The sequence below is a fragment of the Staphylococcus pasteuri genome (assembly GCF_003970495.1).
In the GTDB taxonomy this organism is placed as follows: Bacteria; Bacillota; Bacilli; order Staphylococcales; family Staphylococcaceae; genus Staphylococcus; species Staphylococcus pasteuri.
The window spans coordinates 1-53,693 of sequence record NZ_RXWW01000017.1; the positions used below are offsets into that span (position 1 = coordinate 1).

The following is a 53,693-nucleotide window of genomic DNA, read 5'->3' on the forward strand; positions in this document are numbered from 1 at the left end:
GAATATCAATCATAAAAATGCCATAAAATTAAATAACTTAATTCTAAAAATGTATAGAATTTACAAACAAATTACTTTTTAAACATAATAAAACTCAAACAATAATGATAGAGTTCTGAATAATTCAAACCCTTATCAAATATTTGTTTGAGTTAAGTTAGTAATTTATATAATTGTTTATTTCAAATGATCATATGGGCTATTATTAGCGAATGAAACAATTTGGTCGACAAATAATCTTGCACGTAATTGAAATTCGTCATCTTCTAAGTATAAAGTACCATCATCCAATTTAGCATAATCGCTATCATGTGTAGCAATTTGTGTTGGAACTGCTATTCCTAATAAGCTTCTAACGATAATCCGTAATTGTGAAAGTGGTTCTGAGCTTACTATTCCTCCACTATTACCAATTAGACCAACAGGTTTCATTTTAAAATAATCCATATTTAAATGATCTAATGCATTTTTTAAAATACCTGAAAATGAGCCATGATAATTAGGTGTTCCTAGTATAAAGAAATCTGATTCCATAGCTTTGCTTTGTAACATATCCACGTTTCGTTTAATTTCATCAGTTGCTTGTGTTGTACCTGCAAAGTCCAATTGATGGATTGGATTTTTAGCTAAATCAAAAATTTCCAATTCGACATCATGTTCTTCAAATTGTCCTTGTAAATATTGGGCTAAGGCACTTGTATGAGACCCCAATTGTGCACTTCCTATTATTGCTAGTCCTTTCATTATCTTGTTAACTCCTTTTTAGCTATATTATTGATTGTCATTAATCAGTTTCATGATTGCTTTCCCTACACCACTATTTTCATTAGTGTCAGTTGTATACTTTGCGATAGCTTTTACTTCTGGTGCTGCATTGTCCATAGCAACAGGATATCCCACTCGTTCTAACATAGAAACGTCGTTTAAGTTATCGCCAATTGCCATTACGTTTTCCATTTTGACTCCTAATCGTTCAGCAATTGTTTCTAATGCAATACCTTTTTGTGCATCTGAATGAGTAATTTCTAAATTTCCTCTTGAAGAAGATGAAATAGCAAGGTTTGGTGATGCCGCAAGTTCTTGTCCAATACGGTCCATCTTTTCTAAATCTGGATTAAAAGCTAATACTTTCATGATTAATTCAACTGGAATATCCTCTATATCATCATAACTTTCGACGACTTTTAAAGTTCCATTATCAATACGTTTTTGAATTCCTGCTTTTATCTTTTCAACATCTGCTTGTTGACCAGCACGTTCAGCAATATCTATATAAATATCTAAGTCTTTTTGAGGATTTTCAGTATAAATACCTCTATTAGTGTAAATTTGGTAGTATATACCTTCATCTTTTAATTTTGAAGTCACTTTATTAACTAATTCATGATTGAGATGAGAGGTACTCATAATATTAAATGTTTCATCGCGAACTTCCGCCCCGTTCAAACAAATATACGGCACTTTCAAGTCTGTATCAGCTACTGGTGTATTTGCTTCATAAAAAGCTCGACCAGTTGCGATGACTACAGTAATACCTTGTTCTTGAGCATATCGAATTGCTTGTTGATTCTCTGGAGAAATTTCATGAGATGCATTTAATAACGTACCATCCATATCTGTTGCTATTAACTTAATCATTCGTTAACCTCGTTCCATTCTATTATTTATTATCTAGATAATTTATTTACAATCAAACACTTGCTTTACTATTCTATTTTAACAAATTCTTTTGTATCTATTGAATAGCCCGTTTGTCTGATTTTTTCTTTTCTCTTAAATTTTTAAAAAATTTTCTCAGTAGATTACCACACTCTGCTTCTAACAATCCGCTTTCTACTTGTGCTCTGTGATTAAAATTCGGTTGATTCAATAAATTCATTAAACTACCCGAACAACCACCTTTAGGATCTGCAGCACCATATTTAATAGAAGGAATGCGACTCATTACTATAGTGCCCGCACACATAACACATGGTTCAAGTGTTACAAATAAAGTACAATCTTCAAGACGCCAACTTCCTAAAACTTCAGCGGCACGCTCAATGGCTAAATGTTCAGCGTGTGCAGTGGGTTGTTGCATAGTTTCTCTTAGATTATGTGCACGAGCTATAATTTGATGATTTTTAACTATAACAGCACCGATAGGCACTTCACCTAACTGTTCAGCTTTTTGGGCTTCTTCTATTGCAATTTTCATATAATATTCATCAGTTTCCATTCGTGTCCAGACACCTCACTTGTGTTACAATACTCACTGTCTATCTTAACATTTGGAGAAGTGAATATGAATAAACCATTTATCGCAATTGAAGGTCCAATAGGTGTTGGTAAATCTTCCCTTGCACACAAATTAAGTCAATCATTAGATTTTTATGAAGAAAAAGAAATTGTTGATGAAAATCCTTTTTTATCAGATTTTTATGAAGATATTTCAAAATGGAGTTTCCAAACTGAAATGTTCTTTTTATGTAATAGATATAAACAATTTCAAGATATCAACTTTAAACATAAAGGTATTGTTAGTGACGCACATATTTATAAAAATAAAATTTTTGCGAAAAATACACTACAACCTGAAGAATTTAATAAATTCACACGTATATATGACATACTCACCGAAGATTTGTCGATGCCTGATACTGTTATATTTTTAGATGCAGAATTAGAAACGCTTAAGGCGAGAATAGCTAAACGTAATCGTAGTTTTGAGCACCAAATTGAAGATGATTACTTATTAGCTTTGAAACATGACTATCATAATTTTTATGAGTCTTTACAAAATACAAACGTAAATACATTATTCATTGATACGACTAAACTAGACTTTGTTAATAATGAAGATGATTACCAAGGTATTTTAAAACAAGTAAAATCAATGATTGGAGATATATAAAATGAATTCGTTTGACATACCACAAAATGCTATTATTACAATTGCAGGTACAGTTGGAGTAGGTAAATCAACACTCACTCAAGCTTTGGCAGATAAATTAAATTTTAAAACTTCATTTGAGAACGTAGAACACAATCCTTACTTGGATAAATTCTATAATGACTTTGAGCGCTGGAGTTTTCATCTACAAATTTATTTTTTAGCAGAACGTTTTAAAGAACAAAAACGAATGTTTGAATATGGAGGCGGTTTTGTACAAGATCGTTCAATATATGAAGATGTTGATATATTTGCGAAAATGCATGAAGAACAAGGTACAATGAGTGAAGCTGATTTTCAAACATACTCTGAACTATTTAACGCTATGGTTATGACACCTTATTTTCCAAAGCCTGATGTGCTTATTTATTTGGAATGTAACTATGATGAAGTCATAGAGAGAATTAAAGAACGTGGTCGTGATATTGAAATTAATACTGACCCTGAATACTGGCAAAAACTATTTAAACGTTATGATAATTGGATCAATAGTTTTAACGCTTGTCCTGTTGTCCGCGTTAACATTAACGACTATGATGTGCATAATGACCCAGATTCATTAAACCCTATTATTGAAAAAATTGCTCATGTTATTAAAACATATAGAGAAACTGACCCTAGATAAAAAAGGAATATAAAATTTAACGCCAATATAGATATCTTTTTGATAAAGACGTCTATATTGGCGCTTTTTAATTATTTTTGTGAAAATTGATCAATGACATTTTTAACTTCTTTAGCACTTTCTACTATAACATCTGCCTCATGGAGTTCTTCTTCTTTAGCAATACCTGTTAAAACACCAATACTTAATCCTAGGTGGGCATTTATCGCAGTCTTCATATCATTTGCTGTATCGCCGACGATAGCAACTTGTTCAGGTTTAACATTATAAGCGTCAAATAATGGATCCAATACTTTAGGATTAGGCTTTTCTTCAGCATGTGTTTCTGTAGAAATAACTAAGTCAAATAAACTAGTAGATTGTGTTGCTTCTAAAAATTGAGTTGCTCCTTTATTTGTATCACTTGTAACGATTCCTATTTTATAACCTTTTTCTCGTAATTCTACAATTGTGTCATACACGCCTTCAATCCAATTATTTTCTGGTTCCCTTGAATCTACTAATTCTTGACTTGTATTTCTTGCCCATTCAGAAGTATCTTGTCCAGTAATATTATCAAATGATTTAATCATTTCGCCTAATGAACCCGAACCCATAACTGAATCAGGTACAATTTTGTCATCCATTATACCAAGTTGACGATGTGCAACTTCTTTATCATGTACAGGAAATGTATCTAGTAATTTATCGACAAGACGTATACCAATCTTTTCCCAACTTTTATCAAATTCTATTAACGTGCCATCTTTATCGAATAGTATCCATTCCATTGATATCTCTACACTCCATGTTTATATTTTCTTTCAACATATACCATTGTAGTACAACCTTACTTAAAAAAATAGAAAAGTCACTTATATACAACACATGCGTATATATACTTTTTTCTACTTCATATGAATTTGAAGAATATAAAAATTTATATTACTTTCTCACATGTAAAAAAGCTAGAAACCTTTAAATTATAAGGCTTCTAGCTCATACTCTATATATTTTAATATCTTGGAACTACAAATCTCCAACCATGGCGATCTTCAAGTGTTCCGTTTTGAATACCAGTATATTCATTATATAGTTTTTGAGTAACTTCACCTGGTTCATTATTGTTAATCACGATTTCACGGTCTTCATAACGTAAAGTACCAACTGGTGAGATAACTGCTGCTGTACCTGTACCGAATACTTCAGTTAATTCACCTTTATCGTATGATTCAAATAACTCATCAATTGATACACGACGTTCTTCTACTTCATATCCTAAATCTTGAGCTAATTCAATAATTGATTTACGTGTAATACCTGGTAAAATACTACCATTTAATGCTGGTGTAACAACTTTACCATTTTCAACGAAGAAGATATTCATACTTCCTACTTCTTCTACATATTTTTGTTCAACACCATCTAACCAAAGCACTTGGTCATAACCTAATTTATTAGCGTTCGTTTGTGCTAATAGACTTGCTGCATAGTTACCTGCTACTTTAGCAAAACCAACTCCGCCTCTTACTGCACGAACATATTCATCTTCAACGTAAATTTTAGTTGATTTTAATGTATCTCCACCATAATAAGCGCCTGAAGGTGATAAAATAATTAATAATTTATATGCTTGTGACGCTCTCACTCCTAAGATACCTTCTGTCGCAAATACAAATGGACGAATGTATAATGATTGACCTTCTCCTTCAGGAATCCAATCACGTTCTACATCTACTAATTGTTTTAAACCTTCCAATAATACATCTTCATCTACTTCAGGCATTTCTAAACGAGCTAAAGAATTGTTAATACGTTTAAAGTTTTGGTCTGGACGGAATAAAACTACTTCTCCATTATATTTATATGCTTTTAATCCTTCGAAAACAGCTTGCCCATAATGTAAACCTTGAGCTGCTGGTGAAATTTCAAAAGGTGCGTATGGTACTATTTTCAAATCATGCCAACCTTTATCAGCATCATAATCATAACTCAACATATAATCTGTAAAGTATTGACCAAATCCTAAGTTAGAACTATCTGGTTTTTCTTTTAATGTTTCTCTTTTTTCAAAATTGACTTGTTCTGTCATGATAACGGCCTCCTAATATTGCTACCAATATAAATATGTATACTAGATTATAGCAATCGAAATAATACTATTCAATAAGTTTTCCGAAAATTCAAAATAAATACTTATGTATATAATATATCTTAAGTTAAACACTATCATCTACATCTTACAAGTTATCTTACTGATTAAGCATAAAAAACACTCCTTCTAATGTAAAAATAATTAGAAGGAGTAAAATTAGTATTTATATCGTTATATATATTGAACGGGTTATTTTGTAGCTTTTTCTTTCTTTTCAATAGCTTCTAACATTAATTTAGTCATGCTTTCTAAATCATATTTAGGATCGAATCCCCATTCACCACGTGAACAACTCGTATCAATGCTATCAGGCCAACTCTTAGCGATATTCTCTCTGACAGGATCTACATCGTAGTCTAATGTGAAATCTGGATAATATTGTTGAATGGCTTCTTTAACCATTTCTGGATCAATACTCATCGCACTTAAGTTATAGCCATTTCTAGTTTCTAATTTTGCTCCATCCGCTTCCATTAACTGAATAATAGCATCGATTGCATCATCCATATACATCATATCCATGAATGTACCTTTATCAATATAGCTTGTGTAATGATTTTCTCTCACTGCTTTGAAATAGATTTCAACAGCATAATCTGTAGTACCGCCACCTGGTTCTTTAACATGTGAAATTAATCCAGGAAATCTCACGCTACGTGTATCTACGCCAAATTTTGTGAAGTAATACTGGCATAACAATTCACCAGCAACTTTATTAACACCATACATAGTTGTAGGTTGTTGAATGGTTACTTGTGGTGTATTAACTTTAGGTGTTGAATCACCAAATGCACCAATAGAACTTGGTGTGAAGAAATGTAAGTCATATGTTCGTACTGCTTCTAGAGCATTCATTAATCCACCCATATTTAAATCCCAAGCGAACATTGGGTTCTTCTCAGCAGTTGCTGATAATAAAGCAGCCATATGCATTAATGTATCTGCTCCAAAATTCTCAACTAATTCAAACATTTTATCTCGATCAGTCACGTCTAAAATTTCAAATGGACCATCTTGAACTGGAGAATCTGCTTCTGGTTCTCTAATATCTGTTGCAAGCACATTATCTGTACCATAAATTTTTCTACATTTTACAACTAATTCAGTACCTATTTGGCCTAAAGCGCCTGTAATCATAATTTTCTTCATTATAAAATCTCCCCTTGTGTTTATAGAAAATTCATTGTCTTTCTTGTATGTACAAACATTCTATTTGCATCTATATTGTAATATAAAAGCGCTTTCTTGTATATATAGTGAGTACAAAGTTAATATTTTAAAATAATTTGAATAACATTACTTTTATTTTTGAGTACTTCCAGTATTCATTTATTAAACACACATATTAAACACACAAAAATGGTTAATATAAAAATAAGTGACGATGTTTTTATATTAACATCATCACTATCTATCAATTACTTCATTAAAAATGATTTAAATGTCTGCGGTTTATCATTTACTAGCATTTCAAAATCATTAGACTGTTGATCTAAAAGTCCTCTTGCTCCAGCTTCATACATTGATGCTAATAAATCACCAAATCCTTTTGGTTCATCATACATTTTAGCAAATGTCTCTAAAGAAACCGGATCATATTCAATTTTAGTTCCCGATACTTCCGAAAGTATATTTGCAAGTTCGTACATATCATAACTGTATCCGGATAATAAGTAGCGTTTCCCCCATGAATTGGGATTCTTTAATATAGCGATAATTCCTCTTGCAATATCATGTCTTGAAATATAATTAATTCGACCATCACCCACCGGATAAATCAATTTATGCATATTCATCAATTCTGGAAGATAGGGTTTTAAAGGATCCATATACATTGCCATTCTAACGTACGTAAAATCAATACCACTTGTAGCTAATAACCGTTCTGCATATCCAAAGTATGGACTCATATGAAATGGATTGTCGTGTTGATCTGCATAATATCCAATATATATAATATGTTTTACGCTGCTTTCTTTAGCTGCATCAACAAGATTCTCTACTTCTGGAATACGTTTTATAGATGGGTGTATAATACTTGGGATAAAAATAACTGTATCAATATCATGAAAAGCACTAACCATACTTTCTTTATTGAAATAATCTAAGTGTCTTACTGTAACATGTTCTTTCCAATCTGTTGGTACCTTATCTAAATTTCTTACACCTATATAAAATTCTTTCATTTTATGTTCTATGGCTTGATTAGTAATATGTGTGCCCAAATTACCTGTTGCACCTGTTAACATGACCTTCATTTTATTCATCTCCCTTTTCCAATATATTTTAATATATTCGATGTTTCTTTATCATAAATAAACACTTAGTAAATTAACTATTGTCAATTCACTAAGTGTCCATTGCTAAATATATATCATTTTATGCTTCCATTAACTTACCGACATTGCGCATAATTCTTGCTTTTTTATAACCATGAAGATCATGTAACTCTTTATACGCACTAAATAATTTTTTATAACGTTTTACTTTTTCTGGATCAGGTGTCACTTCATATAATACAGGTTCTTTCATTGATTCAATCGCTTCATTTAAACTTTGGTGCGCACCACCACAAACAGAACCAAGAATCGCTGCACCAATTGCTGGAGCATATTCACTATCAATAATAGTTACTTTTTTATTAAGCACGTTTGCATAGATATCCATCATTAAAGGATTTTTCTTAGGTATTCCGCCGCAAGCAAATACATCTTCGACATCCATATTCCAACTTTGATATTGTTGCATAATCATTTTAGTACCAAATGCAGTAGCTTCTAATTATGCACTATATAATTCTTCATGTGTTGTTTGTAGTGACATACCGAATACGCATCCTTTAAGATTACTATCACTTAATACACTTCGGTTACCATTATGCCAATCTAAAACGACAAGACCACTTTCACCTGGCATTTGATCTTTTACTTTTTCATTCAATAATTCAAAAATTGAAATACCTCTTTCATTTGCTTCATCTACGTACTCTTTTGGTGATTGTTTGGCAATATACTCAAATAAATCACCGACTGCGGATTGACCTGCTTCATAAGCATATAATTCAGGAATAATAGCTCCTTTAACAGAACCAGAGATACCTGGTACTTGATGTTGTTGTTCATTTAACATTAAATGACATGTACTCGTTCCTATAACCATAGTCATTTGTTTGTCTTGTTGTGAACCAATTCCTAATAGACTTGAATGTGCATCTATAATAAATGGACTTACTTTAGTCTGTGTAGAAAGACCAAGTTTTTCGGCCATTTCTTCTGATAATTGTCCTACTGTTTCGCCAATTTTAACTATTGGTGCATCCACTTTATCACGAACAACATCTGATAATTGATCACTCACTTTATCAAATAAATCATAATGGAATCCTTCATTTTCTTCCCAGAATGATTTAAATCCTAATCCACAGTTCGAACGAACATTTTCACCTGTTAACTTATTAACAATCCAGTCGCCAGCTTCCATTATATTAGCTGTTTTATCTAACACTTCTGGTGCTTTGTTCATAACTTCCATAATTTTTGGAATCATCCACTCACTACTTACATTAAATCCGTAATAACCTAACCATCTACTCTTATTATCTAAAGCAGTTTGGAATAATTGGTCCGCTTCAGCTTGAGCACCATGATGTTTCCATAACTTAACGTATGCATGTGGATTATTTTCAAAACCAGGTAAATTATGAATAGGTTCTAAATTTTCGTCAGTAAACATAACTGTTGATGAAGTAAAATCTATTCCTATACCTACTATTTCTTCTGGTTTCACACCTGAAGATTGAATTAAATAAGGTACGCCTTCTTCTAAAACTTCCATATAATCGTTACCATTTTGAAGTGAAAAACTATGTGGCAATTTTACCCCATTTAAATCTTTTTCGATTGTGCCATGTGTATATGGCTTTATATATTTATCTATAATTTTTCCATTTGTAGTATCAACTAAAAAAGCTCTACCTGAGCCTGTTCCATAATCTACTCCAATACTATAACTCATTACTAATACCCCCATACTTTGTCTGCATCTCTGTTTAAGTAAGCGTTTTCTTTAGATGATACGCACAAATGAACAATAAATCAATAAAAAAACATAAAAAAGCATCAAAACAAACATTTTTGTGCAAAAACCATTGACACAAATGACTGTAAGCGTTTACCATTATTTACATAAATAAAAATGAACAGAAATTAAAGGGAGATGAACAGAAATGAGCATTGAATCAAAAGCATATCGTCTTATTCAACCAGGCGAATTTGAATATACAACAATAAATCATGAGTTTAGAGATGGTGATGTTATTGTTAATCCAGAAAAAGCAAGTGTCTGTCACGCTGACCTAAGATATTACACAGGTAATAGACGTAAAGAAGCACTAGAGAAAAAATTACCAATGGCATTATTCCACGAAGGTATCGGTACTATTGAAGATTCTAAACATCCTGATTATCAAAAAGGAGATAAAGTAGTTATCGTACCTAATATTCCTTCTCGTTTAAGAGCTGGTGATTTTGAAGAAACAGATTTACTTGATAACTATGATGAAAATGCCGTATTTATGGGTAGCGGTTATGATGGTATTTGCCAAGATAGAATGGTAGTACCTGGTGACAACATCGTTAAAATTCCAGATACATTAGATGAAGATGTTGCGTTATTAGCTGAACTTTGTTCAGTATCATTATTCCCAATCAATCAATTAAAAGAAATCACAACTAAATCTTCTCCACAAGTAGCTGTATTTGGTGACGGACCAGTTGGATATTTAGCTGCAACAGCTTTACATTATATCTATGGTATTGAACAAGAAAACTTAATTGTCTTCGGTGCTATTGAAGAAAAATTAAAATCATTTGAAAACTTTGCAACTACACATCTAGTTAATGATTATGATTTCAATAGTCATAAAGGTGTTCATACTGTATTTGAATGTTGCGGTGGAAAATTCTCTGAATCTGCTATTAACCAAGCAATTGACTTAATCGATAGACAAGGTCAAATCGTGTTAATGGGTGTAACAGAAGATTTAGTAGGTATTAATACACGTGACGTATTAGAGAAAGGTTTAACACTTTCAGGTAGTTCAAGAAGTACTAAACATGAATTCGAACAATTAATTGCTTCATTCGAAAATAAAGACTATCAACAAGCACTTAAAAAATTAATCCCTGATGATTACTATGATATCCATAGTACAGAGGATTTGAAAAAAGCAATGGATGATACTGCTGCTCACAAAGGTTGAAAAAAAACTTATTTAAGATATCACTGGTCATAAACCATTGTATCTAAGGGGAGATAACAAATGATGAATAAGACAACATTTTTAGGTATGCCCAAACAAATTGTTTGGGGTTACATAGGGATTTTAATATTTATGATGGGAGACGGCCTAGAAATTGGTTGGTTAAGTCCTTATTTACAACATAATGGTTTCAGCTCTAATGAAGTGAGTTGGCTATTTGGTTGTTATGGTATCACAGTCGCAATTGCAAGTTGGTTTAGTGGCGTATTTGCTGAAGCATTCGGTGGTAAACGTACAATGTTTATCGGCTTGATTTTATACATTATAGGAACTATTTGTTTCGTTGATATTGCATTACCATCTGAAAACTTAGCAATTATGTATCCAGCTTATGCACTACGCGGTTTAGGTTATCCATTATTTGCATATTCATTCTTAGTATGGATTTCATACCGTTCAGAACAACGCACATTGGGTGCAGCTGTTGGTTGGTTCTGGCTAGTATTTACTGGTGGACTAAACGTATTAGGTGCGTTTTATTCTATCTATGCGATTAAATACTTAGGTCATATTGGAACATTATGGAGTTCATTATTCTGGGTAATTTTAGGTGGCTTTTTAGCTATTGTCTTAAATAGAGATAAATTACCTACAGATAAAAGTAATGCTAAAGCTAAATTAAAAGAAATGATGAAAGGTTTCACTATTGTAGTTGAAGAACCAAAAGTATTATTAGGTGGTATTGTGCGTGTTATTAACACTACTGCACAATTTGCATTCCCTATTTTCTTACCTTTATATCTAGAATCATACGGAATACCAACTTCAAAATGGTTAGCTGTTTGGTCTGCTATCTTCTTCGGTAATATCGTATTCAACCTTATTTGGGGTATTATTGGAGATAAAATTGGTTGGCGTAATACTGTAATGATCTTTGGTGGTATCGGTAGTGGTGTTTCTTGTCTATTAATGGGTTATGTCCCAATATGGTCACACGGTAACATTATTTTATTAACAATTGTTGGCGTTGCTTGGGGAATCTTTATTGCAGCTTATGTACCATTAACTGCATTAATTCCTTCACTTGTTAAAAAAGATAAAGGCGCAACACTTTCAATCTTAAACTTAGGTGCTGGTTTACCAGTATTCATAGGACCAATGATAGTTAGAATTTTCTTAGAGCCACTTGGAGATTTAGGTGTAATTTGGATTTTAGGAATTATATACTTTATTAGTACAATCCTAACATTCTTCATTAAAATGCCGAAGAGTCAACAATATGGTGAAACGGAATAACGTTAAATAATTTATAGGCTGTAGACTGAATATATGATGATCATTTCATTGTCATACTTTCATCTACAGCCTTTATTATGTATTTGATATACTATAATTAAAATCGACTTAATCTTATCATTTTTATTATCAAAATTACTGAATGGAGACGTTTTATATGTTACCTGCTGAAAGAGAACAAAAAATCATTGCTTATTTAACTAAATATAAAACTGCTACTGTTCATACATTAGCAACAGAATTTAACGTACACGATGCAACGATTCGTCGTGACTTAGTAAAACTTGAACAATACAACCAAATCAGACGTACCCATGGTGGTGTCGTACTAAATAATGAAAATGTTTATAGTGAATTAAATTTCGATGATAGACAAACTTCTTACTATTATGAAAAATTAGGTATAGGATACAAAGCTGCTGAATTTGTAGATGATGGAGATACATTAATTATTGATTCAGGTTCTACCACTCTATTATTTGCAAAAGCTATTTTACAAAAGCAAAATTTAACTATTATCACTAATGACATTCATATTGCTTCTATTCTTCGTTCTTCTAACCATAAAGTGATTGTCACTGGTGGTACACTTTATCATAATAATTATGTATTAAATGGATTAATTACTACTCAAACCTTGCAATCATTTAATTCTATGAAAGCATTTTTAGCTACACCTGCTATGGATGCATTAAAAGGCGTGACGCACTACAGCGAAGAATTCGTAGATGCTAAACGCCAAATGGTTTATCAGTCTAAAGAGGTTTACATGTTAACAGATAGTTCAAAGTTAAATAAAGTAGCATTTTATCAAGTTTGTCCAACTAACAAAATTACTACGTTGATTACTGATAATCATGAAGATTTACAAGAATACAAAAAAGTAATTCCTAATGTGATCGCCATTAATCCAAGTGATTATCAATAAAGCAAAAATTTTACTATCGCATACAAAAATAAAGAAGTGAGGTAGAAATTGTACATTTTCCACCTCACTTTATTTTTATTGTTGAGCTTTTTTATAAAAATAATTGGCAACTACAATGTCTACAATTGCTAAGCCCACTGATTTAAATAAAGTGATTTCGTTATCATTCATACGTCCTTGTTTATTCCCAGCAACAATGTCACCAAGTTCTGCATAAAGTGATTCTTGAGATAATATGCCTTCTTGTTCAGGAATTTTTAAATCTCCTGTTTCTTCCATTGCAGCTTCTGTAGATTCAACAATAATTTTATCTGCTACTTTCATTGATTCAGAAGGTAATTCTTGCATATCTGGTTTAAAAGAACCTACCGCATTGAGATGTACACCCGCTTCTAAAGTTCGACTAAACACAGGATGTGAAGAATTAGTAGCTGTCACAACAATATCTGCACCTTCTATTGCTTCATCAGCATTTTCAAATACTTTTACGTTAACATCATATGTTGTTTGTGACTGTTTTGCTAAACGCTCAGCTTTTTCCGTCGTTCTACTTGCAAAATGAATAGTATCAATATCTCTAACAGCTAAAACAGCTTCAATTAATCCTTCTGCTTGTTCTCCTGCACCAATTACACATAAAGTACGTGCATCTTCCCTAGCTAAATATTTTGTTGCTACACCAGAAATTGCACCTGTTCTGATTTTAGTTAAATATCCTCCATCTAGGACTGATAACGTTTCACCTGTCTCATAATCACTCAAAATTACTGATCCACTGATAGTTGATTTACCTTTTTTAGGATTTTTAGGTGCAAATGTAACTGTTTTTAATCCCACAATTTTTAAGACATCAGATAACGCAGGCATAACTAAATATCTATTTTCATCATTAAAAGGAATTGAATATCGTAATGGTGTTTCAGTCTTACCTCCTGAAAAAGCTTTCAAGGATTCTCCTACTTCATCTATTACTTCACGCATATTTAATAATTGTTGTTGATCTTTTTCATTTAAATATAGCATTCCTTTTCCTCCATAAAATTTAATTATTCATTTATATACCTAATACCCGATATTTTATAAAAAAATGTTGGCAAATTAAAGTTTATATTGTTCTCAAACTGTATTCATGCTATTCTTAAGAACATAAATAAAGAGACAGTTGGACATTATTGTGTCTTAACCATCTCTGCGATTTTGTTTAACTAAACAAAACTATTTAATTTAACTTTTGACGACATTCATTCTCCTACACTGGAGAATGATTTTTTTGGCTTTTTTTAGTTATTAATAGGTATATGATATCTTTTAACTGGTAATCCATTCTTTTTGATATATGGTTCTATTTCGTATCCTCCATATGATTTTATAACTTTTTGTGATGCAAAATTTTTAGGATTACACGTCATTAGCACATTTTTTATTTGAAACGGTTTTAAAATATCTATCGCTTTTCCTAACATAACAGTCGCATAGCCTTTACCACGTTGTGATTTTGCTACACCATACCCTACATGACCGCCAATACGAGTTAATTGTTCGTTAAGTTGATATCTAATATTAACTGCTCCTACAATTTTTCCATTTTTAAAATAATAAAATGTACTGGTTTCAACCCAATCTTCCCTAGGTTTAGGTTGATTAATATAATCCACCATGTCTTTGAAACTAGTATACTTCTTTAAATCTGTATTACCAGGTACAATCTTCTCATTATGTTCGTACCACTCATTAATATATTGTAGGAATAATTGTTCATCTTTATAATCAAGTTGGCGTAATTCATCTACAACATCCATAATGTTCACCTCAAGATATTAAAAAAGCACTCACAGTTAATGAGTGCTTTATTTATTATTCTTATATTAAATAATGTTAAGTTCTTTTCCTACTTTTTCGTAAGCAGCTAAAGCTTTATCCAACATTTCTTTAGTATGTGCTGCTGTAGGCATATTTCTTACTCTACCCGTACCTTTTGGCACTGTAGGGAATACGATTGACTTAACATATATACCTTCTTCTTTTAATCGTTTACTGAATGCTTGCGTATCTTTTTCATCACCAATAATAACTGGTGTATTTGGTGTTTCTGATTCACCTGTATCAAATCCTAGTTTTGCTAAACCATCTTTAAGATATTGAGCATTTTCCCATAATTGATCATGCAATTCAGTTGAAGCCATTAATTTTTTAACTGCTTCTGTAATAGCTTTTGTATCTCCAGGCGCTAATGATGTAGAGAATAAGAATGGACGAGATTGTGCTTTTAACCAGTCAATTAATTCTTTAGTTCCTGCAACATAACCTCCAACGACACCAATTGCTTTAGATAATGTACCAATTTGGAAATCAATTTTATCTTGTAAACCAAAGTGTTTAACCGTACCAGCACCTTTACCCATTACACCAGAGCCATGTGCATCATCTACATAAGTTAATAAACCAAATTCTTCGGCTATTTTAACAATTTCAGGCAGTTTAGCAACATCGCCATCCATACTAAACACACCATCAGTGATATACATAACTTTATTATATTGACCTGATTCTACAGCTTCTTTAGCTTTTGCTCTTAAATCATCCATATCTGAATGATTCACACGAATAATTTTCGCTTTAGATAAACGACAACCATCAATAATTGAAGCGTGGTTCAATTCATCAGACAGAATAGCGTCATTTTTATTCATTACAGCTGAAATCGCAGCCATATTACAATTAAATCCAGATTGGTATGCAATTGCAGCTTCTGTACCTTTAAATTTAGCTAATGTTTCTTCTAATTCATCATGTAAATCTAACGTACCGTTAATAGAACGTACAGCACCAGCACCAACACCATGTGTATCAATCGCAGCTTTAGCAGCTTCTTTTAAATCTTCATTTGTTGCTAATCCTAAATAGTTATTTGAACTTAAATTGACATAAGTTTTACCTTCAATTTTAATTTCTGGACCATTAGCACCTTCAATTGAATCTATTTCATTGTATAAACCATTTTCTTTCAAATAATTAATGTTTTCATCTAAAAAATCATGTAGTGATTGAACCACAACGATATCCCCCTTGTTTCTCTATTTGTCTTTATAATACATCAATTTAGCCTTTCATGAAAGCCCTATCACTCGTGGTAATTTTAAAAAATAAATATTCATTTTCAACTATTTTGTAACATTAGATAGTGATATACTAATTATCATAATAATACGGAAGAAGTGATCGTTTTGTTTGATTGGTTTCAATTGGCTAGTAAAAAAGAAAAAAGAATGATTCAACTGCGACGTTATTTACATCAATATCCTGAACTTTCTTTTGAAGAGAAGCAAACACATGACTATATAGTTAATCAACTTAGCCAATTGTCATGTGACATTCAAACTCCAGTAGGTAGAAACGGAATTAAAGCAACTTTTAAAGGAAAAGAAAATGGACCGACTATCGCATTTCGTGCTGATTTTGATGCATTACCAGTACAAGAACTAAATGATGTGTCTTATAAATCTAAAAACGATGGTTGTATGCATGCGTGTGGACATGATGGTCATACAGCTATACTATTAGGTGTTGCTGAAATAGTAAATGAACATCGTCATCTACTAAAAGGTAATGTCGTTTTTATCTTTCAATATGGTGAGGAAATTATGCCTGGTGGTTCTCAAGAAATGATTAATGATGGTTGTTTAAAAGACGTAGATAAAATTTACGGTACGCATCTTTGGAGTGGCTATCCAACAGGAACCATATATTCACGACCAGGTCCAATTATGGCTTCACCAGATGAATTTAGTATTACAATTCAAGGTAAAGGTGGTCATGGCGCTAAACCACAAGAAACTATTGATCCTATTGTTATCATGGCTGAATTTATTTTAAGTGCTCAAAAAATCATCTCACGCACTATAGATCCTGTAAAACAAGCTGTTTTAACATTTGGTATGGTACAGGCTGGTTCATCAGATAGTGTTATACCAGATAGTGCATTTTGTAAAGGGACAGTGCGTACATTTGATACACAAATTCAAAGTCATGTTAAACAAAAGATGGATAAATTACTACAGGGTTTGGCATTAGCAAATGATATCACATATGATTTTAACTATATTAAAGGGTATTTACCTCTTCATAATCATGATCAAGCCTATGAAGTTGTTAAACAAGCAGCTAACGACATGCATTTACGCTTTAATGAATCTGACTTAATGATGATTGGGGAAGATTTTTCACATTATTTAAAAGTAAGACCTGGGGCTTTCTTCTTAACAGGATGTGGCAATAAAGATAAACAGATCACAGCACCACATCATAATCCCTACTTTGATATAGATGAATCAGCATTCAAATATGCAGCAAGTGAATTCTTAAAAATATTAGAAATTGAAAAAGTTTTTTAAAAATATAAACCGATTTCTATCTTGAAATAATTATAAACTTACAAACACCTCTAAATAAATGATTAATAATCATTCATTTAGAGGTGTTTTTGTCTATAAAAGCTAACACATTTCATATATAATATTGAACTTAATTATGGAGTATGTATAATTCGTAATTAGCTGAATACGAGGTATATAGGCAAAATTCAAAGTACATATTTTATAAATAAAAAAAGACCCCTAAACGGGGCCTTTAATTATATCGAATAATAAATTATTCGTGGATTTCAGTTACAACGCCTGATCCTACAGTACGTCCACCTTCACGGATTGAGAAACGAGTACCGTCTTCAATCGCGATTGGAGCGATTAATTCAACTGTCATTTCAACGTTGTCACCAGGCATAACCATTTCAGTACCTTCTGGTAAGTTAACTACACCAGTTACGTCAGTAGTACGGAAATAGAATTGTGGGCGGTAGTTACTGAAGAATGGAGTATGACGTCCACCTTCATCTTTAGATAAAACGTAAACTTCCGCTTTGAATTTTGTATGAGGTGTGATTGAACCTGGAGCAGCTAATACTTGTCCACGTTGTACGTCTTCACGAGCGACACCACGTAATAATGCACCGATGTTGTCACCAGCTTCAGCGTAGTCTAATAATTTACGGAACATTTCTACACCAGTAACAGTTGTTTTAGAAGTGTCATGTAAACCGATGATTTCAACTTCTTCACCAACTTTGATTTGACCACGTTCAACACGGCCTGTAGCAACAGTACCACGACCAGTGATTGAGAATACGTCCTCAACTGGCATCATGAATGGTTTGTCAGAATCACGTTCTGGAGTTGGAATGTAGTCATCAACTGCTTGCATTAATTCTAAGATTTTTTCTTCGTATTTTTCGTCGCCTTCTAATGCTTTTAATGCAGAACCAGCGATTACAGGTACGTCGTCACCTGGGAAGTCATATTCAGTTAATAAGTCACGAACTTCCATTTCTACTAATTCTAATAATTCTTCGTCGTCTACCATATCAACTTTGTTTAAGAATACAACTAAAGCTGGTACACCAACGTTACGAGATAATAGAATGTGTTCACGAGTTTGTGGCATTGGACCGTCAGCTGCAGATACAACTAAGATACCGCCGTCCATTTGAGCAGCACCAGTGATCATGTTTTTAACATAGTCAGCGTGTCCTGGGCAGTCAACGTGAGCGTAGTGACGTTTGTCAGTTTGATATTCGATGTGTGCAGTATTGATTGTAATACCACGTTCTTTTTCTTCTGGTGCGTTGTCAATCATGTCATATGATTGTGCAACAGTATCACCGTTTTTAGCTAATACAGTTGCGATTGCAGCTGTTAAAGTAGTTTTACCATGGTCAACGTGACCGATAGTACCAATATTGGCATGTTCTTTTGAGCGATCAAATTTTTCTTTTGCCATTATTAAATCTCTCCTATTCTTAATAAAAGTTATTTTCAAATTTATCTCTCATGATAGTTTCTCACCATCATGAGAAGATGATTGATTAAGTTGAGTCTAAAAGAAGTATTACTCAATTCATACTTCCTTTATAATGCATTTACCCATAAAAATCAATTCATAAAAGTGATTAGCCTATAACTAAGCTCAACCTGTATTTTAACCTAGCATAGCTAGTAAAAACAAGTTATATTATTCACCTTTATTTTTCTTAATGATTTCTTCAGAAATTGATTTTGGAACTTCTGCATAGTGGTCAAAGTACATAGTGTAAGTACCGCGACCTTGAGTGTTAGAACGTAATGAAGTTGCGTAACCGAACATTTCTGAAAGTGGTACATAAGCATTTACAACTTGTGCATTACCACGAGGTTCCATACCATCAACACGTCCACGACGAGATGTTACATCACCCATGATATCGCCCATGTATTCTTCAGGCATTTCGATAGTTACTTTCATCATTGGTTCTAAGATAACTGGATCACATTTTTTAGCAGCTTCTTTAAGTGCTAATGATGCAGCAATTTTGAAGGCCATTTCAGATGAATCGACATCATGGTATGAACCATCATATAATTTAGCTTTAACATCAATTAATGGATAACCAGCAAGAACACCATTTTCCATAGCATCTTTAAGACCAGCTTCTACTGATGGAATGTATTCACGAGGAACTACACCACCAACGATAGCGTTTTCGAATTCGAAACCGCCACCAGTTTCATTAGGTGTGAATTCAATATGAACATCACCATATTGACCACGACCACCTGATTGACGAGAGAATTTACCTTGAACTTGTGCTGATTGCTTGAATGTTTCACGATATGAAACCATTGGCGCACCAACATTACATTCAACGTTAAATTCTTTCTTCATACGGTCAACTAAGATATCTAAGTGTAACTCACCCATACCACCGATGATAACTTGTCCAGTTTCTTCGTCAGTATGCGCATGGAAAGTTGGGTCTTCTTCTTGTAATTTAACTAAAGCTTGAGTCATTTTATCTTGGTCAGCTTTAGATTTTGGTTCAACTGATAAGTGGATAACTGGTTCTGGGAATTCCATTGATTCCAAGATAATGTCGTTTTTCTCTCCACATAAAGTATCACCAGTACCTGTTTCTTTAAGACCTACCGCAGCAGCGATATCGCCTGAGTAAACAGTGTCAATCTCTTGACGTGAGTTAGCGTGCATTTGTAATAAACGACCTACACGTTCACGTTTGTCTTTAGATGAGTTTTTAATATATGAACCTGAGCTCATAGTACCTGAGTAAACACGGAAGAAAGTTAATTTACCAACATAAGGGTCAGTCATAACTTTAAATGCTAATGCAGCGAATTCAGCTGAATCGTCTGGTTTAGCAATTACTTCTTCTTCAGGATCGTTAGCACGGTGACCAACGATTGGTTTTACATCTAAAGGAGATGGTAGGTAATCAATTACAGCGTTAAGCATTAATTGAACACCTTTGTTTTTGAATGCAGTACCGCAAAGAACTGGGTAGAATTCTACATCAGTTGTAGCTTGACGGATTGCATTTTTTAATTCTTCAACTGAAATTTCTTCGTCACCAAGATATTTTTCCATTAATTCATCATTAGTTTCAGCTACTGCTTCAATTAATGTTGAACGAGCTTCTTCAGCTCTTTCTTTGTGATCATCTGGAATTTCAATTTCATCGATTTCTGTACCTAGGTCGTTAGTGTATTTGAAACATTTCATTTCAACTAAGTCAATGATTGCTTCAAATTCATCTTCAGCACCAATAGGTAATTGGATAGGTGCAGCATTAGCTTGTAAGCGGTCATGTAATGTGCTTACAGAATAATCAAAGTTTGCTCCTAATTTATCCATTTTGTTAATAAACACGATACGAGGAACACCGTATGTTGTAGCCTGACGCCAAACTGTTTCAGTTTGAGGTTCAACACCTGATTGAGCATCAAGTACTGTAACCGCACCGTCAAGTACACGTAAAGAACGTTCAACTTCAACTGTGAAGTCTACGTGTCCTGGTGTATCGATAATATTTACACGGTGGCCTTCCCAAGCTGCAGTTGTTGCAGCAGATGTGATAGTAATACCACGATCTTGTTCTTGTTCCATCCAGTCCATTTGTGAAGCACCTTCGTGAGTTTCACCAATTTTGTGGATACGACCTGTGTAATAAAGAATACGTTCTGTCGTAGTAGTTTTACCAGCATCAATGTGAGCCATGATACCGATATTACGAGTATTTTTCAAAGAAAATTCTCTTGCCATGTATTTTTTCTCCTTCCAGTTATTACTGAATAAGTACTTTAGATATGGCGATGCCCTAAGCATGAGCCATTATTGGTAAACCAATCGTTTGGAACACACTCAGGGTAAAAGCTTCAATCTTACCAACGGTAGTGAGCAAATGCTTTGTTAGCTTCAGCCATTTTGTGAGTGTCCTCACGTTTCTTAACTGCACCACCTGTATTATTTGCTGCATCTAAGATTTCGTTAGCTAAACGTTCTTCCATAGTTTTTTCACCACGAAGACGCGCATAGTTAACTAACCAACGTAATCCTAAAGTAGAACGACGTTCTGGGCGTACCTCAACAGGTACTTGGTAGTTTGAACCACCCACACGACGAGCTTTAACTTCTAATACTGGCATAATGTTTTCGATTGCTTCTTCGAATACTTCAATGGCTTGACGACCACTACGTTCTTCAACTAGGTCGAATGCTGAATAAAGAATTCTTTGAGCTGTTCCACGTTTACCGTCTAACATAATTTTGTTAATTAATTTTGTAACTAATTTTGAGTTATGAATTGGATCTGGTAATACGTCTCTTTTAGGTACTGATCCTTTACGAGGCATAATGTAAATCCTCCCTTCCTATTATAGTATATTGTGTTTCATTATTTTTAAAATTTACGTAATCTTAAAAATTAATTTTTAGGTTTTTTAGTTCCGTATAATGAACGACCTTGTCTACGTCCGTCTACACCTGAAGTATCAAGTGCACCACGTACAATATGGTAACGCACACCAGGTAAGTCTTTTACACGTCCACCACGTACAAGTACTACACTGTGTTCTTGTAAGTTGTGTCCGATACCAGGAATGTATGCGTTGATTTCAATGTTGTTTGATAAACGCACACGTGCATATTTACGTAACGCTGAGTTAGGTTTTTTAGGTGTCATAGTACCCACACGAGTACAAACGCCACGTTTTTGTGGAGAATTCAATTCAGTGAATTGTTTCTTCTTACTGTTAAAACCTCTGTTTAAAGCTGGTGAATCAGATTTTTTTGATTTGCTTTGTCTTGGTTTACGTACTAATTGGTTAATAGTTGGCATTGAATATGTCCTCCTCTCTTCATTTTTTAATCCCACACATCCAGGTGGTTCATTTTAAGGTTAAATAAAATTTAGTAAGTAAAAACTTACTAATTCTCATTCAATATAGCAACGATTGTTGCATTAACATTAATACCTACATATTCTCCTAAATCCTTCTTAGATGAGAAAAGTGTATATGGTATGTTTTTTTGATTGATTTGGCTTAACACGCGAGTCATAAGATGAACCTCAACGTCTTGAGCAATAATCAATGATGTAACTTGATCTTTATTCAACGCTTTAAGCGTCTCCTTCAGACCAACTACATATTGTTGTTTGTTAAAGCGTGCAACTTTTTCATTAGACATTTATAATATCCTCCAAAGTTCTGCTTGCATCAACCTTTAATATAGTAACATTACATGACTACAATAGTCAATATTTATTCATGCATTTATGAAATAAATAAGAATCAAGAGACTAAAATTTTCGTTTAGTCTCTTGATTAAATAACTATTCGGTAACGTCTACCTCTTCTTCTGTACTAGCAACTGGAGCTACGTTTTTATCGAATTGAACATCGCTATAACGTCTCATACCAGTACCAGCTGGGATAAGTTTACCGATAATTACATTTTCTTTAAGACCAAGTAAATCATCGCGTTTACCTTTAATAGCTGCATCAGTAAGTACACGAGTTGTTTCTTGGAATGATGCTGCAGATAAGAAGCTTTCTGTTTCAAGAGAAGCTTTTGTAATACCTAGCAATACTGGTTTTGCAGTTGCTGGGCGTTTACGTTCTTTAAATGCTTCTCTGTTAGCATCTGTAAAGTTGTGGATATCAACTAATGAACCAGGTAATAACTTAGTATCTCCTGCTTCAATGATACGAACTTTACGTAACATTTGTCTTACCATTACCTCAACGTGTTTATCATCAATTTCAACACCTTGCATACGATAAACTTTTTGAACTTCTTTTAATAAATAGCTTTCAGTAGCATTTAAACCAGCAACTGATAAGAAGTTTTTAGGTTCAATTGAACCTTCTGTTAATACTTCACCACGTTCAACTGATTGTCCTACTTCAACTTTAAGTCTAGAAGTTCCTGAAGCTAGATAAGATCTAGTTTCATTTTCACCTTTAACAACAATTTCTTGTTGACGGTCTTTTGCTAATTTAATATCTTCTACTACACCTTCAATTTCAGTGATTACAGCTTGACCTTTAGGGTTACGTGCTTCAAATATTTCTTGAATACGTGGAAGACCTTGAGTAATATCGCTTCCGGCTACCCCACCTGTATGGAATGTACGCATTGTAAGCTGTGTACCTGGTTCACCGATTGATTGTGCAGCAATTGTACCAACTGCTTCACCCACTTCAACTTTTTCACCTGTTGCAAGGTTTTTACCATAACATTTTTCACATACACCATGACGTGTATTACAAGTGAATGCTGAACGGATGTACATTTGTTCAATGCCAGCGTCAGTAATTTTCTTAGCAATTTCAGCAGTGATTAACTCATCTGGACGGATAATCACTTCATCAGTTTCAGGATGACGGATAGTTTCTTTTGAGTAACGTCCTTCAATACGTTCAATGAATGGTTCAATCATTTCTGTACCTTCTCTAATATCTGAAACAAGTAAACCTCTGTCAGTACCACAATCTTCTTCACGAACAATAACATCTTGTGCAACGTCAACAAGACGACGAGTAAGATAACCTGAATCGGCAGTTTTAAGTGCTGTATCGGCAAGACCTTTACGCGCACCATGAGTAGAAATGAAGTACTCTAACACTGTTAAACCTTCACGGAATGATGATGTGATTGGTAGTTCGATGATCTTACCTGATGGTGCAGCCATCAATCCACGCATACCTGCTAACTGTGTAAAGTTAGATGCGTTACCACGGGCACCAGAGTCACTCATCATGAAGATTGGGTTTGTTTTTTCAAGTGATTGCATTAATTCACCTTGAATTTGGTCCTTAGCATCTGTCCAAATTTCAACGACAGCATTGTAACGTTCTTCTTCAGTGATTAAACCACGATTGAATTGTTTAGTTACACGATCAACTAATTTTTCATGCTCATCTAAAATATCTTTTTTATCTGGTAATACCACGATATCAGATACACCAACAGTGATACCTGCTTTTGATGAGAATTTAAATCCTAGGTCTTTCATGCGGTCAAGCATCATAGATGTATCAGTGATACTAAATCTATTGAATACTTCAGCAATGATATTACCTAAGAATTTTTTATTGAATGGTTCAGTTAATTCTTTAGTTTCAAAGAATTCTTTTAATCCACCTTCACCTAACTCTGTTGGGTCAACAAAGTATTTATCAGGTGTTTTACCTTCAAGGTTAGCTTGAGTTGGTTCATTGATATAAGCAAATGAATCAGGAATGATTTCATTAAAGATAATTTTACCTACTGAAGTAGCTAAAATTTTATTGTTTTGCTCATCTGTAAATGTTGGATTATTGAATGAACTTGCATGTACACCAATTCTAGTGTGTAAATGAACATAGCCATTAGCATATGCTTTTAATACTTCGTTAGTATCATTAAAGATTGCCCCAGTGTTAACAGCATCTTTACGTTCTAATGTTAGGTAATAGTTACCTAATACCATATCCTGTGATGGTGTAACAACTGGTTTACCATCTTTAGGGTTCAAGATGTTTTGCGCAGCTAACATTAACATCCGCGCTTCGGCTTGAGCCTCTTTAGATAATGGAACGTGAACAGCCATTTGGTCACCATCAAAGTCAGCGTTATATGCTGTAGTAACAAGAGGGTGTAAACGGATTGCACGACCTTCAACTAAAGTTGGTTCGAATGCTTGGATACCTAATCTGTGAAGTGTAGGTGCACGGTTTAGTAATACTGGATGTTCTACGATAACTTCTTCTAAAACATCCCATACTTCATCGTCCATGCGTTCGATTTTACTCTTCGCATTTTTAATGTTTGTTGCAATTTCACGTTGAACTAATTCTTTCATTACGAAAGGTTTAAATAGTTCAAGTGCCATTTCTTTAGGTAAGCCACATTGATACATTTTCAGACTTGGACCTACTGCGATAACGGAACGACCTGAATAGTCAACACGTTTACCTAATAAGTTTTGACGGAAACGACCTTGTTTACCTTTTAACATATGTGATAGTGATTTTAATGGACGGTTACCAGGACCTGTAACAGGACGGCCACGACGACCATTATCAATTAAAGCATCAACAGCTTCTTGTAACATACGTTTTTCATTTTGAACTATGATTCCAGGTGCACCAAGATCTAATAAGCGTTTCAAACGATTGTTACGGTTAATAACACGTCTATATAAATCGTTTAAGTCACTTGTTGCAAAACGTCCACCGTCTAATTGAACCATTGGACGGATTTCTGGTGGGATGATTGGAAGTACATCTAAAATCATCCAAGCTGGATTGTTACCTGAATTACGGAATGATTCAACTACCTCTAAACGTTTGATAGCACGAGTAAGTCTTTGTCCTGTTGCAGATTCTAATTCATCACGTAAAGTTTTAAGTTCTTCATCTAAGTCAATTTCTGATAATAAGTCTCTGATACCTTCAGCACCCATTTTGGCAACAAATTGACCTGGATATTTATCATAATAATCTCTAAATTCTGCTTCTGATAATAATGTTTTCTTTTCTAAACCAGTTGGACCTGGGTCAACAACAACATAAGAAGCAAAGTAAATAACTTCTTCTAATGCTCTTGGAGACATATCTAATAATAGACCCATACGGCTAGGGATACCTTTGAAGTACCAAATATGTGAAACTGGTGCTGCTAATTCAATGTGTCCCATTCTTTCACGACGTACTTTTGACTTCGTTACTTCAACACCACATCTATCACATACCATGCCTTTGTAGCGTACACGTTTGTACTTACCACAACTACACTCCCAGTCTTTTGTAGGTCCAAATATTCTTTCACAGAAAAGACCATCTTTTTCAGGTTTTAACGTACGATAGTTAATTGTTTCAGGCTTTTTAACCTCACCATAAGACCATGAACGAATCTTTTCAGGTGAAGCTAATCCTATTTTCATATAATGGAAATTATTTACATCAATCAAGGAGCCTACCTCCTTCAATTTAGATTAGCTGTGCTATTTGATTGATTTACATTTATAGTATATAGAATTTGAGAAAGGTTTGAGCGACACTGATGTCGCCCCAACCTATATTCTAGTTATCTATGTGCATATTAATCAGTAGTTTCTTTTTGTGATTCTGGCGCATCTTTTTGTTGTAAATCTACTTTGCGTTCAGTTACATCTTCATCTTCGTTGTCAGCCATTTCGATTTCGTTATCTTGCTCATCCATCACTTTGACGTCTAATCCTAAACTTTGTAATTCTTTCATCAATACACGGAATGATTCAGGAACACTTGGTCTAGAGATATTTTCGCCTTTTACTATAGCTTCGTATGTTTTAACACGACCTACAGTATCGTCTGATTTATAAGTCAAGATTTCTTGTAATGTGTATGCAGCACCATATGCTTCAAGTGCCCATACCTCCATTTCACCAAAACGTTGTCCACCGAATTGCGCTTTACCACCTAATGGTTGTTGCGTAACTAATGAGTATGGACCAGTTGAACGCGCATGTAATTTATCGTCAACCATGTGTGCAAGTTTAAGCATGTACATAACACCAACTGAAATACGATTATCGAATGGTTCACCAGTACGACCATCATATAATACAGTTTTACCGTCACGAGCCATACCTGCTTCTTCGATAGTTGACCAAACGTCATCATCGTTGGCACCATCGAATACTGGAGATGCAACATGGATACCTAAGTTTTTAGCAGCCATACCTAAATGTAGCTCAAGTACTTGTCCGATATTCATACGTGATGGTACACCTAATGGGTTTAACATGATGTCAATTGGAGTTCCATCTGGTAAATATGGCATATCTTCTTCAGGAACAATTTTAGAAATGACACCTTTGTTACCATGTCGACCACACATTTTATCTCCGACGTGAATTTTACGTTTTTGAACGATATAAACACGTACTAATTGGTTAACACCTGGAGATAATGTATCATCGCCTTCTTCACGATTGAATACTTTAACATCTAGAACGATACCGCCAGCACCATGTGGCACACGTAATGATGTATCACGAACTTCACGTGCTTTTTCACCAAAGATTGCATGTAATAATCTTTCTTCTGCTGTAAGTTCTGTAACTCCTTTTGGTGTTACTTTACCTACTAAGATGTCTCCATCATTAACTTCAGCACCAACATAAACGATACCACGTTCGTCTAAGTTTTTAAGTGCACTTTCAGAAACATTAGGAATATCACGTGTAATCTCTTCAGGTCCTAATTTAGTATCACGAGCTTCTGATTCATACTCTTCAATATGAATTGAAGTGTAAACATCGTCTTTAACTAAACGTTCACTCATGATTACAGCATCCTCGTAGTTATAACCGTCCCAAGTCATGAATCCAACAACAACGTTACGGCCTAATGCCATTTCGCCTAATTCCATTGAAGGACCATCAGCTAGTATTTCGTTATATTCAACGATGTCACCAGCAGCAACAATTGGGCGTTGGTTATAACAAGTACCAGAGTTAGAACGTTTGAATTTCGCTAATGGATAACGATCTAATTCACCTTCGTGCTCTTGTCCATTTTGTTCAACTAGACGACGTACTAAGATTTCATTAGATTCAACATGTTCAACTCTACCTCTATGGTTTGCTGTAATAGCAGCACCTGAGTCACGTGCAGCAACATGTTCCATACCAGTACCAACAAATGGAGCTTCAGGGTTCATCAATGGTACTGCTTGACGTTGCATGTTTGCACCCATTAACGCACGGTTAGAGTCATCGTTTTCTAAGAATGGGATACATGCTGTAGCTGCTGATACAACCTGTTTAGGTGAAACATCCATGTAATCCATTTTTTCTTTAGCCATAACTGTGTTATTACCACGGAAACGACAAACAACTTCATCGTCTAAGAAACGGCCATTTTCATCTAATCGAGAGTTCGCTTGGGCAACAACATAACTATCTTCTTCATCAGCAGTTAAATAGTCAATTTGATCAGTAATTGCATTCGTATCTAAATCTACTTTACGATATGGTGTTTCAATGAAACCAAATTCATTCACACGTGCGTAACTAGATAAAGAGTTGATTAATCCAATGTTTGGACCCTCTGGTGTTTCAATTGGACACATACGACCATAGTGAGAATAGTGTACGTCACGAACTTCCATTTGTGCACGTTCACGTGTTAAACCACCAGGTCCTAAAGCAGAAAGACGACGTTTATGTGTTAATTCTGCTAATGGGTTAGCTTGGTCCATGAATTGTGATAATTGTGAACTACCAAAGAATTCTTTAATAGATGCAATTACAGGACGGATATTGATTAATTGTTGTGGTGTAATTGAATCCGTATCTTGAATAGACATTCTTTCTCGAACTACACGTTCCATTCTTGATAAACCAATACGGAATTGGTTTTGTAATAATTCGCCTACTGAACGTAAACGACGATTACCTAAATGGTCAATATCATCTGTATAACCGATACCACTTAATAAGTTAAAGAAATAACTCATTGAAGAAATGATATCTGCTGGAGTAATACATTTAACTTCTGAATCTGGTAATGCATTACCAATAACAGTTGTTGTGCGTCCTTCTTCATCATTAGGAACATATACTTTGATTGATTGAATTTCAACTGGTTCATCAATAACTGTTCCTTCTAATTCAAATACTTCACTATTAGCATTTGATTCTAAAACGTCCATAATTTCGTCTAATTTACGACGATCAAGAACTGTTCCTTCTTCAACTACAATTTCACCTGTTTCACTATTAACAATTGGTTCTGCTAATTTTTGGTTGAATAAACGGTGTTTTAAGTGTAGTTTTTTGTTTGCTTTGTAACGACCAACGCTTGCTAAGTCATAACGTTTTGGATCGAAGAAACGTGAATATAATAAGCTTTTAGCATTTTCTACTGTTGGTGGTTCGCCAGGACGTAAACGCTCATAAATTTCTAATAATGCTTGTTCTGTGTTTTCAGTACCATCTTTTTCTAATGTATTACGTAAGTATTCACTATCACCTAGTAAATCTACAATTTCTTGATCACTTGAGAAACCTAATGCTCTTAGTAATACAGTTAATGGTAATTTACGTGTTCTATCAATACGTACATAAACAACGTCTTTTGCATCAGTTTCATATTCTAACCATGCACCACGGTTAGGAATAATTGTTGCATCATAGTTTACACGGCCGTTTTTATCAAGTTTTTCATTGAAATAAACGGATGGTGAACGTACTAATTGTGATACGATAACACGTTCTGCACCATTGATAACAAATGTACCTGTATCTGTCATTAGTGGGAAATCACCCATGAATACTTCTTGCTCTTTTACTTCGCCAGTTTCTTTAATAATAAGACGTACTTTTACACGAAGAGGTGCAGCATAAGTAGCGTCACGGTTTTTTGATTCTTCTAAGTCGTATTTCGGTTCACCTAATCTATAATCTACAAATTCTAAAGATAGGTTACCTGTGAAATCTTCAATCGGAGAAATGTCTCTAAACATTTCTAATAAACCTTCTTTAAGGAACCAATCGTAAGATTTTGTTTGAATTTCTATTAAGTTCGGTAATTCTAATACTTCTGAAATTCTCGCGTAGTTTCTACGTTTACGATGTCTTCCATATTGGACAACTTGACCTGCCAAACAGATTCACCCCTCAAAAATTGTGTGGTTTGCTTTTACTCATAAAACAAAAGAGAGACTCAAGATTTAAAGACAAAAAGAAAACGGCAACACTTCAGATGACACCATTTTCTATTCTTTATTTATCTTGTTTAACTTATTTGTTTTACATAAAAGTACACACTTATTGAACATAAATTTTTACATTTTATAACTATATCAGAATACTACTCTTAAATCAAGCTTTTGAACTTTTTAATATATAGTACCCTTTACTTTTATTTACAACTTCCACATTGTTAAATAATTCATCCATTTTCTTTTTAGCGGAAGGCATACCTTGCTTTTTTTGGATGACGACAAATAACTCGCCACTTACTTTAAGTTTTTGGTAAGCTTCTTCAAAAATACGATGAACGACATCTTTGCCCGCTCTGATTGGCGGATTAGTTAATACAAAATCAAATTGGTTATCTTCAACTTGAGTCATCCCATCACTCTCTAAAATATCCGCATTTTCAATGTGATTTCTTTTTTTATTCTTTTTAGCTAATTCTAAGGCTCTTCTATTCACATCTAACATAGTAATATGATGATGCGGAGATACCTTAGCAATCATTAATCCAATTGGACCATATCCACAACCAACATCAGCAATTGTTTTACTTGGACCAGGTGGATTGTTATTTATGAATGTTTGAATTAATAAGTCAGATCCATAATCAACTCTATCTCTAGAAAAAACTCCATTATCTGTAATTAAATCTATTGATTGTTGATAACACTCATAAGTGATATGTTTTTCATCACTTTTTACATCCGGATTTTCATCATAGTAATGACTCATGTCTTCACCTCTATTAGTCTTTTGTATAACATTAATTGAAAAAATTATTATAAATGAATTAAAAACCCCGTTATCGCAATAACGGGGTTTTTAACTTCTCAAAGAATGTAGTCACAAATATAATTTGTAACTATATTATTTAGTTAGGAAACTAGAATTATTTTAATTCTACAGTTGCTCCAACTTCTTCTAATTGTTCTTTAAGTTTTTCAGCTTCTTCTTTAGGTAAAGCTTCTTTGATTACTTTAGGAGCTCCGTCAACTAATTCTTTAGCGTCTTTTAATCCTAAGCCAGTTGCTTCTTTAACTGCTTTAACAACTTTGATTTTTGAAGATCCAGCTGAAGTTAATTCAACATCAAATTCAGTTTTTTCAGCTGCTGCGTCGCCGCCACCAGCTGCACCTGCTGCTGCTACTGGAGCTGCTGCAGTTACACCAAATTCTTCTTCAATTGCTTTTACTAAATCGTTTAATTCTAAAACTGACATTTCTTTAATTGCTTCAATGATTTGTTCTTGATTAGCCATTTTATAATTCCTCCGTTATTTTTAATTTTTTATGCGCAATTATTCAGCGCTTTCTTCTTTTTGTTCTCCAACAGCTTTAACCGCATAAGCGAAGTTGCGTACTGGAGCTTGTAATACAGATAAAAGCATAGATACAAGACCATCGTGTGAAGGTAATGAACCAACAGTTTTAACTTCTTCTGCTGAAATAACATTTCCTTCCATAACGCCTGTTTTAACTTCTAACGCTTCATGTTCTTTTGCAAATCCTGCAATAACTTTTGCTGGAGCTACTACATCTTCAGTTGAAGTTGCGATAGCTGTAGGACCTGTTAAGAATTCATCTAAGCCTTCGATACCAGCTTTTTCAGCAGCACGACGTACCATTGTGTTTTTGTATACTTTATACTCAACACCAGCTTCACGTAATTGTTTACGTAATTCAGTAACTTCAGCTACTGTTAAACCACGGTAGTCAACGATTACTGTTGAAACTGAGTTTTTAAGTTGATCAGCAATTGTATCAACTAATTGTTTTTTAGCTTCAATGATAGCAGACATTCAGACACCTCCATTTAATTTTTTCGGTGCTTTTTTTAAGTTTAATAAAAAAAGCACTTTCTACCCACGGCAAAAAGTGCTTGAAAGTTAATAGTCACGTTCAAGTCAATTTTAGCCTCGGTAGGATTATGTTTTAAGTTATCAAATAACTCCTACTGTCTTAGGTAAAATAATCACAATATTTAATATAACTGCTTAATTGTAATATGTCAATATGTTTTTTAGAAACTCTTAGCATTTTAATGCTTAGAGTTTCTTAGAGTGCAACTCTGAAATCTACCTGATTTCTTAGTGTTGCCTCCACAAGGTTGACTAGACCAATCATGAGCTCTGTGATATGAGTGGTCAGTCAACTACTGTGAGCATGAGCTTTAGCTCAGGCGTTCCTCTCGTAATGCATTTTAATGCTTAGAGTTTCTTCGTTTTTAAAAATTAAACCTAGGACTTTAACAGCCCTAGGTTATATTTATTAATTATAATTTGAATGAAGAAGTATCAACTTTAACTCCAGGACCCATTGTTGTAGTTACAGCAACAGATTTGAAGTAAGTACCTTTAGAAGATGATGGTTTAGCTTTTGCTAATACATCTTGTAAAGCTTTGAAGTTTTCAACTAATTTTTCATCGCTAAATGAAACTTTACCGATAGAAGCATGTACGATACCAGCTTTTTCAGCACGGTATTCAACTTTACCAGCTTTGATTTCTTCAACTGCTTTTTTAACATCCATTGTTACAGTACCAGTTTTAGGGTTTGGCATTAAACCTTTAGGTCCTAATACACGACCAAGTTTACCAACTTCGCCCATCATGTCTGGAGTAGCAACAACTACGTCAAAGTCGAACCAACCCTGTTGGATTTTTTGTACGTAATCAGATTCACCTACGTAATCTGCGCCTGCTTCTTCAGCTTCAGTGATTTTATCACCTTTTGCGAATACTAATACACGTTGTGATTTACCAGTTCCGTTTGGTAGCACTACTGCACCACGGATTTGTTGGTCATTTTTACGTGTATCAATTCCTAAACGGAATGCAACTTCAACTGATGCGTCAAAGTTAGCAATGCTTGTTTCTTTAGCTAATTTAACTGCTTCTTCAACACTATAGTGTTGTGTACGGTCAACTTTATTAGCTGCTTCTTGATACTTTTTACCTTTTTTAGCCATTTATTGTTCCTCCTTTAGTGGTTTTAGCGGAATTTCCTCCCACATTTACTTGTGTCTACCACAAGTTAAGAGCAGATAACAGATAGTTTCTTAATCGAATCAGCCTTTTCAAGCTACTGAGTGCTAAGATGTCATAGACAAAATGGATTGTTTATACCTATTCTGTTACCTGCTTTTATCGTTTGAATCAGTTCATTTCAAATTAGATTTGATTGTTTATTATTCTACAGTGATACCCATACTACGAGCAGTACCTTCGATAATACGCATAGCTGCTTCTTCGTCTGCAGCATTTAAATCTTGCATTTTTTCATTAGCAATTTGACGTACTTGATCTTTAGTTACTGAAGCAACTTTGTTTTTGTTAGGTTCGCCTGAACCTTTTTCAACGCCAGCTGCTTTTTTAAGTAGTACTGGAGCCGGTGGAGTTTTTGTAATGAATGTAAATGAACGGTCTTCATATACACTGATTTCTACCGGAATGATTAAACCTGCTTGCTCTTGAGTACGTGCATTGAACTCTTTACAGAATCCCATAATATTCACACCTGCTTGACCTAATGCTGGACCAACTGGTGGTGCTGGGTTTGCTTTACCTGCAGGAATTTGTAATTTAACTACTTTTTCTACTTTTTTAGCCACGATGTGCACCTCCTTGATATCGTGATGTGGTCACAGGGCTCAGTTTTGCCCTCCCACTCTTAACATTTCGTGACGAAATGAACGCTCTAAAAGCGCGACCACATTATTTTAACACTGTTTCACTTCAGAAAGCAATAGTAAAATTTCAACTTTCATATATTATATATGTTAATTTTGTTTACTATAATTTTTCGATTTGATCGAATTCAACTTCTACCGGTGTTTCTCTTCCGAACATATCAACTAACACTGTTAATTTAAATTTTTCCGCTTCAATTTCTTGAACTTCGCCGACTTGGTTTGCGAATGGTCCAGATTTAATGCGTACTTGTTCGCCAACATCTAATTCGACATCGATTGTTTTTTCCTTTAATCCCATTTGTTTAAGAATAAAGCGAACTTCTTCTGGTAATAATGGGTTAGGCTTTGATCCAGCTCCAGCTGAACCGACAAATCCAGTTACACCTGGTGTATTTCTTACTACATACCATGATTCATCTGTCATTACTAATTCTACTAGTACATATCCAGGGAATGTTTTCTTCACAAGTTTTTTAGCTTTTCCATCTTTAACTTGTGTTTCTTCTTCTTCAGGTATGACAACTCTAAAGATTTGTTCTGTCATATTCATTGATTCTACTCTTTTTTCAAGATTCTTTTTAACTTTGTTTTCATATCCTGAGTATGTATGCACTGCATACCAACGCTTTGCGCCTACTTCTTCAGACATGTCGCCACTCCTAACCTAATAATAAATTTTTCAACGCTGTAATTCCTAAATCTAAGGCATAGAAAAAGACTAAGAAGAATATTACTGTCGAAACAACTATAACAGTGTATTTAAATAATTCCTCTTTAGTTGGCCAACTTGTCTTTTCCATTTCAGATTTTACACCTTGAAAAAAGCTATCTTTTTTAGCCACTAATAAAACCTCCAAATCTTTTAACAATATCTTTATCACATTCTGCGTATTGTTTATTTTGATTCTTTATGTACTGTATGAGCATTGCATCTTGAACAGTATTTCTTAAGGGTCAATCTTTCAGCAGAGCCTTCTTTTTTGGGTACATTATAATTTCTATTGCCACACTCTTCACAATTCAAGGGTACTTTTTTCACATTCATTCACCTTTACTCATTAATATACCAGTCTACTATACATAAATCTAAATATGAATGTCAAACTAGTATACGTCATATTAAGGTTATATCGTTTCTTGCATTCATATTATTATCACTATTTAAACTTATATTCTAAATGATGTCTTATTTTCATTTTACAACGTTGTATCGCATTGTAAACTACTTTGTCTTTAATAGATAATAGGTTAGCGATTTCCTTAGGCTTATAACCTTTAGTATATAAATCAAATACCTTTTGTTCTTGAAGTGTCAAATATTGTTTTATCACATTGATTGCTTCTATTATTTCTTTTCTCTGTAAATTGACCTCTATCTCGTCTCGATTAAGTATATTAATTTGGTAATCTATGACATATTCATTAACAAAATTTTTAAATTGCTTTTGATCAGAGAAACATTTTCTATAATAATCACATTTCACAGATTTAATTAAACATGATACGTATTTTACAAATGATTCATCACATTGGTAATTATACCGTTTGAGTGCTTTGTAAATTTTAATCAAGATTTCTTGATATAAATCATCTTTTTCAAATTGATTTTGAGAAATAGAATTAATCCTTTTGATAATTAATGGATTGAATCGATGGATAACCTTTTTTAAATCCATTTCTAATCTTTGCAAATCTGGCGATATTTGTTGTTGTTCTAGTTGTCCTTTTTCTTGTGTCATATAAATAGCCTTTCCAAAAATTTAAGACTATTTTATAAGATATCTAATATAAATAGCAATATTGCAAAAATTAATCTTTTTTATGGTTACCCCTTCTTATTTTTTCAAATTCTGCAAGTATATCTTTAGACAACGGAATTCGAGTTCTTGGTTTCTTTTCTGTGATGTCTTCTAACGATTTACTAACAGTAATTTGATTTTCTTTTAATTCTCTCCACATTTCTCTAGAGGAAATTCGATATGCACCAGAACCAAAAATAGCATGTTGTTCGCTCATATCACTCGTCACAACTGTTATATGCGTTGTGTGTTTGTTATACAATTCATAAACATAGCGCTCAATAAAGCTATCGGCCGTTTCTTTTTCCTTAGTAAATACTGTTCTAACTCCGTGATACATATACTCTCTTTCGATGCCAGATTGTTCATAAGCATCGAATACGCAAACAATCTCGTCGGCGATTACAGCATTATAGTTTGCAATAGCGTCAATCAATTGTTCTCTTGCTTCTTCAAGGTTATCTTTAGCAATTTTACTCAGTGTCGTTGATTGGCCAATCATATTGTAACCGTCAATAATTAAATAACGTTCCTTCATTATTCGTCTCCGTTCGAATGTCTTTTACGGAATACCTCGTACATCATTAAACTTGCAGCAACTGATGCATTTAAACTATTTACATGACCAACCATAGGAATTTTAATATAGAAATCACATTTATCACTTACTAAGCGACTCATGCCTTGTCCTTCACTTCCTATTACAATTGCTAGAGACATATCGGCTTCTAACTCTCTATAGTCTGTTGCATTATTTGCCTCTGTACCAGCAACCCAAAAGCCATTATCTTTTAGTTCATCAATTGTTTTGGCTAAGTTTGTTACTCTGATGACAGGCACATGCTGTATGGCACCTGTAGAAGCCTTAGCAACGGTTTGAGTTAAAGAAACAGAACGTCGTTTAGGAATTATGACGCCATCAACACCAGACGCATCAGCTGTTCTTAAAATTGAACCTAAGTTATGAGGGTCTTCTAAACCGTCTAATATCATAACTGTAGATAATCCTTCTTTTTCTTTTTGTTGTTTTAAAAATTGATCGAAATCAGCATATTCATATGGTGCAATAAGTGCAGCTACTCCCTGATGGGGTGCAGTAGATAAAAAATCTAATTTAGATTTTGGCACTGTTTGTACTATGATTTTTTGATCTTTTGCATTTTTTAAAATATCGTTGATTTGTTGTTTTTTTATACCATCTTGTATCAAAATCTTATTTATTGAATGACCTGAAGTAATAGCTTCTTTTACTGCATGTCTACCAACAATGACTATATCTTCCACTTACTCACGACCTCTCATTAACTATTTCTATTATTTTATTTAGCAATTCTTTCAATCGTTCTTCATTATGTTCTAAATACAAATAACCAAGTACCGCTTCTATAGCTGAACTCTTACGGTAAGTTTGAATGTCTGTATTTTTAGCCTTAGTATAACTTTTAGCATTACGCCCTCTTTTTAATATATCCAGTTCTTCTTCAGTAAACCAATCTTCATCAATAAGCGTTTCAAGTGTTTGTGCTTGGCTTTTAGCTGAGACATATTGTTTTGAAACTTGATGTAATCGGTTAGGTTTACTGCGTAATTTGAGCACGATATATTCACGAACATGCTGATCTAAAACGGCATCACCCATATAAGCTAATGTTAAAGGATTAAGTAATTTCGTATTCATATTATCCACGTTTAAATCTAACACCTTGAGGAGTATCTTCTAAAATAATATTCTTCTCTTTTAAATGGTCTCTAATTTCATCAGCACGTGCGAAATCTTTATTTTTTCTAGCTTCATTACGCTCTTCAATTAATTTTTCAATGTCTTCATCTAATAAATCATCTTGTTGTTTTCCTTTTAATGGTACACCTAATACATCACTAAATATTTGATAAACTTCTTTAAATCTATGAATAACTTGAGTTGAAGTAACATTTTCTAATACATATCGATTGGCTAATTTCGCTAAATCATACCAAGCTGTTACAGCATTAGCTGTATTAAAGTCATCATCCATCACTGATTCAAAATTTGCTAAGATATCATTAATTTGGTCGATATATTCTTCTTGATTTTCAATATCAGTAGCTATTGCTTCTCTTTCTTCAATTAATTGATAACTATTTCTAATACGTTCTAGACCACTTTTAGCTGCACTTACAAGTTCTAAATTATAGTTAATTGGACTACGATAATGCACACTAATCATGAAGAAACGTAAGACATCCGGATCAATTTCTTTTATAATATCGTGCACTAAAATAAAGTTACCTAAAGATTTACTCATTTTTTCATTGTCGATATTTATAAAGCCATTATGCATCCAATAATTAGCAAATGGTGCATGGTTGTGTGCTTCTGATTGTGCAATTTCATTTTCATGGTGAGGGAATTGTAGATCTGAGCCTCCTGCATGAATATCGATTGTTGGTCCAAGCTCGTGAAATGCCATTACTGAACATTCAATATGCCATCCAGGACGACCTTCGCCAAAAGGACTTTCCCAACTAATTTCGCCAGGTTTCGCCTTTTTCCATAAAGTAAAGTCTAGTGCATCTTCTTTTTGGTCTCCTGTTTCGATACGAGCACCTACTTTTAAGTCATCAATCGATTGATGACTTAACTTACCATAATCTTTAAATTGACGTGTTCTGAAATAAACATCTCCGTTACTTTCATAAGCATAGCCTTCATCCACTAATTTCTTGATGAAATCTATAATTTCATCCATGTGATTCATTACTCTTGGATTTGATGTAGCTTTTTTAACGTTAAGCGCACCAACATCTTCATAAAATGCTTTTATATATTTATCTGCAATTTCTGGAACACTTTCGTTAAGTTCTTTTGAACGATTAATTAGTTTGTCATCCACATCAGTAAAGTTTGATACATATATTACTTCATAGCCTTTATATTCAAAATATCTACGTACGACATCATAGTTGATTGCAGGTCTTGCATTACCAATATGAATATAGTTGTATACTGTAGGCCCACAAACATACATTTTTACCTTACCTGGTTCTATAGGTTCAAAAGTCTCTTTTTGACGCGTTAACGTATTATATAATGTAATCATCTTGAATCTCCCCGTTTCTAGTTTTTTCAAGTTGTCTTTCTAAGTGTTTAATTTGTTCATATAATGGATCTGGTAAATTTCGATGATCAAATGTTTTACCAATGCGTTTACCATCTTGTTTAACAATATGACCCGGTATTCCTACTACTGTTGAGTAGCTTGGTACTGATTGTAATACCACTGAATTAGCACCTATATTTACATTAGAGCTAATTTGAATATTACCTAACACTTTTGAGCCGGCTGCAATTAACACGTTGTCACCAATATCTGGGTGTCTCTTTCCTTTTTCTTTACCAGTACCACCTAAAGTAACACCTTGATATATTGTCACGTTATCACCAATAGTACATGTTTCCCCTATAACCACTCCCATGCCATGGTCAATAAATAATCGTTTTCCTATTTTAGCGCCTGGATGTATTTCTATACCTGTAAAAAACCTTGAGATTTGAGATATTGCTCTTGCAGCTACATAGCGTTGTTTATTATATAATTTATGTGCAATTAAATGACTCCATACCGCATGTAGACCTGCATAAGTTGTAACGACTTCAATAGTTGATCGTGCTGCTGGATCCTGTTCAAATACCATTTTTATATCGTCTCTCATTCTTTTTAACAAAACATTCTCCCCCTTAGCCTTATTAGACTATCAACTAAAATTATTTAATAAAAAAGCACCTCTAACAATAATTGCTAGAGGCGCAAAAGCACGGTTCCACTCTTCATTTAGTAAATCACAATTCAATTAACTCAACATTTGATTTACTCTCATTTAATCCATATTTGAATTTATTTTATAGATCAAAGGTGCATTCATTAAATTCCATGATGTGCTCGCAGCAACCGCACACTCTCTGAATCATGTACTACTTAATTACTAATCCTTTGATTAACTCACTTATTACTTTTAATATTATGTGGTAAATTGTAATTTTTCAAGTGTGAATTTTAATTCAACTTTAATTTCACTTTTTAAATATACTGTTTCAAACGAGATAATACTTTATCTTTACCAAGTACTTCAATTGTATTTGGTAATTCAGGACCATGCATTTGACCAGTTACAGCTACACGAATTGGCATAAATAATTGTTTACCTTTTATACCAGTTTCTTTTTGAACTTCTTTAATTGTTTTTTTAATTTCTGTAGCTTCAAATGGTTCAAGTGCTTCTAATTTACCATATAAATGAGTCATTAATTCAGGAACTTGTTCTCCATTAATCACTTCTTGTTCTTTTCCAAATTCTGGCATTTCTTTAAAGAACATTTCTGAAAGTGGTACGATTTCTCCTGCATAACTCATTTCTTTTTGATATAAAGCGACAAGCTTACGTCCCCAATCTAAATCTTCTTCAGATGGATTTTCTGGGATTAAGTTAGCTTTGATTAAATGTGGTAAAGCTAATTCAAATACTGTTTCAGTATCTTTTTGTTTCATATATTGGTTGTTTACCCAAGCTAATTTTTGTTTATCAAAGAATGCTGGTGATTTAGATAAACGTTTTTCATCAAAGATTTTAATGAATTCTTCTTTAGAATAAATTTCTTCTTCGCCTTCAGGTGACCATCCTAATAAAGTAATGAAGTTAAATAAAGCTTCTGGTAAATAACCTAAATCACGATATTGCTCGATAAATTGTAAAATTTGGCCATCACGTTTACTTAATTTTTTACGCTCTTCATTAACAATAAGTGACATATGAGCAAATCTTGGTGCTTCCCATCCAAATGCTTCATAAATCATTAATTGTTTAGGTGTGTTTGAAACATGATCGTCACCACGAATAACATCAGTGATTTCCATAAAGTGATCATCAATTGCTACTGCAAAGTTATATGTTGGTACACCGTCTTTTTTAACGATTACCCAGTCACCCATATTATTTGAATCAAATGAAATTTCACCTTTAACCATATCGTTAAATGCGTACGTTTTGTCTTTAGGTACACGGAATCTAATTGATGGTTGGCGTCCTTCCGCTTCAAATTGTTGGCGTTGTTCTTCAGTTAAGTGAGCATGTTGGCCACCATATCTTGGCATTTCACCACGCGCAATTTGAGCTTCGCGTTCTTCTTCTAATTCTTCTTCAGTCATATAACATTTATAAGCTTTATCTTCATCTAATAATTGTTTGATAAGTGGATTATAGATGTCTGCACGTTCAGATTGACGATAAGGTCCATAACCTTTATCTTTATCTACTGATTCATCCCAGTCTAATCCTAACCATTTTAAATTATCGAATTGTGAAGATTCTCCATCTTCTAAGTTACGTTTTTTATCAGTATCTTCAATTCGTACTACAAAATCGCCATCATAATGTTTAGCAAATAAATAGTTAAATAAAGCAGTACGTGCATTACCAATATGCAAGTAACCTGTTGGACTTGGTGCGTATCTTACTCTTACGCGTTCACTCATTTTATCCACTCCTGTAGTTTAAATTATTAATGTTTTATTGGTGTATACCAATTTTATTCAACTTTTTATTGAATAAGTAACGAATGATTATGTTTATACAGTAAACAATAGTCTGATAATGATTGACTTTGTCATTTACCTTCTAATTTATTAATCATTAATCTCACAAATTGTGTCAAAAATTATTGTAGCACTTCTCAGCTACTTTGATAAGTTACTCGCATTTATTTTTCAAGTAATATATTTCCAGATTATATGAAAATGCCTGCTTAAATTAAATTCATTTAATCAGTTGGTGTTTCATTTAAATTTTTAGCGAATACAATACGTCCGGAAGAAGTTTGTAGTAAACTTATAACTTCTAAATCCACGTGTTGTCCAATCAATTTTTTAGCATTATCGACAACAACCATTGTTCCATCATCTAGATAGCCGACACCCTGACCCGGCTCTTTACCCATTTTAGTTAATAAAATATTCAAATGATCTCCTTGGTGTACATTAGGTTTAATTGCCTCTGAAAGATCATTAACATTCAATGCACTAATTCCATGTACGTGACATACTTTATTAAGATTAAAGTCCGTCGTAATAATATGCGCATGATGTTGTTTTGCTAATTTAATTAATAACATATCAATATCACTATGTGATTTGGTTGGGTTAATGACACGTGTTGGATATTCTAAATCATAAATCTGATTGAGCTTATCCAAACCACGTTGTCCTTTTTCACGCTTTACACTATCATTAGCATCCGCTATAATTTGTAATTCGTTAATTACACCTTGTGGAATAAGTACTTCTCCGTCCATGAACCCACATTTCATAATATCGATAACTCTGCCGTCAATAATAGCACTTGTATCAATTATTTTTGGAACTGCTTTAAAAGAATGTTGAGACATTGAGCGTGAAATATTTTCCGGTAAGAACATCAACATCTCGTCTCTCTTTTTCAAACCAAATTGGAAGCCAAAATAACATAAAATCATCGTAATAATAATTGGTATAAAATGATTTAAAATGGAATTACCAATCAATTCCAAGATAAATGAAATCATAACGGATATTAAAAGTCCGATAATTAAACCAATAGTTGCAAACAAAATCTCTACTGCGCTTCTCTTCATTACTGTATGTTCTAATTCTTTAAAAGCGTATGTAATATGTTTAATAAAGAAACCAAAAACAATAAAAAATACAACAATGCCAATTAATCCGTCTATATAATAGTTAGTGAGTATAGGATAATTACTTAAGCCTAAATCTTTTATAACTTCTGGTATTATAATGATGCCTAATGTTGCACCTACTACCATATAAATAACGATTACAATTAATCTTAATGGATTCATTTTTTACCTCCTTTCATTTAAATGATTTATGAATTAAATGCATACTTTAATGCGTCATGAACTGATGATACACCGACAACTTTTATATCCTCAGGGAATGTCCAACCACCAATATTAGTTTGTGGAATAATCACCCTTTTAAATCCTAATTTTGCAGCTTCTTGAACACGCTGTTCAATTCTTGCTACTCGTCTTACTTCACCAGTCAAACCAACTTCGCCAATAAAACAATCTAAGCCGTCTACTGCTTTATCTTTAAAACTAGATGCAGTAGCAACTATAATACTAAGATCAACTGCTGGTTCAGTTAATTTCACTCCTCCAGCTACTTTAATATATGCATCTTGTTGCTGTAGTAGATAATTTTCTTTTTTCTCTAACACTGCCATTAATAAGCTCAAGCGATTGTGGTCAATGCCTGTAGCCATTCGACGTGGGTTGTTGAATGTTGTAGGTGTTACTAAAGCCTGAACTTCAATAAGTAAAGGTCTTGTTCCTTCCATAGTCGATACTATTGTTGACCCTGGAACATTAGTAGAACGTTCTTCTAAAAACATTTCGGAAGGATTCATAACTCCTTTTAACCCGCTTTGTTTCATTTCAAAAATACCCATCTCATTCGTTGAACCAAAACGGTTTTTAACGGCTCTTAATATTCTATAGGCATGGTGTTCATCACCTTCGAAATAAAGCACTGTATCAACCATGTGTTCGAGTAATCTAGGTCCAGCTATTTGCCCCTCTTTAGTAACATGACCAACAATAAATGTCGCGATATTCATTTGTTTAGCGATATTCATTAAGCTTTGTGTACTCTCTCTTACTTGAGAGACAGAACCAGGTGCGGAACTAATTTCTGGGTGATAAATTGTTTGTATTGAGTCAACGACTAATAAATCTGGATTAATATCTTTAACTGTCTGATAGATTACTTCTAGATCTGTTTCAGCCAACACTTGTAACTTGCTTGAGTCTTCTTCTAAGCGATCTGCACGAAGTTTTGTTTGATTAATTGATTCCTCACCTGTAATGTATAAAACATTTTTAGATTGAGAGAGAGAAGCACAAATTTGTAAAAGTAATGTTGACTTCCCAATACCTGGGTCACCGCCTATTAAGACAAGAGATCCATTTACAATGCCTCCACCAAGTACACGGTCAAACTCTTTTGATTCTGTGAGCACTCGTGGTGTAGATTCATGTTTAATACTGTCTAGTGTTTGTACTTTTCCTGCAGTTTCTTTGGATTTAACACCATGTTTTGGATTGGCGGCTTTTTCAACTATTTCTTCCATTTGGTTCCATGCACCACAGTTAGGGCATTTCCCCATCCATTTTGGAGATTGATAGCCACATGCCATACATTCAAATATTATTTTTTTCTTGGCCAAATTCGCACCCCCGTTTTATTTAAGAACAAATCTATTTTAAACTGACAAATTCATAATGACAAATTAAATGTTAATACTTTAATTAATTATTTAAAATTATTCAAAATCACTATGATTATGTCAATTTTTGTATTGTATTATTTGTTCGACACCTTCTTGTTATCAATTCATCGTTCTCTTCAATTCATACTAATTATTTCAAAAATCTTTGATATCATCGTCTATTATTATGGCACATCTTGATAGAGTATTCATTTATTTTTTATAATGATTCTAATTTAACATTACTAAATAAAGAGGCAGGGACATTTTAGTCCCTACCTCTTTATTAATAATCAATCTATAAGTTGATTACGCTTCTGTAGAAGCTTTATCTTCTTTTTTATCTTGAATATCATATTTAAATTCTTCACCATCATGATCAACAGTTACATTCTTACCTTCTAATTGATTACCGTCTAATATTAATTCACTTAGGTTATCTTCAACTGTCTTCTGAATTGCGCGGATAAGTGGTCTTGCACCATATTCTGGGTCATATCCTTCTTCAGCAATTTTTTCTTTAGCTTTTTCAGTTACTTCAATATTTATATTTTGTTCTGATAAGCGTAGTGTTAATTTATTAACCATCATAGTTACGATTTCTTTAAGTTCATCTTTAGATAATTTATGGAAAACAATAATGTCATCCACACGGTTTAAGAATTCTGGACGGAATGCATTTTTAAGTTCTTTCATCATTGTTTTACGTATTGATTCATAATCTTGACCATCATTGGCACCACCAAAACCTGCGAAACGTTGATCTTGTAATTCTTGAGCGCCAACATTTGAAGTCATAATAATCACTGTATTACGGAAGTCAACTTGACGTCCTTTAGTATCAGTTAAATGACCATCATCTAATACTTGTAGCAAGATATTAAATACGTCTGGATGTGCTTTTTCAATTTCATCGAATAGTATAACTGAATAAGGTTTACGTCTAACTTTTTCAGTTAATTGGCCACCGTCATCATGGCCTACATAGCCAGGAGGGGCACCAACTAAACGACTGACAGCGTGTTTTTCCATAAATTCACTCATATCAACACGAATCATTGCATCATCTTCGCCAAACATAGATTCAGCTAAAGCACGAGCTAGTTCTGTTTTACCTACGCCTGTAGGACCTAAGAATATAAAGCTACCAATTGGACGTTTAGGATCTTTTAATCCTGCTCTTGCACGTCTTACCGCTTTACTAATAGAAGTCACAGCATCTTTTTGACCAATAACTCGATGATGTAATGTGTCTTCTAAGTTAAGTAAGCGATCTGATTCAGTTTCATTAATTCTTGTTAATGGAATACCTGTCCAACCCGCAATAACTTCTGCAATATCTTCTTCAGATAATGATGTACTTACGCCATCTTGTGCGTTTTTCCATTCATTTTTAGCTTCTTCAAACTGTTTTTCTAATTTAGTTTGTTTATCTCTAAGATTTGCCGCGTTTTCAAATTCTTGAGCGTGAACGGCTGCGTCTTTTTCATTTTTAACTTTTTCAATTTGTTGTTCAATTTCTTTTAAGTTATTAGGTGTTGTATGACTTTTTAGTCTTACTTTTGAGCTTGCTTCGTCAATTAAATCAATTGCTTTATCAGGTAAAAATCTATCTGATACATAACGATGACTTAATTTAGCTGCCGCTTCTAAAGCTTCATCTGAAATGTTAATACGATGATGGGCTTCATAACGGTCACGAAGTCCTTTTAAAATTGCAACAGTATCTTCAACTGAAGGTTCATCAACTTGTATAGGTTGGAAACGACGTTCTAATGCTGCGTCTTTTTCAATATTTTTGCGATATTCGTCTAAAGTAGTCGCACCAATGCATTGTAATTCTCCACGAGCTAAAGCAGGTTTTAGAATATTAGAAGCATCTATGGCACCTTCAGCTCCACCAGCACCGACTAATGTGTGCAATTCATCAATAAATAGAATAACATTGCCTGCTTGATGAATTTCTTCCATTACTTTTTTCAAACGTTCTTCGAATTCGCCACGATATTTAGTTCCAGCTACAACTGTTCCCATATCTAAAGACATGACACGTTTGTTTTTCAATGTTTCTGGTACTTCATTATTTACAATTGCTTGCGCTAATCCTTCAGCAATCGCTGTTTTACCTACACCAGGTTCACCAATTAATACTGGGTTGTTTTTAGTACGACGACTAAGTACTTCTATAACACGTGTGATTTCTTTATCACGTCCTACTACAGGATCTAATGTTCCATCTTTAGCAATGACTGTTAAATCACGTGCTAAACCATCTAAAGTTGGTGTGTTATTAGATTTATTTGCTTGAGCATTTTTATTACTCATTTCTGGACTACCTAAAGCTTTAACGACTTGAGCACGTGCTTTTGTAATATTTAAATCGAGATTTGCAAATACACGTGCAGCTACGCCTTCGTTTTCTCTAATTAAACCAAGTAGTATATGTTCTGTTCCTACGAAATTATGATGTAATTTTCGTGCTTCATCCATTGATAATTCAATAACTTTTTTAGCTCTAGGCGTATAGTGAAGTGTCGCCATTGGTTCTTGACCGTGTCCAATAAGTTTTTCTACTTCTTCTACTACTCTGTCCTCTGTAATATTAAAACTTTCTAATACTTTTGCTGCAATGCCTTCAGGTTCTTTCATTAAACCTAGTAAAAGATGTTCTGTTCCAATATTTGAATGATTCAATCGAATTGCTTCTTCTTGTGCATGTGCTAACACACGCTGCGCACGTTCTGTTAATCTACCAAATAGCATATAATGTGTTACCTCCTATTTTATATGTTCTCTCAAAATATTAGCTCTTTTTTCATTGACTGGTGTTTCATCTTCTTCATCAAATAAAAATGGAGTTTGAATGCCTACCATTAATTCATTAAATTTAAAATTATCAAGTTTAATATAATTTAAATCTATACCTAATTTAACTTCACTCAACCGGTATGATGCTTCTTCCATAGAAATAAGTCTGCTATTTTGAAGTATTCCTAGCGAACGATAAACTCTATCTAACGTTTCTAATTGCTTATGCTCATCTAATCTTTCCCGAATTTGAAGCTCTTCATTTATAATCTGATTAATAACTTCTGTTAAGTTTTCAATAATTTCTTCTTCTGTTTTCCCCAATGTTAATTGGTTTGAAACCTGATAAATATGACCATATACTTGTGATCCTTCACCATAAATACCTCGAATTGTAAATCCAAATCTATTTATAGTTTGAGAAATGCCTGTCATTCTTTTCATAATTGAAAGACCTGGTAAGTGCAACATCACGCTTGCTCTCATCCCAGTACCTATATTAGTAGGACAAGTAGTTAAATAACCTAAATGTTCATCATAACTAATATCAAGTTTTTGATCTATTGTATCATCAAGTGCTGAGGCTTCTTTGTACAATCTTTCCAATGATAAATCAGTACCTAATGCTTGAATTCTTATATGGTCTTCTTCATTTATCATTACACTGATAGATTCATCATCATTTAACATGACAGCTGCTGCCGGTTGTTTAATTAATTCTGGACTTACTAAATGTTTAGCTACTAACTTCATTTTATTTTGTTGGTCCATCACATCTAGTCTTTTTAAAGTCATATTAGGTAAAGCATCTTGTACTTCATTAATAACTCTGAATCCATCTTGTTCTGTTGGGAACATAAGGGGGTGAACGTGATTTTCTAGATTTCTAGCTAAACGAATTCTTGATGAAATCACAACCGGTGCTTCCTTTGCTGTTTTCATCCATTTACTTACATTTGGCTCTAAGTCACTCATCATGTTGCACCTCGCCCTCTTCACGTAGCGCTTTAATTTCATCACGTATAATGGCTGCTTGTTCAAAATCTTGTTCATCTATTAACTTTTGTAAATATTGATTTTTTTCTTCGATTTTCTTTTTAAGTGCAAGTTTATGATAAGAAGACTGAGGTACTTTTCCAACATGTTCAAATTGACCACCTTGCACACGTCTAACAATATCTAAAATGTCATCTTTAAAAGTTGCGTAACAATCTGAACAACCGAATTTACCTACATGTGCAATATCTTTTAAAGTCATCTGACAAGTTGGACATCGCTTTTCTTCTTTAAATGCCATTTCTTGAAAATTAATACCATGCTTAGTAGCTAAATGTTGTAATATTTGTTTTACAACAAATGCTTCTTCGATATCATCTTGATGATATGATGATTGTTCTTGATGTGTCCATGGATTATCACCTTGTGCGCAAGTACTACATACCCATTTTTCTTGCACACCATCTTTACTTTTAACAGTTAATTTAACTTCAGCCTCATTTAAATGGCAATTTTCACAAAGCAAAAAGCAACACCTCAATTCTCCTAATAATAATTGATAACTGGTAAAATTCTTTTGAGAATATTAGCTCTAATAATATCACGAGATACAATATCCATTTTCAGAGTTTCTCGATCAATTGCTGCAATAATCATTTTAGCTTCTCTTTCATTAACTAGTCCTTTATCTAACAACCCATCTATTAAATAGAGTGCTTGTTGTTGAGATATGGATGGACCTATTAACTGAAGTAAATGATTAATATAACCTGTCTCATCTTTGTTTTCAATTTTTGTGATTCGGATGTAACCACCGCCACCACGTTTACTTTCTATTTCGTAACCATGCTCATTTGTGAATCGTGTTTTAATAACATAGTTTAATTGAGAAGGGACACAATCAAAACGTTGAGCTATGTTTGCTCTTTGAATTTCAACCACGTCTTCATTGGTTTCTTCAAATAAATGTTTAATGTATTGTTCTATGATGTCGGACATATTATGCATGATTATCACCTCTTTTTTGACCTTCTTTGACTATATTATATGACCAACTTTGACCATTTTCAATTATTTTGACTTTAAATTTTTAAAATTTATGATGTTAGCGTTTCTATTTTATTGTATGATAGACAATAGAATAAATTAAAGGAATGAAAAAACACATGCATATTCTCATTGGGATTATTGGAATCATTTTCTTCTTAGCACTCGCGTACTTATTTAGTTCAGATAGAAAGAATATTCGATGGCAATATGTTGGATTATTGCTAGTTATTCAATTAATTTTTGCGTTTATTTTACTTAAAACTAATATTGGTATTTCAGTCATTGGTGCTATATCTAATGGATTTGGTTATTTATTGTCAAAAGCAGCTGAAGGAGTTAATTTTGTTTTTGGTGGCTTTAAATATATTGACCCTAAAAACCCACCATTTTTCTTTAACGTTTTATTACCAATTGTATTTATTTCAGCATTAATTGGTATCTTGCAGTATACAAGAATTTTACCTCTTATTATTAATGTCTTAGGTTTTCTTATTTCAAAAATTAATGGTATGGGTAGATTAGAATCTTACAATGCTGTAGCAGCAGCAATTTTAGGTCAATCAGAAGTGTTTATCTCATTAAAACAACAATTACCTTACATACCTAAACAACGTTTATATACATTAACGGCATCAGCAATGTCTACAGTATCAGCTTCAATTATTGGTGCTTACTTTACATTGATTGAACCAAAATACGTTGTAACAGCTGTTGTATTAAATTTATTTGGTGGCTTCATTATTGCATCTATCATTAATCCATATAAAGTTAATGAAGAAGATGATAAATTATTAGTTGCTGAAAGTGAAACAAAAAATCAATCTTTCTTTGAAATGCTTGGAGAGTATATCTTAGACGGATTTAAAGTTGCAGTAATAGTTGGTGCAATGTTAATTGGATATATCGCAATTATCGCATTACTAAATGGTTTAGTGAGCGGCGGCTTTAGTTTAGCAAGTGGTGGCGCAATCAAATGGGATTTCCAAACTTTAATTGGATTTGTATTTGCTCCGTTTGCATTTTTAGCAGGTGTTCCATGGAACGATGCAGTTCAATCAGGTTCTGTGATGGCTACTAAACTATTATCAAATGAATTTGTGGCAATGCAAGCACTTGGTAAATTAAATGGGATTTCTGAACATGCTAAAGGTGTTACTTCAGTATTCTTAGTATCATTTGCAAACTTTAGTTCAATTGGAATTATTTCAGGTGCTATTAAATCTCTTAATGATAAAAAAGGTGATGTTGTTGCAAGATTCGGATTAAAATTATTATTCGGTGCAACTCTTGTATCATTCATTTCAGCAGCAATTGCTGGATTCTTCATCTAATAATAAATAAAAGGCAATGCATACATTGGAGTTTGTAACCAATCCAATCATGCATTGCCTTATTTTTATTTTTGAATCATATGATTAATAAAATAATCAGTTACTCGGTAATCATCTGTTAATTCTGGATGGAAAGAAACTCCTAAATATTTATCTTGCTTTATAGCGACAATTTTGTCGCCTACTTCGCTTAAGATTTCAACATTATCTCCAACTTTTGCTATATGAGGTGCTCTAATAAATACGCCTTCAATATCAGTAGCTATACCTTTGATTTCTAATTCGGATTCAAAACTATCTACCTGTCTTCCAAATGAATTACGTTCAACAGTAATATCCAACTTATTTAAATATCCAGATTCTCCTTCAACATCACTGGCTAATACTATTAGCCCTGCACATGTACCAAACATAGGTAATTCTGATTGTTGTAACTTTTCTTTAAAACCATATAAATCCATTAATCTTCTCAATGTTGTTGACTCGCCACCAGGTAATATTAAGCCATCAATATCATCTAACTGTTCTACTTTTTTGATTGCAATACCTTCATGACCACTTAACTCTATATGTCGAATATGTTCTCGAACTGCTCCTTGCAGTGCTAATACACCTATTTTCATATACTACCAACCACGCTCTTGCATACGTTCTTCTAAAGAAATTTGATTAATATCTAAACCTTTCATAGCTGTACCTAATTCTGCTGCTAGTTTACCGATAAGTTCATAGTCTTGATAATGAGTAGTAGCTTGAACGATAGCTTTAGCAAATTTTTCCGGATCTTCAGATTTAAAAATACCTGAGCCAACGAATACTCCATCTGCGCCTAATTCCATCATTAAGGCAGCATCTTGAGGAGTAGCAACACCACCAGCTGCAAAGTTTACTACTGGTAATCTACCATGATCTTTAATTTGTTTTAATACTTCGTATGGTGCACCAATATCTTTAGCAAAAGTCATGATTTCATCATCATTCATAACAGTCAAACGACTTACTTCAGCATTCACTCTTCTCATATGTCTAACTGCTTCTACTATATTACCTGTACCAGGCTCTCCTTTAGTACGTAACATAGCTGCTCCTTCGCCAATACGACGAGCTGCTTCGCCCAGATTACGACAACCACAAACGAAAGGTACAGTGAATTGATCTTTACGTAAATGGTATTCTTCATCTGCAGGAGTTAATACTTCTGATTCATCTATATAGTCCACTCCCATTGCTTCTAAAACGCGCGCCTCTGTAATATGACCAATTCGTGCTTTAGCCATTACTGGGATTGATACTGCATTCATTACTTCTTCAACAATTTTAGGATTAGCACTACGAGCAACGCCACCCGCCGCTCTAATATCAGAAGGTACTCTTTCTAAAGCCATTACTGCTACAGCACCAGCTTCTTCAGCAATTTTCGCTTGTTCAGCATTAACTACGTCCATAATGACGCCGCCTTTTTGCATTTCAGCCATACCACGTTTAACTCTTTCAGATCCAACTATTTTAGACATACAATCTACCCCTTTACTTCTTGATTAAATTTATTGTAAAGGATAAACTGATATTTAAAAAGGTTCAATTTATACATAATAAAGGCGGTCAGTTTAATGAGACATTCTAATTCATTATATTTAGATTTATATGAAAAACTGAAAAAACAAATAATAGAAGGACAATATCAATCCAACGATAGATTTCCCTCTAAACGACAATTAAGCGAACATTTATCTTTAAGTAACACAACGATTGAGCATGCCTATCAATTACTACTAGATGAAGGATTTATATACTCTAAACCGAGATCTGGATACTATGTATCTGATATTGAATCATTACCGGTTCTTCCTAACCCCTATGTAACAATTTCAAATGAACAAATTGATGGAATTGATTTAAATGTAGAACATAATGATTATGATTATTCTTTTAATTTATCAGAAATTGATGCAGAACATTTCCCATCTCATTTATTCCGGAAATACGCTAAAGAAGTATTTGAAGATCATAACTTAGATTTTTTACAAAGAGGTAATAAACAAGGGGAATTCGAGTTAAGACAACAAATTGCACATTACTTATTCACTAGTAGAGGTGTTACTGCGCACCCTCAACAAATTGTTATTGGTTCTTCTACTGAACAATTATTAAATATGCTAACTGATATACTTGAATCTTCATCATTTATTATTGAAAAGCCAAGTTATCCACCTATTAAACAAGTTCTAGATAAAAAGAAATTTAAATATTTACAAGTACCAGTCGAAAAAAGCGGCATACAAACTAAACCCATTTTTTCTTCGAATTATAACGTACTTTATATTACTCCATCACATCAATTTCCAACAGGACACGTTATGAATTTGAAAAAAAGAACACAGCTTATCAATTGGGCTCAACATCAAACTAACAGATATATTATTGAAGATGATTATGATTCAGAGTTTAGATATTTTGGAAAGCCAATACCCGCATTACAAAGTCTAGATTCACAAGATAAAATTATTTACATCAGTACATTCTCTAAATCAATTTACCCAAGCTGTAGAATAGCGTATATAGTATTACCTCCTAAAATATTAGATTTATACCACCAATATGATTATAGTGAAGCAAACACTGCTCCAGTACATATACAAAGAATTATCGCTCAATTCATGAGCAGTGGAAGTTTTGAACGTCATTTAAATAAAATGAGGAAAATTTATAAAGAAAAATTAACGTATATTTTAAATGCACTTTCCCCATATGAAGAACAACTAAAAGTTGATGGTGCTTTAACTGGTATGCATTTTACATTAACAGTTTTAAATGGATTAAGTATGGAAGAATGCATAGATCGTGCTAAACATCACTCATTAAAATTAACACCATATCAATTCGATGATGATGTAAAAATAAAACCAAAGTTTATTATAGGTTTTGGAGGAATTCCAAAAGAACAATTAAATTCACATACAGAAGCCCTTATTAATTCGTTAATTATAAAGTAACACTTCTTTTTATTTAAAAAGTTAGTGTTACTTATGCAATTGACTTTAGTCTATTGTATTCATAATTAACTTTACAAAAACATTCCTTAATATATTAGTTGCATATTCTAAAAATGATTTCATCATCCAAAAATATTGTATTAAAAAACTGGACAGATAAAATTTGAATTTTCATCCGTCCAGTTTTTTATTAAATAGATAAATTAAGACATAAAAAAAAGACCTTACGGTCTCAATGCGGCTCATCGCATCCTATCATTTGCCTGGCATATATAGTTGTACTTAATAGCTAAAGCTATTAAGTAAGTAAAACAATGCGATTATAAATCGCTGTTTTGCTTTAGAACGTTAGTCTGCTACCATCGGCGCTAAGGAGCTTAACTTCTGTGTTCGGCATGGGAACAGGTGTGACCTCCTTGCCATTGTCACCAGAC

General features: G+C 33.4%; 48 protein-coding genes, 1 pseudogene and 2 other annotated features. Of the genes and pseudogenes, 8 read left to right on the forward strand and 41 right to left on the reverse strand.

Annotated elements, in window-relative coordinates:
* Positions 1-177: 177 nt before the first annotated feature.
* The 3 genes from CD121_RS01930 to tadA form a co-directional block, all read right to left on the reverse strand.
* Positions 178-744: an NADPH-dependent FMN reductase gene (locus CD121_RS01930; RefSeq protein WP_017637558.1), complete on the reverse strand. Its 567-nt coding sequence runs from the start codon at positions 742-744 to the stop codon at positions 178-180.
* Between the two features lie 27 nt (positions 745-771).
* On the reverse strand, positions 772-1,638 hold the full coding sequence (locus CD121_RS01935; protein WP_126567363.1) for a Cof-type HAD-IIB family hydrolase: 867 nt from the start codon (positions 1,636-1,638) through the stop codon (positions 772-774).
* Between the two features lie 97 nt (positions 1,639-1,735).
* Positions 1,736-2,218: a tRNA adenosine(34) deaminase TadA gene (gene tadA, locus CD121_RS01940; RefSeq protein WP_017637556.1), complete on the reverse strand. Its 483-nt coding sequence runs from the start codon at positions 2,216-2,218 to the stop codon at positions 1,736-1,738.
* Positions 2,219-2,284: 66 nt separating this feature from the next.
* On the opposite strand from tadA, the gene CD121_RS01945 reads away from it, so the two are divergent.
* Positions 2,285-2,893: a deoxynucleoside kinase gene (locus tag CD121_RS01945; protein WP_017637555.1), complete on the forward strand. Its 609-nt coding sequence runs from the start codon at positions 2,285-2,287 to the stop codon at positions 2,891-2,893.
* Position 2,894: 1 nt separating this feature from the next.
* A complete protein-coding gene (locus CD121_RS01950; protein WP_017637554.1) occupies positions 2,895-3,557 on the forward strand; it encodes a deoxynucleoside kinase in 663 nt (220 codons plus the stop codon).
* Between the two features lie 71 nt (positions 3,558-3,628).
* Here the strand turns inward: CD121_RS01950 and CD121_RS01955 are convergent, their stop codons facing one another.
* From CD121_RS01955 to CD121_RS01975, 5 genes and pseudogenes are all read right to left on the reverse strand, one after another.
* Positions 3,629-4,327 carry an HAD family hydrolase gene (locus CD121_RS01955; RefSeq protein ID WP_017637553.1) on the reverse strand — a complete coding sequence of 233 codons (699 nt, stop codon included), beginning with the start codon at positions 4,325-4,327 and terminating at the stop codon, positions 3,629-3,631.
* A 224-nt stretch (positions 4,328-4,551) separates the two neighbouring features.
* Positions 4,552-5,628, reverse strand: coding sequence for a branched-chain amino acid aminotransferase (locus CD121_RS01960; RefSeq protein ID WP_017637552.1), 1,077 nt, complete (start codon positions 5,626-5,628; stop codon positions 4,552-4,554).
* A gap of 252 nt (positions 5,629-5,880) precedes the next feature.
* Entirely contained in the window at positions 5,881-6,840 is a 960-nt protein-coding gene (locus CD121_RS01965) for an NAD-dependent epimerase/dehydratase family protein (RefSeq protein WP_126567364.1), read from the reverse strand.
* Positions 6,841-7,109: 269 nt separating this feature from the next.
* Positions 7,110-7,949: an SDR family oxidoreductase gene (locus tag CD121_RS01970; RefSeq protein ID WP_126567365.1), complete on the reverse strand. Its 840-nt coding sequence runs from the start codon at positions 7,947-7,949 to the stop codon at positions 7,110-7,112.
* Positions 7,950-8,070: 121 nt separating this feature from the next.
* A pseudogene (locus tag CD121_RS01975) lies at positions 8,071-9,705 on the reverse strand (ribulokinase).
* A 211-nt stretch (positions 9,706-9,916) separates the two neighbouring features.
* Between CD121_RS01975 and CD121_RS01980 the strand changes: the two are divergent.
* From CD121_RS01980 to CD121_RS01990, 3 genes are all read left to right on the forward strand, one after another.
* A complete protein-coding gene (locus tag CD121_RS01980) occupies positions 9,917-10,951 on the forward strand; it encodes a zinc-binding dehydrogenase (protein WP_126567366.1) in 1,035 nt (344 codons plus the stop codon).
* 60 nt (positions 10,952-11,011) lie between these two features.
* Complete coding sequence (locus CD121_RS01985) at positions 11,012-12,247, forward strand: MFS transporter (RefSeq protein ID WP_126567367.1); 1,236 nt, start codon at positions 11,012-11,014, stop codon at positions 12,245-12,247.
* 157 nt (positions 12,248-12,404) lie between these two features.
* The gene (locus CD121_RS01990; RefSeq protein ID WP_108000038.1) at positions 12,405-13,175 is read left to right on the forward strand and encodes a DeoR/GlpR family DNA-binding transcription regulator; all 771 of its coding nucleotides are present in this window, start codon (positions 12,405-12,407) and stop codon (positions 13,173-13,175) included.
* A 75-nt stretch (positions 13,176-13,250) separates the two neighbouring features.
* Here the strand turns inward: CD121_RS01990 and CD121_RS01995 are convergent, their stop codons facing one another.
* The 3 genes from CD121_RS01995 to CD121_RS02005 all read right to left on the reverse strand — a co-directional run bounded on the left by CD121_RS01995 (position 13,251) and on the right by CD121_RS02005 (position 16,228).
* Positions 13,251-14,198 carry an ornithine cyclodeaminase family protein gene (locus CD121_RS01995; protein ID WP_126567368.1) on the reverse strand — a complete coding sequence of 316 codons (948 nt, stop codon included), beginning with the start codon at positions 14,196-14,198 and terminating at the stop codon, positions 13,251-13,253.
* 257 nt (positions 14,199-14,455) lie between these two features.
* On the reverse strand, positions 14,456-14,974 hold the full coding sequence (locus tag CD121_RS02000; RefSeq protein WP_126567369.1) for a GNAT family N-acetyltransferase: 519 nt from the start codon (positions 14,972-14,974) through the stop codon (positions 14,456-14,458).
* A 66-nt stretch (positions 14,975-15,040) separates the two neighbouring features.
* Positions 15,041-16,228, reverse strand: coding sequence for a glycine C-acetyltransferase (locus CD121_RS02005; protein WP_126567370.1), 1,188 nt, complete (start codon positions 16,226-16,228; stop codon positions 15,041-15,043).
* A 171-nt stretch (positions 16,229-16,399) separates the two neighbouring features.
* Here CD121_RS02005 and CD121_RS02010 point away from each other — a divergent pair, with 171 nt between their 5' ends.
* Positions 16,400-17,566, forward strand: coding sequence for a M20 family metallopeptidase (locus CD121_RS02010; protein ID WP_046466375.1), 1,167 nt, complete (start codon positions 16,400-16,402; stop codon positions 17,564-17,566).
* Between the two features lie 256 nt (positions 17,567-17,822).
* On the opposite strand, the gene tuf is transcribed toward CD121_RS02010, so the two are convergent.
* From tuf to CD121_RS02150, 28 genes are all read right to left on the reverse strand, one after another.
* Positions 17,823-19,007: an elongation factor Tu gene (gene tuf, locus CD121_RS02015; protein ID WP_017637541.1), complete on the reverse strand. Its 1,185-nt coding sequence runs from the start codon at positions 19,005-19,007 to the stop codon at positions 17,823-17,825.
* 231 nt (positions 19,008-19,238) lie between these two features.
* Positions 19,239-21,320, reverse strand: coding sequence for an elongation factor G (gene fusA / locus CD121_RS02020; RefSeq protein WP_017637540.1), 2,082 nt, complete (start codon positions 21,318-21,320; stop codon positions 19,239-19,241).
* A gap of 119 nt (positions 21,321-21,439) precedes the next feature.
* Positions 21,440-21,910, reverse strand: coding sequence for a 30S ribosomal protein S7 (gene rpsG, locus CD121_RS02025; RefSeq protein WP_002451223.1), 471 nt, complete (start codon positions 21,908-21,910; stop codon positions 21,440-21,442).
* Positions 21,911-21,981: 71 nt separating this feature from the next.
* A complete protein-coding gene (gene rpsL, locus CD121_RS02030; RefSeq protein ID WP_002451222.1) occupies positions 21,982-22,395 on the reverse strand; it encodes a 30S ribosomal protein S12 in 414 nt (137 codons plus the stop codon).
* A gap of 89 nt (positions 22,396-22,484) precedes the next feature.
* Positions 22,485-22,745: a ribosomal L7Ae/L30e/S12e/Gadd45 family protein gene (locus CD121_RS02035; RefSeq protein ID WP_017637538.1), complete on the reverse strand. Its 261-nt coding sequence runs from the start codon at positions 22,743-22,745 to the stop codon at positions 22,485-22,487.
* 145 nt (positions 22,746-22,890) lie between these two features.
* On the reverse strand, positions 22,891-26,487 hold the full coding sequence (gene rpoC / locus CD121_RS02040) for a DNA-directed RNA polymerase subunit beta' (protein ID WP_176745280.1): 3,597 nt from the start codon (positions 26,485-26,487) through the stop codon (positions 22,891-22,893).
* Between the two features lie 158 nt (positions 26,488-26,645).
* Positions 26,646-30,197, reverse strand: coding sequence for a DNA-directed RNA polymerase subunit beta (gene rpoB / locus CD121_RS02045; protein WP_017637536.1), 3,552 nt, complete (start codon positions 30,195-30,197; stop codon positions 26,646-26,648).
* Positions 30,198-30,414: 217 nt separating this feature from the next.
* Positions 30,415-31,023 (reverse strand): class I SAM-dependent methyltransferase, encoded by a 609-nt coding sequence (locus CD121_RS02050; protein ID WP_017637535.1) that lies wholly within the window; start codon positions 31,021-31,023, stop codon positions 30,415-30,417.
* A 157-nt stretch (positions 31,024-31,180) separates the two neighbouring features.
* A complete protein-coding gene (gene rplL / locus CD121_RS02055; RefSeq protein WP_017637534.1) occupies positions 31,181-31,549 on the reverse strand; it encodes a 50S ribosomal protein L7/L12 in 369 nt (122 codons plus the stop codon).
* A gap of 39 nt (positions 31,550-31,588) precedes the next feature.
* Positions 31,589-32,089, reverse strand: coding sequence for a 50S ribosomal protein L10 (gene rplJ / locus CD121_RS02060; RefSeq protein WP_017637533.1), 501 nt, complete (start codon positions 32,087-32,089; stop codon positions 31,589-31,591).
* Positions 32,090-32,127: 38 nt separating this feature from the next.
* Positions 32,128-32,272 (reverse strand) — a sequence feature (ribosomal protein L10 leader region).
* A gap of 290 nt (positions 32,273-32,562) precedes the next feature.
* A complete protein-coding gene (rplA, locus tag CD121_RS02065) occupies positions 32,563-33,258 on the reverse strand; it encodes a 50S ribosomal protein L1 (protein WP_017637532.1) in 696 nt (231 codons plus the stop codon).
* 219 nt (positions 33,259-33,477) lie between these two features.
* The gene (gene rplK, locus CD121_RS02070; protein WP_017637531.1) at positions 33,478-33,900 is read right to left on the reverse strand and encodes a 50S ribosomal protein L11; all 423 of its coding nucleotides are present in this window, start codon (positions 33,898-33,900) and stop codon (positions 33,478-33,480) included.
* Between the two features lie 181 nt (positions 33,901-34,081).
* Positions 34,082-34,630: a transcription termination/antitermination protein NusG gene (gene nusG, locus CD121_RS02075; protein ID WP_002451213.1), complete on the reverse strand. Its 549-nt coding sequence runs from the start codon at positions 34,628-34,630 to the stop codon at positions 34,082-34,084.
* Between the two features lie 10 nt (positions 34,631-34,640).
* Positions 34,641-34,823 (reverse strand): preprotein translocase subunit SecE, encoded by a 183-nt coding sequence (gene secE / locus CD121_RS02080; protein WP_017637530.1) that lies wholly within the window; start codon positions 34,821-34,823, stop codon positions 34,641-34,643.
* A gap of 53 nt (positions 34,824-34,876) precedes the next feature.
* Complete coding sequence (gene rpmG / locus CD121_RS02085; protein ID WP_026083498.1) at positions 34,877-35,020, reverse strand: 50S ribosomal protein L33; 144 nt, start codon at positions 35,018-35,020, stop codon at positions 34,877-34,879.
* 118 nt (positions 35,021-35,138) lie between these two features.
* The gene (locus tag CD121_RS02090) at positions 35,139-35,720 is read right to left on the reverse strand and encodes a sigma-70 family RNA polymerase sigma factor (RefSeq protein ID WP_126567371.1); all 582 of its coding nucleotides are present in this window, start codon (positions 35,718-35,720) and stop codon (positions 35,139-35,141) included.
* A 70-nt stretch (positions 35,721-35,790) separates the two neighbouring features.
* Complete coding sequence (locus tag CD121_RS02095) at positions 35,791-36,318, reverse strand: NYN domain-containing protein (protein ID WP_017638455.1); 528 nt, start codon at positions 36,316-36,318, stop codon at positions 35,791-35,793.
* Entirely contained in the window at positions 36,318-37,064 is a 747-nt protein-coding gene (rlmB, locus tag CD121_RS02100) for a 23S rRNA (guanosine(2251)-2'-O)-methyltransferase RlmB (RefSeq protein WP_017638456.1), read from the reverse strand. The genes CD121_RS02095 and rlmB overlap by 1 nt, the downstream gene beginning before the upstream one ends.
* Before the next feature lie 4 nt (positions 37,065-37,068).
* Positions 37,069-37,458, reverse strand: coding sequence for a Mini-ribonuclease 3 (locus tag CD121_RS02105; RefSeq protein WP_029056346.1), 390 nt, complete (start codon positions 37,456-37,458; stop codon positions 37,069-37,071).
* Position 37,459: 1 nt separating this feature from the next.
* Entirely contained in the window at positions 37,460-38,860 is a 1,401-nt protein-coding gene (cysS, locus tag CD121_RS02110; RefSeq protein WP_017638458.1) for a cysteine--tRNA ligase, read from the reverse strand.
* On the reverse strand, positions 38,844-39,473 hold the full coding sequence (cysE, locus tag CD121_RS02115) for a serine O-acetyltransferase (protein ID WP_176745279.1): 630 nt from the start codon (positions 39,471-39,473) through the stop codon (positions 38,844-38,846). Before cysE ends, cysS begins: the two co-directional genes overlap by 17 nt.
* Positions 39,474-39,838: 365 nt before the next feature.
* Positions 39,839-41,290 (reverse strand): glutamate--tRNA ligase, encoded by a 1,452-nt coding sequence (gene gltX / locus CD121_RS02120; protein WP_126567372.1) that lies wholly within the window; start codon positions 41,288-41,290, stop codon positions 39,839-39,841.
* A 284-nt stretch (positions 41,291-41,574) separates the two neighbouring features.
* On the reverse strand, positions 41,575-42,648 hold the full coding sequence (locus CD121_RS02125) for a PIN/TRAM domain-containing protein (RefSeq protein WP_108000043.1): 1,074 nt from the start codon (positions 42,646-42,648) through the stop codon (positions 41,575-41,577).
* A 26-nt stretch (positions 42,649-42,674) separates the two neighbouring features.
* Entirely contained in the window at positions 42,675-44,039 is a 1,365-nt protein-coding gene (gene radA / locus CD121_RS02130; RefSeq protein ID WP_126567373.1) for a DNA repair protein RadA, read from the reverse strand.
* Positions 44,040-44,390: 351 nt separating this feature from the next.
* Positions 44,391-46,844, reverse strand: coding sequence for an ATP-dependent Clp protease ATP-binding subunit (locus CD121_RS02135; protein ID WP_029056342.1), 2,454 nt, complete (start codon positions 46,842-46,844; stop codon positions 44,391-44,393).
* 15 nt (positions 46,845-46,859) lie between these two features.
* A complete protein-coding gene (locus tag CD121_RS02140) occupies positions 46,860-47,864 on the reverse strand; it encodes a protein arginine kinase (RefSeq protein ID WP_037555779.1) in 1,005 nt (334 codons plus the stop codon).
* Entirely contained in the window at positions 47,857-48,411 is a 555-nt protein-coding gene (locus CD121_RS02145) for a UvrB/UvrC motif-containing protein (RefSeq protein ID WP_017638465.1), read from the reverse strand. The genes CD121_RS02140 and CD121_RS02145 overlap by 8 nt, the downstream gene beginning before the upstream one ends.
* Before the next feature lie 20 nt (positions 48,412-48,431).
* Positions 48,432-48,893, reverse strand: coding sequence for a CtsR family transcriptional regulator (locus CD121_RS02150; RefSeq protein WP_002451197.1), 462 nt, complete (start codon positions 48,891-48,893; stop codon positions 48,432-48,434).
* A 158-nt stretch (positions 48,894-49,051) separates the two neighbouring features.
* On the opposite strand from CD121_RS02150, the gene CD121_RS02155 reads away from it, so the two are divergent.
* Positions 49,052-50,266, forward strand: a complete 1,215-nt coding sequence (locus tag CD121_RS02155) for a NupC/NupG family nucleoside CNT transporter (protein ID WP_017638466.1) — start codon at positions 49,052-49,054, stop codon at positions 50,264-50,266.
* A gap of 65 nt (positions 50,267-50,331) precedes the next feature.
* Here the strand turns inward: CD121_RS02155 and pdxT are convergent, their stop codons facing one another.
* Together pdxT and pdxS are read right to left on the reverse strand one after the other, a co-directional pair.
* Complete coding sequence (pdxT, locus tag CD121_RS02160) at positions 50,332-50,889, reverse strand: pyridoxal 5'-phosphate synthase glutaminase subunit PdxT (protein WP_126567374.1); 558 nt, start codon at positions 50,887-50,889, stop codon at positions 50,332-50,334.
* 3 nt (positions 50,890-50,892) lie between these two features.
* Entirely contained in the window at positions 50,893-51,780 is an 888-nt protein-coding gene (gene pdxS, locus CD121_RS02165; RefSeq protein WP_017638468.1) for a pyridoxal 5'-phosphate synthase lyase subunit PdxS, read from the reverse strand.
* 96 nt (positions 51,781-51,876) lie between these two features.
* On the opposite strand from pdxS, the gene pdxR reads away from it, so the two are divergent.
* The gene (pdxR, locus tag CD121_RS02170; protein WP_017638469.1) at positions 51,877-53,259 is read left to right on the forward strand and encodes a MocR-like pyridoxine biosynthesis transcription factor PdxR; all 1,383 of its coding nucleotides are present in this window, start codon (positions 51,877-51,879) and stop codon (positions 53,257-53,259) included.
* A gap of 351 nt (positions 53,260-53,610) precedes the next feature.
* Positions 53,611-53,692 (reverse strand) — a sequence feature (5S ribosomal RNA rRNA prediction is too short).
* Position 53,693: the final 1 nt, after the last annotated feature.

Excerpts from the sequence above, each read along its gene's own strand:
- CD121_RS01930 (WP_017637558.1), bottom strand. The coding sequence starts at position 744 with ATGAAAGGACTAGCAATAATAGGAAGTGCACAATTGGGGTCTCATACA.
- CD121_RS01935 (WP_126567363.1), bottom strand. The coding sequence starts at position 1,638 with ATGATTAAGTTAATAGCAACAGATATGGATGGTACGTTATTAAATGCA.
- tadA (WP_017637556.1), bottom strand. The coding sequence starts at position 2,218 with ATGGAAACTGATGAATATTATATGAAAATTGCAATAGAAGAAGCCCAA.
- CD121_RS01945 (WP_017637555.1), top strand. The coding sequence starts at position 2,285 with ATGAATAAACCATTTATCGCAATTGAAGGTCCAATAGGTGTTGGTAAA.
- CD121_RS01950 (WP_017637554.1), top strand. The coding sequence starts at position 2,895 with ATGAATTCGTTTGACATACCACAAAATGCTATTATTACAATTGCAGGT.
- CD121_RS01955 (WP_017637553.1), bottom strand. The coding sequence starts at position 4,327 with ATGGAATGGATACTATTCGATAAAGATGGCACGTTAATAGAATTTGAT.
- CD121_RS01960 (WP_017637552.1), bottom strand. The coding sequence starts at position 5,628 with ATGACAGAACAAGTCAATTTTGAAAAAAGAGAAACATTAAAAGAAAAA.
- CD121_RS01965 (WP_126567364.1), bottom strand. The coding sequence starts at position 6,840 with ATGAAGAAAATTATGATTACAGGCGCTTTAGGCCAAATAGGTACTGAA.
- CD121_RS01970 (WP_126567365.1), bottom strand. The coding sequence starts at position 7,949 with ATGAAGGTCATGTTAACAGGTGCAACAGGTAATTTGGGCACACATATT.
- CD121_RS01980 (WP_126567366.1), top strand. The coding sequence starts at position 9,917 with ATGAGCATTGAATCAAAAGCATATCGTCTTATTCAACCAGGCGAATTT.
- CD121_RS01985 (WP_126567367.1), top strand. The coding sequence starts at position 11,012 with ATGATGAATAAGACAACATTTTTAGGTATGCCCAAACAAATTGTTTGG.
- CD121_RS01990 (WP_108000038.1), top strand. The coding sequence starts at position 12,405 with ATGTTACCTGCTGAAAGAGAACAAAAAATCATTGCTTATTTAACTAAA.
- CD121_RS01995 (WP_126567368.1), bottom strand. The coding sequence starts at position 14,198 with ATGCTATATTTAAATGAAAAAGATCAACAACAATTATTAAATATGCGT.
- CD121_RS02000 (WP_126567369.1), bottom strand. The coding sequence starts at position 14,974 with ATGGATGTTGTAGATGAATTACGCCAACTTGATTATAAAGATGAACAA.
- tuf (WP_017637541.1), bottom strand. The coding sequence starts at position 19,007 with ATGGCAAAAGAAAAATTTGATCGCTCAAAAGAACATGCCAATATTGGT.
- fusA (WP_017637540.1), bottom strand. The coding sequence starts at position 21,320 with ATGGCAAGAGAATTTTCTTTGAAAAATACTCGTAATATCGGTATCATG.
- rpsG (WP_002451223.1), bottom strand. The coding sequence starts at position 21,910 with ATGCCTCGTAAAGGATCAGTACCTAAAAGAGACGTATTACCAGATCCA.
- rpsL (WP_002451222.1), bottom strand. The coding sequence starts at position 22,395 with ATGCCAACTATTAACCAATTAGTACGTAAACCAAGACAAAGCAAATCA.
- CD121_RS02035 (WP_017637538.1), bottom strand. The coding sequence starts at position 22,745 with ATGTCTAATGAAAAAGTTGCACGCTTTAACAAACAACAATATGTAGTT.
- rpoC (WP_176745280.1), bottom strand. The coding sequence starts at position 26,487 with ATGAAAATAGGATTAGCTTCACCTGAAAAGATTCGTTCATGGTCTTAT.
- CD121_RS02050 (WP_017637535.1), bottom strand. The coding sequence starts at position 31,023 with ATGAGTCATTACTATGATGAAAATCCGGATGTAAAAAGTGATGAAAAA.
- rplL (WP_017637534.1), bottom strand. The coding sequence starts at position 31,549 with ATGGCTAATCAAGAACAAATCATTGAAGCAATTAAAGAAATGTCAGTT.
- rplJ (WP_017637533.1), bottom strand. The coding sequence starts at position 32,089 with ATGTCTGCTATCATTGAAGCTAAAAAACAATTAGTTGATACAATTGCT.
- rplA (WP_017637532.1), bottom strand. The coding sequence starts at position 33,258 with ATGGCTAAAAAAGGTAAAAAGTATCAAGAAGCAGCTAATAAAGTTGAC.
- nusG (WP_002451213.1), bottom strand. The coding sequence starts at position 34,630 with ATGTCTGAAGAAGTAGGCGCAAAGCGTTGGTATGCAGTGCATACATAC.
- CD121_RS02090 (WP_126567371.1), bottom strand. The coding sequence starts at position 35,720 with ATGACACAAGAAAAAGGACAACTAGAACAACAACAAATATCGCCAGAT.
- CD121_RS02095 (WP_017638455.1), bottom strand. The coding sequence starts at position 36,318 with ATGAAGGAACGTTATTTAATTATTGACGGTTACAATATGATTGGCCAA.
- CD121_RS02105 (WP_029056346.1), bottom strand. The coding sequence starts at position 37,458 with ATGAATACGAAATTACTTAATCCTTTAACATTAGCTTATATGGGTGAT.
- cysS (WP_017638458.1), bottom strand. The coding sequence starts at position 38,860 with ATGATTACATTATATAATACGTTAACGCGTCAAAAAGAGACTTTTGAA.
- cysE (WP_176745279.1), bottom strand. The coding sequence starts at position 39,473 with ATGAGAGACGATATAAAAATGGTATTTGAACAGGATCCAGCAGCACGA.
- gltX (WP_126567372.1), bottom strand. The coding sequence starts at position 41,290 with ATGAGTGAACGCGTAAGAGTAAGATACGCACCAAGTCCAACAGGTTAC.
- CD121_RS02125 (WP_108000043.1), bottom strand. The coding sequence starts at position 42,648 with ATGAATCCATTAAGATTAATTGTAATCGTTATTTATATGGTAGTAGGT.
- CD121_RS02135 (WP_029056342.1), bottom strand. The coding sequence starts at position 46,844 with ATGCTATTTGGTAGATTAACAGAACGTGCGCAGCGTGTGTTAGCACAT.
- CD121_RS02140 (WP_037555779.1), bottom strand. The coding sequence starts at position 47,864 with ATGAGTGACTTAGAGCCAAATGTAAGTAAATGGATGAAAACAGCAAAG.
- CD121_RS02150 (WP_002451197.1), bottom strand. The coding sequence starts at position 48,893 with ATGCATAATATGTCCGACATCATAGAACAATACATTAAACATTTATTT.
- CD121_RS02155 (WP_017638466.1), top strand. The coding sequence starts at position 49,052 with ATGCATATTCTCATTGGGATTATTGGAATCATTTTCTTCTTAGCACTC.
- pdxT (WP_126567374.1), bottom strand. The coding sequence starts at position 50,889 with ATGAAAATAGGTGTATTAGCACTGCAAGGAGCAGTTCGAGAACATATT.
- pdxS (WP_017638468.1), bottom strand. The coding sequence starts at position 51,780 with ATGTCTAAAATAGTTGGATCTGAAAGAGTTAAACGTGGTATGGCTGAA.
- pdxR (WP_017638469.1), top strand. The coding sequence starts at position 51,877 with ATGAGACATTCTAATTCATTATATTTAGATTTATATGAAAAACTGAAA.